A 42,855-nucleotide genomic window follows, 5' to 3' on the forward strand; every position below is an offset into this window, starting at 1 on the left:
GACTCCAAAATGTACAAAAAATTAGCCATTATGATCGTATTGTCATTTATTTCTATGTACATATTGATGTATTCGATGGTCGATATTTTTGCTAATGTCATTCCCAATGTAAACCAATTTTACATGGCAGGACTAATGACTATGCCAATGCTCGTAATTGAAATTATTGTTATGGGTCGTATGTATATTAATAAAAAATGGAACATAATGTTACTTATAACAGGCAGCCTTATCGCGATCATTTTTTTTTCCTGTATAAGAGAGCAAGCAGCTGTTGGAGATAAACAATTTTTAAAATCAATGATACCGCACCATGCAGCAGCAATACTAATGGCTCAGAAGGCTTCTCTTCACGATCCTGAAATAAGCCAGCTTGCCAAGGACATTATAAAAGCACAACAAACTGAAATTGCACAGATGAAGGCCAAGTTAAATGAGATGGAAAAAAAATAATAGAACACTATTCTTTAAAAAAGCAATATGAAAAACATACTTATAATACTCGTATTTATCATGCTTCCTGTCCTGATTCAAGCCCAGGATATGAAAATGGCAATAGATAAAAAGTCTGTCAAAGAAGAGTCGAATCCTGCTACCTATACTTGTCCAATGCATCCCGATATCCATGAATCCAAACCAGGAAAATGCCCAAAATGCGGCATGGCATTAGTGAAAGAAAAGTCTAAAATCACTAAGCCGAAGGCAGCTGCAAAACCTAAAACTGTAACTGCTGTTAAAGAGGAAATGCCTAAAAAGGCTAAATCTTCCTCTGCGGATAAGATCAATATGCATCAGGCGCATAATAAGACAAACATGGAAAAGAAAACAGCGAGCCCCCCAGTAAAAAAAATGATGGTAAATGATGAGCCACCTAAAGTTGTAAGGTACGATTTATATGTTCGCGATACGGTGGTAAATTTCTCAGGGAAATCAAAAAGAGCGATAGCGGTAAATGGCCAGATACCAATGCCTACATTAACCTTTACAGAAGGTGATACCGCAGAAATTTATGTTCATAATGAACTTGACGAAGAAACGTCATTACACTGGCATGGTTTGTTTCTACCCAATAAAGAAGACGGTGTGCCTAACCTTACCCAAATGCCGATAAAAGCACACAGTACCTACAAATATTCTTTTCCCATCAGGCAGCATGGGACCCATTGGTACCATAGCCATTCTGGTTTGCAGGAACAAATAGGAATGTACGGTTCTTTTGTGATGAACAAACGAAGCTCCGATCCAAACTTCAGGGCAGGGATAGATGACCTACCGACAATTCCGATTGTGCTGAGCGAATGGACCGATATCGACCCGGAGAACGTTCATAGAATGCTGCATAATGCCTCCGATTGGTTTGCAATAAAAAAAGGCACGACCCAAAGTTATGGCGAAGCTATAAAACAAGGCTATTTAAAAACCAAGGTCCTCAATGAGTGGAAGCGTATGAACGCTATGGATGTAAGCGATGTCTATTATGAGAAATTTTTAATTAATGGGAAAAACGAAAGCCAGCTTTCGCAGTTCAAAGCCGGTGATAAGGTAAGATTACGCGTCTCTAATGGCGGTGCATCCAGTAATTTTTGGCTTACCTATGCCGGAGGCAAAATTACAGTAGTGGCCAGTGATGGTAATGATGTTGAGCCTGTTGAAGTAGACCGTCTACTTATTGCAGTTTCTGAAACTTATGACCTTGTTTTAAGCATTCCGGCAGAAAATACATCTTATGAGTTTTTGGCAACACCAGAAGACCGGACAAAATCGGCGTCCCTCTACATTGGAAATGGCATCAAACAGCTCACCTCCCCTTTACCCAAACTGAAATACTTTGAAGGGATGCAAATGATGAACGATATGATGAAAATGAACGGAGACCTAAATGATATGGGGATGAAGATGTCGCTGAATCAGATGGATATGAACTCGGTAATGTATCCTGAAATTACAGGCCCACAAACAAAAGGAAGTAAAGACATGCCAATGGAGATGGACAAAGAAGAAACCAAATTGGATACCCCTGATAAAATGCACGACATGCACAATATGGAAAATAAGTACAATGCCAATGCTCTTGCCGATATTGTGACATTAAATTATGCGATGCTAAAATCTCCAACAAGCACGGCATTGTCAAAAGATGCTCCAGTGAGGGAGCTCAAATTCGAGCTTACCGGAAATATGAATCGCTATGTGTGGAGCCTGGATAACAAGGTCGTTTCCGAAGCTGATAAAATCCTGATCAAGAAAGGAGAAATTTTACGTATCGTCCTGCATAATAATTCAATGATGCGCCATCCAATGCATTTGCATGGCCATGATTTCAGGGTCATCAATGGGCAAGGTGATTTTGCGCCTTTGAAAAATATCATCGACATCATGCCAATGGAAACAGATACTATTGAATTCGCCGCAAGCGAAGATGGCGGCGACTGGTTTTTCCACTGTCATATTCTCTACCATATGATGGCTGGTATGGGCAGAATTTTTTCTTATGAAAATTCACCTCCAAATCCAGAAATACCAAACCCTAAACTGGCTCAACGAAAATTGTTTGCTGACGACAGAAAATTCCACTTTATGGCAGAAAATGATTTTGCCACCAATGGAAATGACGGTGAAGCAATGTATCAAAGTACACGCTGGAGCATTGGAACCGAATGGAGGTTAGGATACAATGACATGCATGGTTATGAAACAGAAACACATATTGGTCGATATATTGGAAAAATGCAATGGTTAATGCCTTTTATAGGATTTGACTGGAGATATAGAAGAATGGGAGAAGATATACAAGAAAATAATCTTTTTGGACAAACCAATACTAAGGATAAACGTGCAGTGGTAAGTCTAGGGGTTAACTACATCCTACCTATGTTAATAGTAGCACAAGCTGAAGTTTTTACCGATGGTAAAGTCAGATTACAATTTGAACGTAAAGACATTCCCGTTTCTAAACGGCTTAGAATGAATTTGATGTGGAATACAGACAAGGAATATATGGCAGGACTACGCTATATAATTACCAGATGGGGTTCTTTGTCTTCACACTATGACAGTGATATGGGCTTTGGTGCAGGATTTATTTTAAATTACTAGCTTATAAGTACAATAGTAAATTATTGTAAGACCAAATTCTAGAATTAAGATTAATCGGTTAATATTGAAGGATATCAATTTTTTTAAATTGTCTTTCATTTGAACGGTGTGGAAGTCCATTCAAATTAATGATCGAAATTGAACCAGTATGAAAATCTAATAATACCAATTTTAAATTTAAAATTGGTATTATTAATAACAAATAACTGCAAATGCTGAACATCTTTCTAATTATGGGTTGTTCAGTTTGTATTGTATTTATATAATATCAGCTAACGATAAACCATGTAATTATTGCTTTATACATTGGTTTGATAAAACTAGCATTCGGGTAACAAACAATATTATAAAACCATATGCATCGAATCTTTTTCTTAGCCGATGCCTTCATCTTCATAAAAATAAATCTTTATATTTTTTTTTATTTAAATTATTATCGTAATATTGCAATATAAATATAAAACGATGGGAGCAACAAAAACAGATCACTTTACAGAAAGCCAGAACGAGCTGGCTGTTTTAGCCAAAGCATTAGGCCATCCTGCGCGTATTGCTATTATGGAATATTTATTAAAAGTGGATGCCTGCATCTGCGGAGATATTGTAAACGAACTCCCCCTTTCACAGCCGACCGTTTCACAGCATCTGAAAGAATTGAAAAATGCAGGTTTGATTAAAGGAAGCATCGAAGGAAACTCGATCTGCTACTGCATCAATGAACCTGGACTGGAAAAGATAAAAGGCTTCTTTCAGCACATATCAGATCATTTGGCAAAAAAGAGAAGCGAATGCTGCTAATCTATAAAAATATGGAAATCAGAAAACTTTCGGACAAACACTGGGATGAGGTAAAAATAATTTACCAAAAAGGGATAGACACCGGCAATGCAACTTTCCAGACCAGTGCCCCTTCATGGGAAGACTGGGACCAGTCGCATCTTAAGTCCTGCCGGGTTGTGATGCAGGAAGATGGCAAGGTAATTGGATGGGCTGCCCTTACACCTGTTTCATCACGCTGCGTTTATGCAGGGGTTGCAGAGGTGAGCGTATATGTGGATCCTGCACATTCGGGAAAAGGAATCGGGCTTACCCTTTTAAAGGAACTTGTACGACAGAGCGAAACTGAAGGAATCTGGACGCTTCAGGCAGGGATCTTTCCTGAGAATACGGCAAGCCTCCGAATCCATGAAAAAGCAGGTTTCAGAATACTGGGAACAAGAGAAAAAATCGGAAAACAGAATGGTATCTGGAGAGATACTGCGCTTCTTGAAAGAAGAAGCTCCGTTATTAATTAATAAAAAATATAGTTTAACTAAATATAAAAAATTATGAAACTTTCAGAAATTAAAGAAGTGCTTAAAACAGTGGAAGCTGTAAATTTTGAACTGCCGGACGGCACATTTGTACCGGAATATTTTCACGTAACTGAAGTAGGCTTGGTTACCAAAAACTTCATCGACTGCGGAGGAACAGTAAGAAAAGAAACAGTTGTAAACTTCCAGCTTTGGGATGCCAACGACTACGAGCACAGGCTTAAACCTCAGAAACTGATCCACATCATTGAGCTTTCAGAAAAAGTGTTAGGAATTGAAGACAATGAAATTGAAGTGGAATACCAGAACACTACTATCGGCAAATACGATTTAGATTTTAACGGTAAAAACTTCACTCTGCTTAATAAACAGACAGCCTGTCTTGCTCAGGAGCAGTGCGGTATTCCATCTGATAAGCCTAAAGTAAAATTATCTCAGTTAAATACTGACAATGCTAATTCATGCACTCCGGGCGGAGGATGCTGCTAATCATTAAACAGATAATCAATAAACCTTTACAGCCAAAAAACTATGTTATATCCACAAATTGAGAATACCGTTAAATCATTTGATTTTAAGCAGATCTCCGAGGATCGCAAAACAGTCCTGCAGCCATTAATCGACTTCATTCAGACTAAAGTGGACAGTAAGCTGGAAACCAGACTAAACCTAATCTGCACGCACAATTCCAGAAGAAGCCATCTTTCGCAGGTTTGGGCTCAGACTGCTGCCGCCTATTACGGCATCAAAAACGTTTCATGCTATTCAGGAGGAACAGAGGCTACCGCCCTTTTCCCAATGGCAGCGGAGACTTTGAAGGATTCAGGATTCAACATCAAAACGCTTTCAGAGGGATCAAACCCGGTTTATTCAATAAAATATTCAGCTGACGAACTTCCTGTCATCGGTTTTTCCAAAACCTATGATGATGACTTCAATCCTGAAAGCGGATTCGCCGCAATAATGACCTGCTCGCAGGCTGACGGCGGATGCCCCTTTATAGCAGGTGCTGAGAAAAGAATCCCGATTACCTTTGAAGATCCAAAAATTTCCGACGGAACGCCTCAGCAGAAAGAAACTTATCTGGAGCGAAGCCTGCAGATAGGAACTGAAATGTTTTACGTATTCTCACAAATAAAAAAATAAAATGTCAGCAAATAACTGTGCACCAGCCGTCGGACGCAAAAAATTAAGCTTCCTTGACCGCTTCTTGACCCTTTGGATTTTCCTTGCTATGGCAATAGGCGTGGCAATAGGATACTTTATTCCTTCCAGCGGAGATTTCATCAATTCTTTCTCCAGCGGAACAACAAACATTCCATTGGCAATAGGGCTTATCCTGATGATGTATCCGCCTCTGGCAAAAGTAAAATACGAACAGATGGGTCAGGTTTTCAAAAACACTAAAGTCTTAGGTGCTTCTTTATTCCTGAACTGGATCGTAGGCCCTGTTTTGATGTTTTTATTGGCGCTCCTGTTTTTGAACGGATATCCTGAATACATGATCGGGGTGATCCTGATCGGTCTGGCACGCTGTATCGCAATGGTTGTGGTATGGAACGATCTGGCAGACGGAAACCGTGAGTATGCAGCTGGACTTATTGCCCTTAACAGCATCTTTCAGGTACTGCTTTACAGTGTATATGCTTATATTTTTATAACCGTTCTCCCTCCCTATTTTGGATATGATGGTTTTGAAGTCAATATCAGCATTGGACAGATTGCCGAGAGTGTCGGTATCTATTTAGGAATTCCATTTGCCTTGGGAATCATAAGCCGTTATGCTTTGATAGCCTTAAAAGGTTCTGAATGGTTTGAGAATAAGTACGTGCCGTTTATCTCGCCAATTACACTTATTTCATTGCTTTTTACAATTATTGTAATGTTCAGCCTGAAAGGGGAACTTATTGTTCAGATCCCTATGGACGTTGTTCGTATTGCAATACCGCTTGTGATTTACTTTACTTTAATGTTTGTCATCAGTTTTTTCACGGGTAAATATTTTGGGGCTGACTATTCAAAAGCGACCTCTATAGCATTTACAGCAACAGGGAATAATTTCGAGCTTGCCATTGCTGTGGCAATCGGCGTGTTTGGAATAAACAGCGGACAGGCTTTTGCAGGTGTTATAGGCCCTCTGGTAGAAGTGCCTGCTCTTATAGCACTGGTAAACCTTGCCTTCTGGTTCCGAAAAAAGTATTTCACAAAACAGGTAGCTGCAGAAACTGCTTAAGAAAATATGAGAATTGCAATAATATCGGATATACATGCGAACTTCCCCGCACTGGAGCAGACTTTAAAAAGTATTGAAGAGCAGAATATTGATGCCGTTTACTGCTTAGGGGATTTAGTCGGCTACAATTTATGCCCCAATGCCGTGATAAATGAGATCCGTAAAAAGCATATCCCTACCCTTGCAGGAAATCACGATGTCAAAGCTGTAGAAATACACAATGACGGCTCAAATGACATTGAAAGCTACGCATATCAGATTGTGGGTAAAGAGCAGATCAAATATCTTTCTGCTCTTCCTGCCCATATTAAACTTGAATACCAGACATCCAACAAACTCATTAAGATACTTATGGTTCATGGCAGTCCTTACAGCAACAGGGAATATCTGCTTGAGGATAAAAATGAGAAAGATTTCACTAACATCTTTCTTGATTCCAATACAGACATTCTTATCTGCGGACATTCTCATCTGCCGTATCATCGCATACTGGAAAATCCCAATAAAAAAGGCAGCTATTTTCATGCCATTAATGCAGGGTCGGTTGGAAAGCCAAAAGATAGAAATCCGGACTGCTGCTATGCAGTGGTAACCATTGAAAAAACCAGTAATCTTTCCAAAAAAGACGGCATAAAGGTGGAATTCGTAAGAGTTCCTTATGATATTGAAAAAGCAGCCCGTGCTATTGAAGAGAGTCCTCTTCCGGACGTTTACGCGTTTATGCTTAGAAAAGCATATTAATGTATTGAAATAAAACCCGCTATGGAAAGTTTTAAATTATTTTTAAAGAGTATCGTCCCTCTCAGCGATCAGGAATTTGAAAAGTACAGTCCGTATTTCAAAACAAGGACATTAACCCGAAACAGTTATTTTGCAGAGATCGGCAAAACCTCACATGAAGCCGCTTTTATAAAAAAAGGGCTCCTCAGGACATATTACATAAATGAAAAATCCGAAGAAGTGACTTCCTGCTTCTGCGCAGAAAATAATTTGACGGCTTCCTACAAGAGCTTTATTTCGCAGCTGCCTTCGGAACTTTCCATTCAGGCTGTAGAAGATACCGAACTTATAACAATCAGTTACAATGACCTGCAGATTCTCTATCAGAAGAGTGCTCTCTGGCAGAATATCGGAAGGTCAATTGCCGAGCGGCAGTATATGGTGATGGAGCAGTATGCCAGTGTTTTGTGCAATGAAAGCGCAAAGGAAAAATACATGCGCATGCTTGAGGAACAGCCTGCCGTTATAAACAAAGCTTCAGTAAATGATATTGCAAGCTATCTAGGAATAACACGCAGGACGCTGAGCAGGATCAGAAAAGAAATTACCCAGTAAATTCGAGGACATTTGTCCTTTTTGCTGATTATACTTTCCAATAGTTTTGCTTTTATAACCAATTTAAAATAAAATGGAAACAGCAATTATCATTTCATCCTTCTTTCTTGTCCTATTTGCAGTCTTAGCCTTATATGATGGCGTTTATCTGCATATTTTCAAATACCAGCTCCATAATCGGGAAGAAAGCAAAACCGAGCATATTACCCATACTTTGAGAGCTGTTTTCTTTCCGGCAATCCTTTATTTTCTGTTCTTGAAACAGGATAATCATACTAGTTTTGTAATAGGTTTAACCATAGTTCTTTTGGATATAATGGTGCTAGGGTACGACGCTTTTATAGAGAAAGACAGCAGGCAGTTTATGGGAGGGCTTCCGCGCTGGGAATATATTGTCCATTTATTCGTAAATGGGTTTCATTTTGCGTCAATTGCAGTTTACCTCTCCATCAGACTTACTTTTCAAAATGGGGAAATAATGATTTCTAATATCAATCAATCTCCAGGCTTCTTCAATTTGTTAATTGTAAATCTTTTACCCGGAACTATCGCAATGGCAATTCTTCATGTTTTCTTATGCATGCCAAAAACAGCCCATATCTGGAATAATTTCAGAGCTAAAATCAATTGTTGCTAATCCTGCTTTCTTAATAAACAGAACATAAAATCTATGAGTTTGGAAATAAATACTATTCACAATCAGTTTTATATCATTTTGGGCAGGTATATTAAGGCTCATATTAATGATACCGACGATGCATCTGATGTTTTGCAGGAAGTTTTTATAAAGATAAACGAGAATTTAGGATCACTAACTGACGAAGGCAAACTAAAAAGCTGGATTTTCACGATCACAAGAAATTCCATTATTGACTATTATAGAAAAAATTCCAATAATAAAAAATCAGAGCTGACCGATTGTATGATGCAAAAAATAATGCATGAAACAGATCTTGATACTTCGGAAGGCCTGGACTGTTGTCTGATAAAATTCATTGAACGGTTGCCGGAAGACTATCGGGACATTATCATGGATAGCGAAATACATGGAATTAAACAGAAAGACTTAACAGAAAAATACAGCCTTGCCTACCCTTCCATCCGTTCTAGAGTGCAAAGAGGCAGATCCAAATTAAAGGAAATGCTTCTGGATTGCTGCAGTATTGAATTAGACCGCCGTGGAAATATTATGAACGTTACCTCTAAAAAATCATGCAGCGGAGGAAAATGCTGATAACACCGAATCATTTTTGAAAACTTCATATATAGAAAATTCAGGCTGTTAAAAAAAAAAATCAGCAAAGCCTGCATCATTTTTAGATTAGTGCGTCTTAAGTAGTATTAATCATTAAAATTAAAATTATGAAAAACAAAATGTACATTACTCTTGCAGCATTGGTATTGTCTGCTGGAAGTATCTTCGCTTATGCGAACTTATCAAAAACTGATGCAAAGAAAAACTGCACTGAAAAATGTTCTACGCATTGCTGTAGTGACGATTCGGGAACTTGTGCTCCGAAAGATTGCAAAAAGTAATATTTCGCTTTACTGTTTAAAAGACAACTCAAAAAGTTGTCTTTTTTTATGGGCAGGAATCATTCAAAATTTTAATTCAATTATTTTGTATTTTAGCATTTGCTTAAATAAGCAAAAAGTATAAATTTGCATTATGGAAGATATAATTTGTATACGACAGCAAGCAGATATTAAACAAATAATCCGCTGTAAAGACAGAGTATCAGAACTCAATACCTCATTTGACTATTTATCAAGTGGGCTTGAATTGGCTGGCAATAATGTGAGATTAAGAATTCTCTTTTTACTTTATGAAGAAAAACAGCTCTGTGTCTGTGACATAAGTGATATTCTTGAAATGAGTATTTCTGCAATTTCACAGCACTTACGGAAACTAAAAGACAGAAAACTTATTGAAACTAAACGGGAAGCGCAGACCATTTTCTATTCATTGACAAAGGAATATGAAAAAATGCTGAAACCTTTCTTCGAAATTTTAGCACAAAATGAAATTTTAGAAAAAATATGAAAACAGAGAATAAAATGATCGGAGCCGGATTTTTCACAGCATTAGCTGCTTCATTGTGCTGCATTACTCCCATATTAGCATTAGTTGCCGGAACAAGCGGGATTGCTTCTGCTTTTTCATGGCTTGAACCAATGAGGCCTTATTTCATCGGCCTGACTGTTATAATTATTGGTTTATCTTGGTATCAAAAGCTGAAAACTAAAAAGCTGATAGACTGTAACTGCGATAGAGAAGAAAATACGAAATTCGTTAATTCAAAAATGTTTTTAGGAATAATTACAGTAATTGCAGCCCTCATGCTTTCGTTTCCTTACTACTCAAGCATTTTTTATCCAAATACAGAAAAGAAAGTCTTGGTCGTGAAAAAGACCAGCACTCAAAAAGCTGAGTTTAGAATAAGCGGAATGACTTGTGCCAGCTGTGAAAAACACGTGAATCACGAAGTGAATAAATTGATTGGAATAATAAATTCAAATGTAAATTATACTAATGGTAACGCAATTGTAGAATTTGATAATTCCAAAACTACTATTAATGAAATTGAAAAAGCAATAAATTCAACAGGCTATACAGTAACTAACAAAAAATTAAAATGAAAATCGTTCTACAATCAATAATAACCTGCCCCCTTTGCTCCCACAGTAAAGAAGAAACTATGCCAACTGATGCATGCCAATTTTTTTACGAATGTGAGAACTGCAAACAAACTCTTAAACCAAATCAAGGTGATTGCTGTGTATATTGCAGTTATGGAACTGTGCCATGTCCACCAATTCAGCAAGATAAAAAATGTTGCTAAATTGAATAATTTCTAATGGACAATAGATTATCATATACAAATTTTGATTATAAAATTTTAAGAATAATAATTTAAATTTACTGATGACATTTTTTTTCGCTCTCTTCAACTTAAATCTATAAGTTATTATGACAGAAATCACATCTATTACTGAATTAACGATTTTTAACATTTAACCCTTACGATACATACAAACCGCTTATCAACAAACTTTTAAAATAATTATCTTACAAATTCACTTGAAAATAAGCTAATTTCTTTAAATCGTTCATAAAATGATTTGTAAATTGTGAACTAAACGTCACTTCTTAAAAAAACGTTAATTCCGAGGAATTAGCGTTTTTTTATGCTTTTAAATTGTATTTAACCAGACTTTTACCTATAAATATATATGGTTTGAATATTTTAAAAGGTGACTTGACAGAATACAAACCACTTTAATCCTTGTTATATAAGACTAGCACAATAATTTTATATTTATATTAACAAAAAAACAGAAAACTTAGCCGAAAGAAAAACAATTACATGAAATTACTAAGTAAAATATTTATAATTTTGACGCGTGAAAATATGGGTAACAATATTATCGTTCATTGTACTGTTTCTTTCGACAGTACCTTGCTCTGCGTTTGCTAAACACTCTGAGTGTAGAGTGGAAAAAAACTGCAAGGGTGAGTCTCATGACTGCGGTGATGAATGCAATGGAAAATGTTCGCCATTTTATTCCTGTGGAACCTGTATTGGTTTTACAATAAACTTTAATTCTTCAATTATTACCGAAAAATTAGAATTCACAATTGAAGAAGCTTCACAGACACTATCATACTATAAATTTGTCGATTCTTCTTTCATCTGCAAAATCTGGCAGCCTCCTAAAATTTCTTAATAAAATACCGCTTTTACCTGCTTAACTTCAATTAAGCGGGCTTATCACCTTTATTAACATTAAGAAATCACAAATGTTTAAATATATTTTATTGATTGTGGCAATAGCATCTATTGGCACTGTACAGGCACAGAATAAAATCACATTCCATATAAAAAATACATCAACCAATGAACCTGTAAAAGGTGCTTCAGCTAAAATTGAAGAAACCAATGAAGTTTTGTCATCAGATAATAATGGTAACATCATTATCGAAAACCTTAAAAATGGAGACTACACATTATCGATCTCAATAGAGGGTTATGCTCCCAATAAAACACTTTTTAAAGTGCCTGCAGCTGTCAATTTTAAGAAATTGCATTGCAAAGTGAAATGGAAGAAGAAGCCGAAGAAATGAAAGAAATAGTGGTAACTTCTACAAGAGGTACAAGAACAATCAGCAATATTCCAACCAGAGTTGAGTTTATAGCAGGAGAAGAACTTGAAGAAAAAGCAAATATGAAACCGGGGGATATCCGTATGATGCTTAATGAAAGTACCGGAATCCAGACCCAGCAGACTTCAGCTACTTCTGGAAATTCTTCAATCAGAATTCAGGGACTAGACGGACGATATACACAAATCTTAAAAGATGGTTTTCCTGTATACTCAGGTGCATCAAGCGGACTGGGATTGCTGCAGACTCCTCCGTTAGATTTAAAACAGGTTGAGATAATTAAAGGTTCTGCCTCTACCCTTTACGGAGGTGGTGCAATTGCAGGTTTGGTTAATCTTGTATCTAAAACCCCTACCGAAGAAAGAGAATTGCGATTTCTAATTAATGGGACTTCCGCTCTTGGTTTGAATATTAATGGTTTTTATTCCCAGCAGTTTGATAAAATTGGATTGACTGTTTTTGCATCTCATGACCGAAACGCTCCTTATGACCCTGCTGATATACAGCTTACTGCGATTCCAAAATTCGAACGCTTTAATTTTAATCCAAAACTTTTTGTCAATTTTAATGAAAACACTAAACTAAATTTTGGCATTAATACAGTTTTTGAAAATCGTATCGGCGGGAATATTGACTATATAAAAGACGAAAATAAATACCCTGACAGTTATTTCGAAAAAAATAAAACGCAGAGAATAAGCACTCAGTTCACCCTTACTCATAAATTTAATGATCAGGAATCTATTACCATTAAAAACAGTTTTAATAATTTCAGCCGCATTATAACTATTCCTGACTATATTTTTGATGGCCTGCAGAACAGTACTTTCTCAGAAATCAGCTATTCTAAAAATGGAGAAATTGCAGAATGGGTTGCTGGTGGAAATTTATATACTGACAAGTTTACTGAAAACAGCCAGACAGCTTTTCCATTAAGAAACTATAATCAGATCACTTATGGTGCTTTTGTTCAGAATACCGTCAAAGCTAAAGAATGGCTGGATATCGAGACTGGTCTTCGAGGTGATTATGTTGTTGATTACGGATTCTCATTATTACCTAGAATCTCAGCTTTATTTAAAATTAATTCCAAACTTACTTCACGACTTGGTGGCGGTTTAGGCTACAAAACACCAACTATTTTTACCGAAGAAAGCGAGCGTATTCAATATCAAAATGTACTCCCTATTAATAGTGATTTCAATAAACTTGAAAAAAGTTACGGACTTAACTTTGATGTGAATTATAAAACTAAAATTACCGAAGATATTTCATTATCATTGAATCAATTATTCTTTTATACAAATGTTGATAATCCACTGATTTTAACTTCGCTTCCTAATGACCTTTACCAATTTGTAAATATTAATGGATATTTAGATACAAAAGGAACAGAAACAAATGTGAAATTAGGCTATAAAGATTTTAAACTATTTGTTGGGTACACTTTTGCTGATGCTTCGATAGACAACAATGGCATAAAATCTCAAAATCCTTTAACTGCTAAACACAGATTAAATAATGTTTTGATGTATGAAGTCGAAGATAAATGGAAAGCTGGTTTAGAAGCTTATTATTACAGTCCTCAAAAGTTAAGTGATGGTACAACTGGAAGGGAATATTGGATTTTCGGCTTCATGGTAGAAAAGCTTTGGGAAAATTTTTCAATTTTTGCCAATTTTGAAAATTTTACTGATACCAGACAGACAAAATTTGGAAGTATCTACACAGGACCAATTTCAAATCCTGTTTTCAAAGATATTTATGCACCGTTAGACGGATTTGTTGTAAATGCAGGTATTAAGATTAAAATATAGTCTTATGAAAAAAAGTATATATAATATAAGAAAAATGGTTCTGTCGCATCTGTCAGAATCAAATATAAAAATTGAAGTAATTTAAAAGTTAGCCCGCCAATTTACAGAATGATTTAAACATAGTCATCCCTGGTCTAACCATTTGATTCTTTCTCAGCATATGCACAACTTCAATTCCGCTCAATGTTCGTCTTGCCGATTCAAAACTTTTAAAGCCTAACCCATTTTGTATCCTCCATTTTATAAATCGATGGTCCTGTTCGACAATATTGTTGAGATATTTACACTGCCGGATTTTAATCTTTGTGAATGAACGTTTGTTATAGACTTTGATAGCGGCAGTATTAGAACCGCTTTTATCAATGTTTACTACTCTTGGTCTGTAGTTATTACTAATTGCTTTAATTAGAAATGACTGCGCACTCATTCTTTGTCTTTTTCTGGTCAAAAGAAAATCAACCGTATTGCCTAATTTATCTACTGCCCTATATAAATAACACCAAATACCTTTTACTTTGATGTAGGTCTCATCCAATCTCCAACTCTCCCCCACTCTGCCTTTTCTCTTCTTCATTTCTGCCTCAAGCAAAGGTGCAAACTTGTAAACCCAACGCTGAATCGTCGCATGATCCACAATGACTCCTCTAATCTTCATTAGTTCTTCAACATCACGGTAACTAAGTGTAAATCTTAGCTTGAAATATACTGCCTGAAGAATTATGTATTTTGGATAACAATGACCTTTAGTATTCATCTTTTGATCGGTTTAAAATTCTAAAGATAAAAGTTATTCCCAGATGCGACAGAACCACTATCTATCATAAGTACAAAAAGCGTTACGGTTCCAAACGTATTGCTGCAGAACTCCAATTTATGGGATATAAAATATCATCCACGACAGTCTACAAATACATGCACGAACTGGATCTGCCTGTCAAGACAAAAAAAATTAAAGGAAATCCGGCATATCAAATATCTGTAAGGAATCTGAGCGGGCATTGAATTTTATCAGCAGTGCAACATCCCTATAGCGAATGCGTTTATCACATGTGCCCCTCAAGCCGAAAGCTGCAAAAGAAAGAAAGAAAGAAAGAAAGAAAGAAAGAAAGAAAGAAAAGAACACGTTCAAAAAAAACAATGTTCTTTCCTTGTGCAGCAAAATCGCAGTAATTAAAGCGGCGGCAAAAACAGTATAACGCATAACATAATCAGGCCGTAAATGGCAAACAGCACAAAAAGCTCTCTTTTATGCCGTCGCCTAATCTGAGCCAGTCTTGCTTTGAGTGCAGCCTTTTCTGACGCAATAATATCAAGGTATCTGTCTGGCATGTCTACAAAAATCTAAAAATGCATATACATTTATCGGTCCCATTTTTCTAAAATCCAGGCAGCACCTGAACACCGACCACCACTTTGCTGCTTCTGATTTTCTCATCGCTTCCGAAAGCATTCACTATTGCCGATATTCGGAACTGGTTGAGCATCGTCACTCCTGCTATTATCTTCCCGTTGAGAAATGGCTTTTCGTTATGGAGTCCCAGATTATTATAAAATTCATTTGTTCCTACGGTATAATTTGCATTTCCCTGCAGAAAAAAATTGAACTTCTTATTATCGGAAGAAATACCAAGATAGGCATTCAGCCCAGCTGTGCCATTTCCTGTAGACGTATTGACATTGCTGCTAAATCCTTCCAGATCCATCGCTCCTCTTAAATTGGCATATCCATAAAATGTGATCTGGTCACCGTTATTCTGGTTTGTTGTAAAAACTGGCAGGATTACGTCGAGATAAAAGTTGCCCCCTCCGTTTATCAGGCGGCTGAAAGCTTCCTGTTCGGTTTTCTTCTTTGTCTGTTCATCTGGCGCTTCTTGCGTATCGGCGCTCTTGCTGTTGGAAATCGAAAGCACACTGCCAAAGGATACGCGCAGCGCCCACATATTATCTGTTACCACTTCTGTCTGTACTGCGGAAGCATCACTGTTGGCGTTTAAGGCAAAAGAGTTCAGCAGTATGGTTTTATCAGTCTTATTGCTGTACATATCGTGAAAAAACTTTTTACGGTTAATTTTTTTCCATGAAGGAAAAAACCATGGAAATTTACCGAAAGCAGCCACTGTTTCATCCCTTTCAATCTCAAGGGCCGCTATTTCCTTTCTCTTTTTTGCTATCAGATTGTAAATGGAATCTATCTGTCCAAGCGTAAGCTTGTCGCTTTTCAGGCCTTGGGCGTATACATTATTGATGGTATCCCTTTTCTGATTGATCAATTTATTGAAAAGTTCGCTATAATCTTTTTTCGCATCTACATTTCCGTAAATCTGAAGGGCATTAATCAGATCGGTGTTTACCTGTTTTTCGGCTGTGATGGCGGCTATTTTATTTATGTCTTTCTCATTCTTAGCTTCCGCGTCCAGCGCATCATTTTTTGCCTTCAATGTTTCTACCTTATCATCAATTTTTTTGGTGTAGGAATCGCTGAAATAAGACACGCGCTGTGCTTCATTAATGGAAGGTGTCTGGGCCTGCAGCTTTAAAGCAAAGCAGATGAGAAGTACAGCAGAAATGTAATTTTTTCTCATGTTATTTTGGTTATTTAAGGGTTACTTGCTCGTAGTATTATGCATTAGTCCATAAGGAGCTATAGCACTGGTTTACAGTTCAAATATATACTTTTAAGATAATGATTCAACGAGTATTTATACGTATTTTTGTACTAAAAAAAAGAAAAAAAACATTTATTTTTATTCAAAGCGGCAAAGTCTGCCGGATCCCAAATACAAAAAACAAAACATTCCGATTTACAGAGTGCAAAATCATCACTAAAAAAATCTATCTTGGCAGAAGCAGCATCAAAAAACAGAAAATGAAACCTAAATTGAACCAGAAGGCATAATTTTACGTATATTTAAAATAAAGACTCCGCATCATGGGAACCTCATCTATTATACAAGAAATCCTTCAAATTCTTTCTGTCAGATATGGGATGAGCTGTTCTCTGGAAGAACTGTCACAATTAATTGGCCCGGCCGTTGACACCTCCAAGCAAACCTCGAGCGGCAATCCGGCTGAAAAGGAAAAACAGGCATTAATACTGGAAACTCTCATCCTGCTCCACGATCGAGGTTTAATCTTTTTAGATTCCGCTACAGACAGAAGCGTGATTACAATAAAAGGACTGCTTAAAATCCATAATAGTATTTTATGCAATTAACTTCAGAATGATGCAGCTGCCCAGCTCATTTTCCTTTAATTGGAATGAAACGCTACGCGGTCAACCCTTCTTTTTTTACCACCAGATTGAGCCTCATGGTCATTGACAATAGAAGAACGAAAGGTTTTGAGCTCGATCTTACAGTCGGGATTATCTGCGACCATCCCCACAAATTTACCTGACCTTAAAGACGGAATCTTCGATGGCGGCACTGCGGCTTTGAGCTGTCTGGGTACGGCTGCCAGCCTTATGATTATGATAACGAAACATTGGGCACATTTCTGCTTCCATTTGCATTTCAATATACCGGCAGTTCACTGCTCAGCATTTCAATTGTGGTGGGATTTTGGGGTATTATGTATGGACCATGCTTCCTAATTGGCGTCGGCCATATGGTATCGGCTGCATCTGATGCAAAAGAATTTGCGAACAGTCTTCAGACTTCGTTTGGAAATCTTGGTGTTTCCCTAGGTACTTCTATAGACGGGTGGTTTATTAATCATTACGGAATATCAATTACGCCATGGATTGGTCTGGCTTTCGGTGCACTGGCTGTAATTGTAATTTTTTGGAGAGCCTCGCTGGATAGAGCTATTAAAGCTGAGTACCTTTAAGATTTGTAAAAAATATTATTCAAAATTGAAGTCTTTGAAGACCGCATTTTTTTGAGAAAAGTGTATATAATTTGATTCTTTTGTATAGCATACTCAGGATGGACTTGATTCTATTTTTAAACAAATGCTTAAGCCACATCTAAACCAAATCACCAAAACCACTGAAAGACAAATATCTACATATAATAAGCCAATTTCTTCAAATCATCCAAAAAAATGTTGAATTTATCCCGTCGGTCACTTAAAGAGACAACTATATAATAGTTGTCTCTTTTTTTATGCACTAATGTGTAGATTTTTTAAGCCTTTTGTTGTCCAACTGAGGATAAAAATTGATTCATTTCTTAACTATCATTTTGTTCTTATACAATCCCATTTTATTCTAAAAACTTATTTAAAACCATGGGGTCTAGATTTAATACTTTTCTATTCTTTCAAATTTTATTTATTAGAATTTTAAAACCGATTTCATTATTTTTATTTCTCAAATAACAAAAAAAATGGCTGGCGATTTCATAACATACAGAAAAATTGAAGCAGACCAATCGATTGCAGATTTTGTTGAATGCTTTTGGATGGCTGAAAATTCCAGCGGAATTGAAAAAGAAGTTATTGTTATGCCTGATGCCAGTTTTGACCTGATTCTCTCACAAGATCAGGATGAACCGTTTCAAATTTGCTTACTTGGACTTGGGACATCTTATGATAAAAGAAAAGTGGATGGAAATACCAAAATGTACTTTATCAGTTTCAAACTTATTTCGGCTGAATACTTATTTAATAGATCCATCGCAGATCTTATAAATGAATTTGAATTAATGCCCAATAATTTCTGGAGTTTTGGAAAAAATGACTTAACAGATTTTGATACTTTCTGTCTTAAAGCGACTAATATTATAAAACAATTAATTCCAAAAGACATCGATAACAGAAAGAAAAAACTTTTTGAATTAATTTATGCATCAAATGGTGAGATCTCAGTTGCCGAATTAGCTGAAAAATCTTTCTTGACCAGCAGACAAATCAATCGCTATTTTACCAAATATTTTGGAATCTCATTAAAAGTTTATTGTCGATATCTTAGATTCAAGGAATCATTCGAGCAGATAAAAAATGGAGAGCTTTTCCCTAAACTGGATTTTTCTGATCAGGCACATTTCAGCAGAGAAGTAAAAAAAATATCCGGAGTCAATCCCAGAGAATTGTATAGAAATCAGAATGACCGATTTATTCAAGTTTCTGCCATCCCTGATAAATAATTTTGTGCTGTAAATATTAAAAATACAGCATTATGTTATTGAAAGATAAAAAAGTAGCCATTATAGGCGGCGGGCCGGTAGGATTAACAACTGCAAAAATTCTTCATCAGAAAGGAATTGATGTAACAATATATGAAAGAGATTTGAATGCCCAATCAAGAGTATCTTGGGGAACACTTGATATTCACATAACTACAGGACAGATCGCTTTAGAAAAAGCGGGCATACTTGAAATTTTCTATCAGAATTCAAGACCTATAGGGGAACGTCAATTAGATACGCAGGGAAATGTACTGGAAGAAAACCTGCCAACAGAAGAAAATCAGCATGAAAAACCTGAAATAGACAGAAACGATTTTAGACGAATTTTTCTTGAAAATCTGCATCCAGATACTGTGGTTTGGGACTCACAATTGATAGACATTACTAAGAAAAAAGATCAATATAATTTAAATTTTAAAAACGGAACAAAAGCAACTGCCGATTTTGTAATTGTAGCCAATGGAGGCAGCAGTAATGCCAGAAAATTTGTTACCGACATCGAACCTAGATACACAGGTACATTTATTATACAGGGAGAGGTTTTAGACCCCCTTAAAAGCTGTCCAAGTTTTAAAAAACTCTGCGGTAATGAAAATACTGGGACGGGTGCTGAAGGCAAGTTTTTTTATACTCAAACAAAATCAAAAGGTGCTCTAAATTATTTTATCTCTTTTCGTGCAGATGAAAATTGGGCCGAACAAAACAATATAATTTTTTCCCAGCCAGAGTCTGTAAAAGAATATTTAAACAAAATTACCAAAAACTGGCATCCAACCTTTAAGGAATTATTTGACGCCACAGATAACTTCACAGGTCTTCCTATGCGAAGAATGTACCTGGACCAGCCATGGAAAAGCCAAAGCGATATTACATTAATTGGTGATGCAGCGCACCTGATGCCTCCGTTTGCAGGTATTGGCGTAAATATAGGCTTATTAGACGCTCTTCATTTAAGCACGAATCTTACTGAATGCAATTTTCCAGACACATTATCAGCTGTTAGAGATTATGAGCAAAAAATGTATGTTTACGCTCATGAAGCCCAGCAGCAAACTGCTATGGCTGAAGAAATGATTCATTATGATGACGAAGAAAATGAAGATGAAAGGAAACGAGCCAAAGAAGAATGGGACAATAAACTGAGAGGCAGGTAATCAACATATAACCCCTACAGGACATACAAACCGCTCTTGAATAAAAATTCAAAATAATTATCTTACAAATTCACCTGAAAATAAGCTAATTTCTTTAAATCATTCATGAAATGGTTTGTAAATTGTTCAGTAAGGTCACATAAGGAGACAGCTAGCAAATAGTTGTCTCTTTTTTTATACACAAACTTATAGATTTATCAAGCCTTCACAGCCTAATATCTGTGGTTCGATTTTTTCACAAGAAATTCTTAGCCTGTTTGAAATAAACAGTCTTAAAGTGTTGCTATTAGAGATTTAATCGAATCTCGAGCATGGTTCGAAATCCCGTTAAGGATATAGATATTTTTCTCTACTGCTTTATCGTATTTTTTTGATACTAAATATAGTAATTTTAAAATAATTTTAGCTTGCTTCTCACCTACCCTGAATTTCCTTTTTGAAAATACAGCAAACTAAATAGGCAAATTATCCGTATTTTAATAAAATTTAGAAAATATTCTATAATACCAGTTAACAACAAAAACTTTACCTATTTTACCAAAAAAAGACGGTATATGAATTACCTAAACCGCCTATTTATCTTCTATTAATTAAGATACGAAATTTACTGAGCTCTAATGAAAGTCTTCTTTTCTGCTCCAACTCCTGTAATTGTTACTTTTTTCCAATTTTTAGGCAATACTGATTTGACTTGTTTAATACCTCCGCCTGCATCTATATCCAAACCTCCGAATCCCATCATAACTGCCTGCAGAACACCCCCGGCACCTGTTGCAAAATAAGGGTTTGTTCCGCCCTTGCATTCTGCAATGACCCTAAAGGGAGGATTTAGATTTGGCTGATAGGCATCTTTAAACCAATGATAAGCCTGATCGCTGTCTCCTAAACGGCTGTACAGCAATGAAAATATGGCTTGTGTCATAGCTGGTGTATCGGAATGGGGTATTTTAGTTTCATAGAATTTTAAATCCTTTTCTATTTGATTTCTGTCAGTTATAATCTGCAATGGATATGCCAGCAGATTGACGTCGGCCTGCTTAATATTCTGATCTGAATAGCTGTCGTGTTCCCGCGTCACACCGTTGCTCATTTTTGAAATAGGAATTTTTGTAGCGATCAGATTCCATTCCTTTGGAGCTGTACCGCCCAAAACAGCTGCGCATTTAGATGCATACTGCAGATTTCTGATAGCTGTTCCGTTCGTATAAGCATTATTGTCAATATTCTCAGCCCATTCATCTGCTGCAACAACATTCTTTATTTCATACTCACCTTTATCATTCTTCTCTACTCGGCTCGCCCAAAATTCTGCAGTTGCTTTTAATATCGGCCATCCTTTTTCTTTCAGCCATTCCTTGTCCCCCGTAACCAGGTAATACTGCCAGGCCGCAATAGCAACATCTCCCGTGATATGATGTTCAAATGCTCCCGTTAAAGCATTGACTGGAGTTTCTTCAGATCCTGAATCTGCACTTTCCCAAGGATACATTGCGCCGTCATAACCATATAACGCAGCTTTTTTACGTGCGGCATCCAATCTCTGAAAACGATACTCAATCATGCTTTTAGCTATGTCAGGATGAAGCAATAGCATCGGAGGAAACATCCAGATTTCGGTATCCCAAAACACATGTCCGTTATATCCCAGCCCGCTAAGTCCCATTGGAGATGGAGAAAGGGATGTGTTTTTTCGTGTGAAGGAATAGAGGTGATAAAGCATGCTTCTTACGTCCTGCTGGGCCTGGGGATCACCCTCTATTTGTATATCGCTCTGCCATAAGGTATTCCATTCCTGCATATGCCTGTTTAAAAGCCTTGACTTTCCTTCTAAGGCTGCATAAATAGTCAACCTTTCTGCTTCATTATAAGGATCATTTATATGATCTGATGATATAAGGCTGCTATCAAAGCAAAAGAATAGGTCTGGCCCGCTTTTAGTTTTTTGTCAAATGACATGGCATGCATATCAGCGTCATTCATTCTATGCAGAATCTCAGGCTGCTGCTTTTTTCCTTCATCAAACAGAAATGTATTTGAAACAGCTATTTTAGATCTTCCTCTCGGCGTATAGGCGACAGAAGTCAATAATGGTATATTGATATGGGCATTTGTAATATTCTGAAAATAATTCTGCTGATTATTAAGTGACGAAGGAGTCTCCAAAAGATTCTCCACGTTGATATCCACATCTTTTTGTGTATTTACACTGACTACCATCATCACGCAATGCGGAAGATGTCGCAAAGCATAGTATGAATAAGTTACAGAAGCAAAATCCTTAAATTGAAAAGAACCGGTGAAAGCTCCATTGCGCATATCCAATTCCTGTTTATAATTATTAATATTATAGGTCTGCACAGATTCACCATTAAAAGCCAGTCTTATATTCAGCAGATTGTAATTTGGAATGAAACTGCTAACCCTGCCGCGCTTGTAGATATCGTAAGTTCCTGCCAATACGACTTCTTTCACCTTTAAAGGCTCTGGCGATGAGATGATTCCGATCATGCCATTGGCCACCGTTTCTCCATAATAATTATTGGAATCCGGTTTATCAGCCGAAAGCTTCCATGGATCCTGGCTATACAGATAATTGCTGCCATATAGCATCAAAAAAAGAAAACAAGATTAAATATGTATTTTTTCATCTTAGATAAGTTTAAATATACAAGAGGTTAGTTATAATGCATAAAGATCGCTGCAGTCTGTTTAACAGCAACGATCCTTAAAAAAACTAATTAATTAAATTTTTAGTCCATTTAGGTCTTTATCTCTTTTTTTTAGCTGTCTCAGCTACTGGATAAAAACTAATTGCATATCCTCCACCCGGGGCCGAATACTGCGAAAGCTTTGAATTGCTTGTCACAACAACTTTACGGATGGTGTAGGCCTGAGTATTAGTTTTATAATTTGCGTCTTTAGCATCAGCATAAATTGTAGCAGTATACTTTTTGCCTTTTTCAAGAAATCCAAGATCAATATTAGATACACGTCGAGTTTCTCCATTTACATTTCCTAAAAACCAGTTGTCAGTTCCTTTGGCCTTTCTGGCTACTGTAATATACTGTCCCGGTTCAGCTTCAAGATATCTACTGTCATCCCAATCCACCGCAACATCTTTAATAAATTGGAAAGCATCTGCAAAACGTTCATAGTTTTCAGGAAAATCTGCCGCCATTTGCAATGGACTGTACATGGTTACATAAAGTGCCAATTGATTTGCAATAGTAGCATTTACATGTGAACCATTTGTAACATCCATTTCAAAAATTCCCGGAGTATAATCCATCGGTCCCCCTATTAACCTTGTAAAAGGCAATATTGTAACATGGTTAGCATTATTTCTGTCATTACCGAAAGCCTGATACTCAGTTCCTCGTGCAGATTCATTGCCGATAAGATTAGGATAAGTACGTGCAATACCGGTTGGACGCACCGCCTCGTGCGCATTTACCATAATCTGGTAATCTGCTGCTTTTTCGACAGCATATTGATAATGATTATTTGTCCATTGGCTGTAATGCGTTTCGCCAAGTGGAAGTATATTACCTACATATCCGCTTTTTACAGCATCATATCCGTATTGCTTCATCAATTTGTATGCAGCATCCATATGGCGTTCATAATTACGTACAGCTCCCGAAGTTTCATGATGCATAATAAGTTTTACATGCTTTGCATGTGCATAATCATTTAATCCTTTCAGGTCAAAATCAGGATATGGCGTAACAAAATCAAAAACATAATCTTTCTCGTGGCCAATCCAGTCTTCCCAGCCTTCATTCCATCCTTCCACCAACACGGCATCAAATCCATTTTTAGCTGCAAAGTCTATATACTTTTTTACATTGGTATTAGTGGCACCATGTTTTCCATTTGGTTTGGCTTTAGAGAAATCAGTAACGCCAAGCTGAACTGAAGGAAATTCATCAGTGTAAGACCAAGTGCTTTTTCCTGAAATCATTTCCCACCATACACCCACGTATTTTGTTGGTTTAATCCATGAAGTTTCTTGAATTTTACTTGGTTCATTTAAATTATAAGTCAATTTCGAAGCCAAAATGTTACGAGCATCATCACTTACAATAACAGTTCTCCATGGCGTTTTGCAAGGTGCCTGCATCTTGCCTTTATCCCCATGCGAATCAGGGGTCAGCCATGATTCAAATACAAAATTTTTATCATCCAGATTAAGATGCATACAAGAATAATTAATTAGAGCTGCTTCATGAAGGTTAATATACAATCCATCCTGGCTTTTCATCATCAGTGAAGTCTGCACACCGGTTGGAGAGAACGAAGTCTGCGAAGCATTCCCTTTTGTATATGCTTTTTCCATCAAGCCTCTTATTTCAGAAAGTTTTGAAGTGGTATAATTGTATTCCTGCGTATCATAGTCTCCGGGAATCCAATAAGCGGTATGATCTCCCGCCATAGCAAACTGGGTTCGTTCTTCTTTAATGGTGAAATAAATCAGGTTATTTTGCTGGGGAAATTCATAACGGAACCCCAGTCCATCATCAAAAAGACGAAATCTAATGATCATTTTTCGATCCGTTTGTTTTTGGTTTAAAGTTACCGCCAATTCATTATAATGATTACGAATTGACGCTACTTCTCCCCAGACAGGTTTCCAATTTTCATCGAAAGAACTGGCTTTAGTGTCTTCTATTCTAAAATCATTTACTAATGACTTATTATCATTTTTAAGGGTAAAACCTAACTTGCTTGTTTTTATGACATCTTTGCCTTTATAGATTAGTTTATAAACCGGAGTTCCGTCTGCCTCCAGGGAAAAGTGCATTAAAAAGTTGCCATCTGGCGATTTTAAATCCTGTGCATTGGCAGAAAAAATGCCAAACCACAAAATAGCGGTGAGAAAAAAGTGTTTCATTGTGAGTATAATAATTTTTAATTTTTAATTGTGATTACTGCATTTTTTCCAGAATCAGGAATCTTTACTGTGATAACATTTTCAGCTTCATTCCAGCTCCAGTTTATTTTTGCAAAATCGGCTTCAATATTTTTCTCCATCGCATCTGCTTTAACATTTTTAATTTTTCTCCACCTGCAAAAATATCCTTAGGTTTGCTTGATGTATGAATTTTTAAAATGAAATTCCTTGGACCGGCAGGACTATATCCTTTAGATTCACGCTCGCCTATAGTAATCTTGATATCTTCATTTGTTGCCTTTGAACTTATCTTGGTTTTACAAAAGACATCTCTTTCGTAGTCACGGCTTTCCCCGTCGTCTTCATAGAATACAAATGAAGTCTCTTTATTTATATTAGCTGGAAATATTTCAAATGTAACCGGGTATACTTTCTTTTCATCAATGTACTGCATTACAGGCATCTGTGGTATTATGCTGCCTTTCTTTACAAAAACTGGAATTGTATTTAGCGGGGCATCAACTGTAATCCACTGCTCCCCTTTATACTTGGTTTTGCCGTTATTAAAATCAATCCACTCTCCTTCAGGAAGGTACACCTCTTTAGTAACAGCACCTTGTTCTACGACCGGTGCTACCAGCAGTTCTTTTCCAACAAGAAACTGCCCATTTAATTTAAATGTTTCTTTATCATTCGGATATTCCAACAGCAAGGCTCTCATTATCGGAAGTCCCGTATCATGGGCTTCGCGGGCATAAGTATACAGATAAGGGAAAAGCCTGTATTTCATCTCTATACTTTTTCGGCTTATATTTTCTGCCTCCGTTCCGAATTTCCATGGTTCCACCGCGTTACCACCTTCATGATGCGCACGGCTAAGTGGCGTAAAAACACCAAACTGCAGCCATCTTACATATAATTCTGCCATAGCATCATAATCCTTTATATCCCCGCAGTACCCTGAAATATCACAGGTCCAAAACGGAATTAATCCCATACCAGCAGAAAGACCCACAGGAATCTGATTGACCATTTGTTTCCATCCGTCCAGCACATTGCTGCCATTTCCTGAATCGCCGCTCCATCCGAAAGTATAACGCTGCAGTCCCGCATAAGCCGATCTGGTCATTTGAAATATTCTCTTATTTGGATTATGCTTATAAAACTGCTCGGTTACTACCTTATCCCAAGTAAATCCATATACATTATGAATCTCGTTATGCATTCCAAGATGGTGTTTCATATTGAGTCTGTCAACAGCGTCTTCATTGCTCCATGCCGGTTCTCCCATATCTGTCCAAAATCCACGTACCCCATCATTTAAAGGCTTCTGCTGATAGCTGCCCCACCAATCTGCAACTTCAGGTTTTGTAAAATCTACAACCCCGCAATTGCCTCCCCAAGGCCATGGCATATCATAAGATTTGCCTGTTCGGATATCTTTTACAAGATGACCAAGCGCATCAGCCTCTTTCCATTGTTTCTGGTTTGCCTGTGAAATAACGGGATCCTGTGATACAATCATTTTAAAGCCCATATCGCTTAAATCTTTTACCATTCCTTTTGGATTGGTATAATTGTTTTTTCTCCAGTCAAAATCCTGAAGCCCCTCTGTCCAGCCTATATCCTGATAGATAATATCACATGGGATTTTTCTTTTTCGGAACTCTGCAGCAATTTCCCTTGCCTGATCCTCACGTGTATAATCTCCTCGACATTGCGAAAAGCCCAAAGCCCATTTAGGCGGCATAATCGGTTTCCCAGTTAAGGCTATATAGTTTTGTATTATCTGCTTGTAATCATTACCAAACATAAAGTAGTAGACCATCTGCCCAGCCGGGGCTTCAAATGAATAATAATCATTACTCTCACTTCCGAACTTAAATTCTGTCTTATAGGTATTGTCAAAGAAAATGCCGTAACGGTAACTGCTCATAAAAAAGGGAATGCTTTTGTAAAGCGGATCTTCATTAACGCCATAACATGGCTGATCGCTGTTCCACATTTTATAAGCACTTCCACGACGATTCAGGTTCCCTGATTTTTCACCCAATCCAAAAAATTGTTCGTCATTTCGTAAAACTTTATTGGTTCTTATTTTGCCACTATCATAAACAAATCCTTTTTCAGCATAATCACTGAAAAGAAGTTTTTGATACTTATCAAATATCTGTAACTGAAACGGAGCCTTATTTACCCGTATTCTCAGCTGCTCGGTAAAAATTTCATAGGTCGATGGTTCCTCCTTTACATTAACGGTACCTTTCCAGCCTAGATCTTCTTCTATAACTGCAAAAGATTCATTATTCCTGACAAAATTTCCATCGGCAGACACCCATATTTTAACGACTTCACCGCTGCATAACTGAAGCATGACTTTTGAATTATTTGCACAGCTGAAGACAACTTTATTTCCATTTACTGAATAAGAGGTACAATTCCCTAAATACTGCTCTTTCTTTTGCGAGTATGCTTGAGAGACCAGAATACAGAAAATTACGCAGCAGTAAAAAATAGATTTTTTCATAATATAACATATCGATTAGTTTAAGCATTGAAAATACATCCAGCGCTTGCAGAAATGTGTTCCGCTCGAAAAGCTTAACACGAGTTTATAAAAATTGCCCCATAACAATGGGGCAATTCTCAGTAGTTTTGGGGCTATTCAACTACAATCATTCCCCAATATTGAAGTGACGGCACTTTAAAATTCACCTTGTCCCCATTTTGAGAAAATGAAAGTTCAACAGCTGCACCTCCATTATAGTCTGGTGAAGCGTACCAGATTCTGGTAACTTTGCTGCTATGGTTTAAATTAAGCATCGCCTGCTTAATTACATCTGGAACTTTTTGTGTTCCGTCAGTATCTCTCCAATTCAAAGAATTAGCATTAGTAAAATTCAAAAGATGTATTACTTCTTTGCTACCAACTTGTTTTCCCACTGCAGCAACTTTGCCCATAGTTGGAGGCCAGCTGCCTAGATTCAGCTTTCCGTCACCAGTGGCAATGGTCGGATTTGTAAAAGTTCCGCCATCACGAAGAAGGTTTTGGTAAGCCGTCATAAAATCGTAATATTCCAAAAGTGAAGATTTCAGCTCCGCACTCATGCTTAGGTTTTTATTTGGAAAGTACTCCTTACCCAGCATATGCTCACCTAATTCCAAATGAGATCCTCCAAAAGCAAATATGACAGCATCCGTCAAAAGTACACCTGGAGTATTAAACATGCCTTGGTTATTCGCTTTATTGTAGTTCATATAGGCCGCTAATACAGTATTTTTACTGTTATTGCTGTAAGCTGCATTATCTGCAAGAACTTGTGTCAAATCTTTAAACCCTTCATTAGGAGACCATACTTCAGTGTATAAAAAATCAAGTTCTTTACCAGCCATTTCTTTTTGTCCATATTGATTTACTGCGTTCATAACCAGTTTTTTATTGGTATTAGCAGACTTCATAGCTGAAATAAAAGGAGGGAATGCATTTTTCAAATCAGCATTTGTACCATCATATCTGAAAACATTACCTCTGTCGCCAAGCTGGTCAATATGAAAACCATCAAAATCATAAACTTTATAAACATCATCATTTTTCTGCCCTAGATAGCTCTGCCATGCTGTGTTAGCAGGATCAGTAATGTAAATGTTACTGATAAACGGCCATCCTAACTCATGCTTGTCTTTATCATTATGGTTGGCATCTTTATAGACAAACTGCTGCGGTTTGATAAGATTTGGGTCGTAATCATTCAAAACCCCATAAGCAAGGTTATAAAACATTGCTTTCATATTTTTGCTATGGGCCTGGGCTATATAGCCTGAAACTGTGCTTCCATATACCTCTCTGTTAATTATATCCTTCCATACCGGCATCGGATTTGAGACTGTACCCGCCAATGGCTGATGCTGTCTGTACTGCCAATCATAGAATTGGATTCCATTAATATGATAATCCTTTAGATTATCTATAACTGCGGTCCTGTCCGATTCCGAAATATTACCAAACTCCGATAGAAATCCATAACGGGGAAATTTAGCCCAATCTGATGACACGTCAATACCTACAGTACCCAAAATAGTTTGGGTACCGTCAGTATTTGTCTGGTAAATGGCAACCATGTACCCTTGAAAATCATCAGAAGGCGGAAGCCAGCTCCATGAAGTTCCGCTAAAAGTTTCCTCCTTAATAACTTTTCCAAGATGGGTATAGCGAATAAGAGAACTATTAAAAACTTTATCCGCTGTAAAGTTTACCGTTTCACCTGGTTTATAACTGGCTTTATCTGTTTTAAGGGTAATCTTTGCAATAACTGCATCTTCCGCATATTCAATCTTTCCATTGTCATCGTCACTTTGGCATGATGCAAAACTTAAAAAGAGGCAAAGAAAAAACAGCTTTATTATTTTATTTGTAATACTCATCTTTAGTTGATTGTAAGGACATTTGTTGAAAGATCTAATGTAATAGTATGGTTGCCTGCCTGCGCTGCGCTTACCACCCATTTATTATCGTCACCATCACATTTATCACGTATAGTAAAATTTGTATTAGTAATCGCCTGGTTTGCTGATACCGCTGTAATTTCAGTACCCTCACACCAATTGGTATTGTATTTTGTAAATTTAAATTCCCCTGCAGTCAAAGGTCCGCTGTACGTATAGACACTGCCGTTTTTAGTCATCGGAAGCAGTGATCCCATATTCCATCCATTTGGTGTGGCACTGCCGATCAGATAAACTTCAACAGGGGTAATCTTGATAACGTTTGTGCTTATATCAAGTGTAATTTTGTATCTTCCTGCAGTTTGCGTAGTAACCTGCCATGAATTATCAACATCACAGCCTGAATTTTGTGCTACTCCAGTTTCTGTTAATACTTGATTATTTACCAGAGGTCTGAACCATTCTCCGCACCAATTGCCTTTTGCACCAGCAAGTATCTTAAAATTTCCTGGAATTAAAGTAGCTTCATATGTGAAAATAAAAGGATTATCTGTTACGGTAAAAGCTTCAGGAGTATCGATATTCCATCCACTTGGACTTGCATCGCCAACAATCCATAATTGTGTAAAAGCAGGACTACTTTGTTCTTCAATTACAATCGTTAATTTTAAGATGTTAACTGTAATTTTGTACAATCCCGCTTTGGTAATTTCCCATTGAAGATCAGAACCGCTTCCACCCGAATTATAAACTAACTTGCCAGCATCTGCACCGTCTTTTGTGTAAAAATCCTGACAAAAGCAAGAATCGGTATTTACTGCAAACTTAAATTTTCCTTTGCTTAATTGTCCAGAATATACAAAAACCACAGGATTAGCTGTCTGCGCGGTCAAAGCCGAAGCTTTTGTAATATCCCATCCATTTGGCGAGGCATCACCAACCATAAATAATTCAGTTGATAATGGTTTGTAAGGTGTTAAATTAAAATCGACTACTGAAGTTTGCGGCGCTACACCCTTATCGCCAAAAGTTGCTGTAATCCTAGCCTGCAAAGCAATCGCTTTGCCTGCCTCTCCGTTGAAAGTAGTAAGCAGTATCGAATTTAATGTTGCCACATTGATATCAAAGTCGTATCTGTTTTTTCCAAAATCATATTCGACCGCATTAGCGAAATTATTCTCTTTCTTATCAATTTCCAGTTTATATGAAATCGAAGCGCCTGTTCCCTTGTTATCGCCTGTACTCCACTTAAAACTGAATTTTTGCTGAAACATGCTTTGGTCCAAAACCATGTCGGTACTGCTCAACGTTAGCTTTAACACATCAGCACTAAAATTTTTAGCCTGAAGATCATCATTGCTGCAGCTTGACAAAGCTGCAGATAAAAACAACAAGAAAACAATCGCGCATCTTGTCCAAACTATATAATTTTTATTTTTTTTCATAGCACTTCAATTTTAGTAGCCTGGATTTTGGCTTAAATTAGGATTTCTGTCACGCTCAATTTGCGGTATTGGAAGAAGCAAATGATGCTGATCCGCATTTGTTTTACCAATAGAATGAAGAAAATCCAATCCGTACTGTCCATTTTCCACTCTTATAAGGTCAAACCATCTTTGCCCTTCAAATGCTAATTCTATTCTCCTCTCATGCAGAACCGCATCTCTAAATGCAGCTTTACCAAGTCCAGTATTAATGTTAGCCAAACCTGCACGTCTGCGCACCAGATTAAGCGGTGTTTCTGCCTGTGAAGTATTCCCTAATTCATTAAGAGCCTCTGCTTTCATTAATAAAACATCAGAATAGCGAAGCACAGGGAAATTCAGCGGGCTGTTATCATAAGAAGGTGAAATGCTTAGCGGTACTAAAAACTTTCTTAAATTATATCCTGTCAAGGAATAGGAAGCACTGTAAGGGATTCCCGCAAAATCAGGGCATCCCTGATACAATACCGTTTTATCCTTACGAAGATCGCCATTCTCATAACTGTTAAAAAACTCCTGAGTTGGCTGGCTCCATCCGTAAGCTCCTGCTACCATATTAGAACTTCTTGGCCCTGTAAAAGTACTTGCCCATGAAGCCTGATTTTCATTACTCCAAAAATCATATCCTGCATTGGCAGCATATTGAACTTCAAAAAGAGATTCCTTAGAATTTTCAGTTTCAGTCCTGAAATTGTCGCTGTAATCTGCATTCAATCCATATCCCATTGTTTCCAGTTTTGTCGTTAGATCGACAACCTGCTGCCAATTGCTTAATGTAAGATTTACTTTAGCCAATAAACCAATTGCAGATCCTTTACTTGCACGCCCTTTATCTCCCTCTGACATTTCCTGCTTGGTAGGAAGCATGGCAACAGCTTTTTCCAAATCACTTAATATCAAAGCATATACTTTATCTTTTGATGTACGTGATGGATAAAGATCGCTGTTTGAATTTTGAGGCTCAGTAATTAATGGAACATCGCCAAAAAAACGAACTAAAATAAAATAATACTGTGCTCTTAAAAAGTACGCCTCGCCTAAACATCTATTTTTAACTGATTCGTCAATATTTAGCTTTGGTCCGACTGATAAAACAATATTTGATCTCAATATTCCTGGCCATGGTCCACGCCATAAGTCCAAGACCCCTTCGTTACTTGGAGTTGTAACAAAATTAGATAAGTTCGTGGTTTCAATTCCATCTTCACCTCCGCCGGCACCAACAATGCTGTTGCCTGCAAATATATCACTGGTCCACATTCTGAAATTATATAGTTTTGGCCATTGCAATGGCTGATAAGCACCGTTAACCATTGTGATTAATTCCTCAGCATTGGTAGGATAATTTCCGGTATTGATAGTATCTGGCTGCGTTTTGTCTAAAAAATCATCACTGCACTGCACCATTACAAATGATAGCATTACCATTAAGCCTATTTTTATGTGTTTCATTTTCATAATTTTAAAATCCAAGATTAAGTCCAATAGAGTAATTTGTTGTAACCGGGTATACGCTATTATCAATACCGTTTACCGAAACTTCAGGGTCAAATCCTTTGTAGTTTGTAAAAGTCAAAACATTCTGCGCTGAGAAGTATAATCGAATTGATGAAAATACATTGTTAAATACGCTCTCTGGAAAATTATAGCTCAAACTCACATTTTTTAATCGCAGATATGAACCATCTTCTACAAACCTGTCAGAAACTCTGGCATTGCTGTTAGGGTCACCATACACTGCTCTTGGCCTACTATTACTCGTTCCAATGCCTGTCCATCTTCCTAAAGTTGCCGCTGTCTGATTATTTGCAACAGACATAGATTCTGTATACATACGATTGGCATTGTAGATGTCATTTCCGTATACTCCTTGAAAATAAACTGTTAAGTCAAAATTCTTGTAAGAAAATGTATTATTAAGCGAATAGGTGAATTTTGGATTAGGATTGCCTAAAAACGTTCTGTCTTTATCGTTAATGATTCCATCATTATTAAGATCCTTGAATCTTACATCTCCAGGCGCAGTACTTGTTGCCGTATTAGAACCAGGCATCTGCACTGCATGATTATTTACATCAGTCTGTGTTTGAAAAATACCGTCAGTTACATACCCATAAAAAACGTTTACAGGGTATCCTGCCTGAATTAGGGAAATGGTACTGTTCAATCCTGTGCTTCCAGTTATAATTGGCGTATCACCGTTTATACTGTCAACTTTGTTTTTGTTGTAAGAAAAAACAGCATCTGAAGACCACTTGAATTCATGAACCAGATTTTTTGTTGATAATGACAATTCAATACCTTTGTTTTGAATTTTCCCAGCGTTTATTGATGGTACATAAATATCTGAATATCCTGAAGTTACAGGTACAGACATCGGGACTAACATATCATTGGTGTTTTTCACATAGGCATCAAAAGTTAAATTGATTCTGCTATCGAAGAATGACGCATCCAGACCAACATTAAACTGTTCCTGACCTTCCCATTTTACATTTGTATTCGGAAGTACAGTAGGCACAACTGCGCTTACATAATTGTTATTAAAATTATACATAACCGTATTGTACGATGAAGAAAATGCATAATTTCCAATATCCTGATTTCCGGTAATACCATAACCAACTCTTAATTTCAAATCGTTGATAGCTGTTACTTTCTCCATAAATTTCTCTGATGAGATCCTCCAGGATAAAGCACCTGATGGAAACCATCCCCATTTATTTCCTTCACCAAAACGAGAAGATCCATCCCTTCTAATTGTACCGGTTACATAATACTTGCCATCATAGTCATAATTCACCCTTGCCAAATATGACATAATTGCCCATTCAGAAGCATTACCTCCTACTGTCGGCTGTAATGTACCATTGTCTATCTGCTGTGTTTCATCACTCGCAAATTTCTGAATAGAGCCGTTTAAGAAATCATACTTATTAGACTGCGAACTGCTTCCCACAACTGCATTTACATTATGTGCGCCAAAATGAGCATCATACGTCAGCGTGTTATCCCATAAAACTGTAATACTTCTATTTGTTCCTTGTGATAGATATGAATTGGTCTGAACATTAGAGCCCCATGAATATTTTGGCGACCAGGTTCTGTCAAACCAGAAGTTGGCTTCAACCCCACCTAAAGACTTAAACACTAAGTTTTTCAGCAAATTGATTTCTGCGAAAAGGTTCCCTTGAAGATTATATCCTTTTGTTGATCTTTCGACAGTTGTGGCTTTTCCTATTGGATTTGTAATATCTCCATAATAAAGAGGGTTTCCTGTAGGTCCGGTAAAATTTCCATTTTCATCATATATTGGCTGGGTAGGATTTGCTAATAACGTGTTACGGATATCATATGCACCGCTTTCTTTTATATCGTGTGCAATTTTAACACTGTTTCCAAATTTTACTTTGCTGGTCACTTTAGTATCAGAATTAAACTGCACAATGAATCTTTCATAATCAGTATTTAAAACGATACCTTTTTGGTTAAAATAATTAGCAGAAACATAGATATTGGATTTTTTTGTTTTATTCCCATAAGATAAAGTATAGCTGGACATCATCTCTGGATTGAATAATGTTCCAACCCAGTCGGTTCCTGTTCCCAAAGAAGCGGGATTTGTCCATAATGGATTAGGATTAAGTCCTCCATTAGTCATCATATCATTATTTAACGATGCGTATTGTGAAGCATTCAGCATCTTTACCACATTTGAAGCATTTTGCACTCCCGTAAAAGTATCGAAAGTCAAAGTTGAACCTTCTTTTGTCCCGCCTCTTTTAGTAGTTACAATCACAACTCCATTTGCTCCCCTGGAACCATAAATTGCTGTAGAAGAAGCATCTTTAAGCACGCTGATCGATTCTACATCATTCATATTAACTTGGTTAAGTCCTCCATTCAAAGGCATTCCGTCAACTACGATTAGAGGGTTATTATTAGCAATGGTTCCTGTTCCCCTCACTCTAAAAGTGACGTTAGATCCCGGTTCTCCGCTCGAAATGACCTGCACACCGGCAGCCCTTCCCTGCATGGCCTCGCCAATATTGGCAACAGGCTGATTTTTCGTTTTGGCTACATCGATTGAAGCAACAGCCCCAGTTAAATCTCTAGCTTTGGCTTTTCCGTATCCGATTACTACAATATCTGTCAGCGATACTGCTTCCGGTACCAACTGAATCTCCAAATTTGTACCTGCTGCAGAAATTTCTTTGTTGGAGTATCCAATATATGATATTACTAAAACAGCATCGGAAGTATTTACCTTAATAGAAAATTTTCCGTCGAAATCTGTAGTAGTACTTGATGCGGTTCCTTTTATTGTTACCGTCGCACCAGGTAAAGGCTCATGCTTTTCATTATATACGGTTCCTGTAATTGTCTTTTGCGCACTTTTAATTGCAGGACCTTCCTGCTGTTTTGCAACGGCAAAAGCGCTATTGCTGCCACAAAGTGCTGCCAGCATAAAAAGTACAAGGATAAAATCTTTGATGGATGTCCTACGAACATCAATTTCATGACATGATCTCATTTATTTTTTTGTTTGGTTAGTAAATCGTTAGTGTTAGTTTTTTGAAGTAAGATTGGTTTTTCTATAATCCCGATTTGTTACATATTTTTAATTAATAATTCACGTGTTTTAAAAGGCCTTTAAAAAACTACGAAATCCAATAATACATTCGGATCAAAGCAAAGGAACAAAAAAACACATGCGAAAAATGCATGTATGCAAAACGTATAGAAAAAACAAGCAATAAAGTGGATTAAAAAAACCATATATACCTAATAAATAGACTTTTAAACAAAAACAAACAGTAATAATTATATAGATTTTAATATTTAAAACAATAAGAATTCAAGCATAAAAAAACATATTTTGCAATATTTTACTATAAAAAATATATTATTCTCATTGAGACAAACAAAATAAATGGGGCGCAGAAAAAAAAATCCCGCTGTTGAACAGCGGGATTTTTTGTTAAATATTTGATTAATTAGGTAATTTTTACAGAAGTAATTTTCATCAATTTTTTATCAAAGCCTTCATTTTCGATTATGGACTTATTACGAACTTTAGTTTTATAGGCATAAATTGAATTGACTGAATAACCTAAAATTTGCGCAATTTTCTCATTGTGTTTGATCCCTAAACGGATCAAGGCAAAAATTCTCAGCTCTTTATTAAGAATCTGCCCTTCTTTTAGCTTTATCTGCTCCCCGGGTTTCATGAGCGAATTGAATTCAGTAATAAAATCTGGAAACAGATTGATAAAAGCTGTATCAAAATTATTGAGCAGTTTATCCTTTTCCTTCTTCAAATCATATCTTGATATTCTGTATTTTGCTTTAGCATAATCTCCTGAATCAATATCCCTTTCTATGTAAGATGTAAATTCATTAAACTTTTCAAAAATATCATCATATTCCGTAAAGAAAAAACCAATATATTCTTCATTAATCTTATTAGCTTCTGAAAGACGATTGTTAATCAATTCAATTTGGCTGTTACGCGCCTTTATTTCTTGGTTTACAACAACAAGCTGTTTATTTACATTCTGCAGATCTGTATGCGCAACTGCAATTATCTTTTTTGCTTTTTGAATTTTCCTGAATTGCATAAAAGTAAGGATTAAAAAGCAGATTACAATTACTGAAAAAACAATTGCACCTATATATTGATAGTAGAGCCTCTTTTTTTCTCTTTCAATATTCTGGACTATTTCTTCTTCAATGTGTGGCAGGATCGCTCCTACTTGTAGTTTTCTCTGCTGTGCCCCGTAAAAAACAGCATCATCATATGCTTTTTTCACTAGCGAAGATGCACTCTGCAGATTCTTTTTTCTAAACAAGAGCTCTGATAGCTTTATTATAGCCAGTGATTCTTTTGTTGATATACGAATATCTGAAATAACGGCTTTGCTGTAATAATCAATTGCACGATCTACCCTGCCCGACTCATTGCAGATCTCCCCCAGCATATAATTTAATAAGGCTTCATCCCTATCGCTAACGTCAGAATTAAGAAGGGAGAGAAAGCCTTTTTCAGCAGAAGCTAAATCACCATCCTTATATTCATTAAAAAATTTTAAAAATGAATTGAAAAAAGTGCCTTCATCTGTTAAATTTAAAGCCTTAATCCTGCACTTCTTAGCAAGCTGGTTATACTTTTTACTAAAGATTGGAATACTGCTGTATTCTGCCATATCGCTATAGCATCTACCTAACAGACCATAATATAAAGATCCGTTTTCATTGTTTATCTCTTCGGGTTTAATCAAAAGCAGATAATCCAACCCTTCTTTATACATACCCGCAGAAACACTGATATTGGCCAAATTAATATTAGCCTTCATCAAATAAGATTTATCGTTAATTTTTTCTGATAGCCCTTTAATTTTTAAAGCATAATCAAAAGCAGAATCTCTTTTAAAAAGTACATACTGGTCAAAAAGCTGCTGGTTCAAATCTAATAACTTGTGGCGATCATCTTTAATCAGTTCAAGCTTATCTTTTAAGTCCTGAATGGTCTTTCTCTTGCTTTTATCATAGATGCTCGAGGAGTCTATTACCTGATCTAGCCTTTTTAACAACTGCTCGCTTTGTCCATAAAAACTGCTTGGATATAATAATAGAATCGAGACTAAAACCAAACTCAAGCAAAACCTCAGTTTAAAGCGTAGAAAAGATTTTTCTGTAAAAAATTGCTGAATCATACTTTACATTAGTGATTTTAAATTATAAACATTTTTTATTCAGGCAACAAAAAGTTTACTGGCACATCTAACATTCATACATATATTACTAATCTAATTCTTTAATCATAATATTACGAAACCATACATTGTTTCCATGATCCTGCAAAGCAATTTTTCCTTTATTGAATGTGCCAAAATCCGGCCAATCTGCAAATTTGCTTCCCGATACGTTTTTTTTGAAATTATCATCCCAAAGAACAGTCTCTACCACTGTAACTCCATTAAGAATAAGTGTTAATTTTCCTTTCCTGCTGAGAATTTCGGCAGTATTCCATTCTCCAGCCTGTTTGACAGGCTCTGATCTGCTTTGAACCAAATCATACAAATCTCCTGCTCGATGCTTAAGAATTTTTGCGTCCGGATGGCCCTCATTATCTAAAATCTGCATTTCGAGTCCGGTACTATAAGTATTTTGGTATTCTACAGGATTCTCATTTACATAAAAAATTATGCCGCTGTTCCCGTTCTGGGCTATTTTCCAATCCAATTTTAGATGAAAATCCCTGAATTCAGCATCCGTTACTAAGTCCCCGCCCTGACCATTGTTTGCTTCTTTTGAATCAAAATGCAATATGCCATCTGCCGCCTTCCATGCTTTTCCAGCCGATTTTTTTCCATAGGAATGCCAGCCCTTTGTCGATTTGCCGTCAAAAAGGGGCTTGAAACTTTTCTGTGCCTGTATCGTTTGCAGTCCAAACAAAATAACTAATGAAACTATAATTTTTTTCATTTCAATATTTTTATTAATCAGTTAAAACTATTCTTATATTGTAACAGGCGGGAGAGAAACCAAATCTTTCAAAAAAGTAAACTTAAAATTTTATTCTGCGCAAACAAGATATAGCCAATTATAAAATTTTCAGCCATTATTTATGTTTTTCCAATTACTGAAACAAAAGCCTGCTAATTCGAGATCAATGTGCTTTACAACCATATTCGTCTTTGCGTTTCTTTCACATGCAACTCCATCTAATTGTACTATTAAATAGATTGCTCGGCATTACTCTTTTAACTATAATCTATTTTGTTTATTTGCAACTTGTTATTTATAAAATACAGAAAAAAAGTAAAATAAAGCGAAAACCGCCCCAAGACAGCAGGCGGTTTAAGGCTGTTATTAAAATCATACTAATTCTGCAAAATCAGATTTTGAGTGACACCATCCAAACAGTCAACCTTTATCAAGTATATTCCAGACGTTGCACCCGTAATATTGAATTCGAAATTTTGGACTTCTTCCGAGAAAACTATATTTCGCTTTTGTAAAACCGCACCATTCAGATTAAAAATATAAACAGTCGCTTTTGCTGATTTTGGACGTTTAATTTGAATTGAAAACAAGCCTGAAGTTGGATTGGGATAAACAACCATTTCATTTTGAACAATTGAAACTTCATTGCCAACTAAAGATACTGGTTTATTACTTAGGGAGTTTTTTTGTAATATTATACTATTTTGATCCACCTTTTGTACTGTTAAGAGTTCCGTTGCAAGGTTAACTGTAATGTTATAAACACCTGCTTCCGCAATATTCCACTTTGTATCAGTCCCGTCAACACGGTATCGCGCAGCAGTAAGAAAGTCAGCATTAACAGCGTCAGAATACAGCCAGTTCCCATCCTCCCAATTATTGGAAATAAAATCTGTTCCCAATTTTGCATGAATTTTGATCTCACCTGCGTTTAATGCACCTGTAAAAGTCCATATATTCGAGTCTGGTGCCGTTCTGGCCAAGTCAGTAGTAATATCACCTTCAGGTCTGATCCAAGTCCCTGATGGGGAACCGGGACCAACTAAAGTAAGATGATCATAATCCAACCTCTTCACTGATAAGCGTCCCTTTGTCAGATCGACTGTAATTTTATACAGTCCGGCTTGCGCAACATTCCATTTATAATCGTTGCTGCTGTCAATTATGTACTCTGCAGCAGTTCTGAAATCAGCATTATTGCTTTTCGCCTGAAGCCAAGAACCGTCAAGCCAGTTGTCGGCTATAAAATCCGATCCGATTTTTGCATGAATTTTAACCTGGCCTACCTTCAACATCCCTGTAAAAGTCCAGATGTTCGAATTAGGACACGTTTGTATAAAGTCGGTGTTTATATCTCCTTCTGGTTTGTTCCAGCTTCCAATTGGAGATCCGGGTCCTGATAAAGTCATATAATCAAAATATCTTCTCTGTACGGCTATCTTGTTTGCATTAAGATCAACAGTTACTATATAGTACCCAGATTCTTCAATATTCCATTTAAAATCATTGCTGTCATCAATAAGGTATTCTGTCTGAGTTAGAAAATCGGCATTTGCCGATTTTGCCTGAAGCCAGGATCCGTCAAGCCAGTTGCCTGCAATAAAATCAGATCCTAATTTTACATGGATCTTAATCTCTCCAGCATTTAAATTCCCCTTAAAAAGCCAGATGTTTGAATTTGGGGCAGTTTCTGCAAAATCTGTGCTTGAATCTCCTTCGGGCGTGGCCCAATTTCCAATAGAGGATCCCGGGCCTACAAGGGTCATGTAATCATAGTCTATTTTTTTTACATCTAAGCTCTTCTCACGCAAATTTACTTTTATATTATAAAGCCCCGCAGCCGCAACATTCCATTTATTGTCGGCGCCTCCTACCACATATTCATTGGCGGTCAGAAAATTTGCATTACTGTTTTTTGCTTGTAGCCATGAACCGCTAGTCCAGCTGCCTGAAGCAAAACCGCCTGCTTTCGCATGGATTTTAATCTCCCCCAAGTTTAAATATCCTGTAAATGTCCAAACGTCAGAGCCAAAGGCACTTTCTTTAAAATCGGTTGCACCAGTACCTTCGGGTTTCGTCCAACTGCCTGTTGGTGATGCTGGACCGACTAAAGTGAGGTGATCGAAAATAGGTTCTAAAGTCCATAACTGCGAACTATCGCCGGTGCTGCTTGATTGTACTACAATTCCCCTTGCTGCATCCATTTCAAGAGCTTTGGTACTATTGGAGTTTATGATTTTATAATAACCGTTTCCATCAGGAACCATATCCCATTTCTGGCTGTTTAATCCTAAATACTGCCATGTGTGAATTTTTGCACCGTTATTAACAGACTGTTCAACAACATCAAAAGATTTTTTATCGGACAATGATGTAATGCTGTACTCCTTATTTTTTTCAAAGGTAAAAAGCCATTTTTGATCAGATTTATCCCAATCAAGAGTATTTGTCGTTAGTGAATCTCTTAAGGTATTGTAAGCTATTGTTTTACCATTCGCTTTTGATTTAATAAAATAATTGTTTCCTGATAAAATATCTGGCTGAGGATTTATTGGTACAACTTTCAAAATCACGCAGCCGTGTGCAGGCACGTTTACACTATAGGAAGACATGCTTCCTAAATTCGTATGAGTCCAAAGATCCCTTACCGATGCATTGCCTGAAAACCCCAGAGAAGAATTGAAATCCAAACTGCGGTTCTTAGCTACGTTCTCTCTATTAAAAAAACCAATAATCCAATCTCCGTTAGACATTTGTCCAGCCCAAACCTGACTCGATTCATTTGTTGGGTCGTTCGTAAATAATGGTTTCCCAACAAAGCCATCTTTATTTAAAGCTAACATTTCTTCATTTTGATAATAAGAAATATCTTGTCCTATCGAATTATACTGATCCGCTATAGATAAAGGGCCTCCAGCCATTAAATGTAACGAGATTACCGTTTTTTTTTCATTGTCATTGGCCATTGAATTTAATCTAATGAAATCTCCATCCAGAATTAATTTCTTTCGTCCCGAGATAAATGACCAATAGGTGTATCCATCAAAAGTATTATAATATTGAGACCACCAGCTATGACGGATGCCCCGATCTAAATTATTAAATCTGTTCCACCCTCCATCTCCAAGATCTTCGTTAATTCGAATCATGTGTCCGTATTTATTCTCAGAAACAGCATTATCCTGTAATTCTGGCATCACCAGACTCAGAAAAATTTTATTTTCATCGCATGCTTCGCGAATCCATCTTAATGCTTTTTCATAATCTTGGGTTGATCTTGCCGGACCGTACGTGGAGTCTCCTTTATCGGCTCCCGTTTGGAACCAGGCTAAAAAATCAATCCTTAAATAACTGACACCCATATCGGCATAATATTGTACATAACCTTTAATGTACTGTTCAGCCCCAGGATTATTAACCTGAACCCAGTTAAATATTTTTTCCTGACCTTCAATTGGGTTCAGAAGCGTTGATAAGGGAATATTTGTACCTTTAATTTTAACTCCCGCATCAGCTGCCTTTTTATTTATCCACAAAGGGTTATTATACATGCCTAATGTCATTCCACGGGCTTTTAAATAATCTGCCCAATATTTATAGTCATGTATCCAATTCGAGGAATGTGTTGTTCTGTAACCATCTTGGTTATAGTTTGAGTCATCTCCCCATCCATCTATACAAATCATATTGTATCCATATGACTTAAGATTTTCATTCATCCAATCAATATTTTTTTTCCATTCATCTTCAGGGATATAATCGTTTTTAGTAAGATTATATTCATACGGATTCCAATACAAGGGAGCCTTATATGGATTGATTTGCGAAAATCCTTTTTCTACAGACAGTAGCAAGGATAAAATTAGCAATAAAATTAAAACAAGTGTTTTCTTCATTTTGGTTGGTTTAGAGGTTAGTAAGCAGTTTTAAACAAGAACATTTCAGAATATATTCCCTAAAATTTATGAGAAAATATTCCTGCTGTTTTTTGTGGTTAGTAAAGTGAGACAATTTAGTGCACATCTACCTCTCCTATTATCAAGTAACATACTGTTATTCAACAATAAAGAAAGTAACAGAAATACAGTTCTCTTAATTGTATATACAAAAGAATCAAAAAATAAATGAGGGAGTACAGAGTTTTAAAAACGTATAGAAAATACATCAACAAATAAATCTTAAAACATTATATACCAATCAGTTAAAAGAAAAATATGCTCATATATATATAGAAATATTTCTATTGAAGTTATCCGTAGTAATAGGTTCCAAATGACATTTAT

At 36.7% G+C, this 42,855-nt stretch carries 35 protein-coding genes and 2 pseudogenes (1 of these 37 cut by a window edge); 22 read left to right on the forward strand and 15 right to left on the reverse strand.

The window, feature by feature from the left end; all coding sequences use genetic code 11:
* The 17 genes and pseudogenes from BOW55_RS00490 to BOW55_RS00565 all read left to right on the forward strand — a co-directional run.
* Positions 1–453, forward strand: partial view of a DUF305 domain-containing protein gene (locus BOW55_RS00490; protein WP_235023018.1) — the 3' portion only. Its footprint begins 36 nt before the window's first position; the window shows 453 of its 489 coding nt (coding positions 37–489); its start codon lies off the left edge, out of view; the stop codon is at positions 451–453.
* 27 nt (positions 454–480) lie between these two features.
* Positions 481–3,096, forward strand: coding sequence for a multicopper oxidase domain-containing protein (locus tag BOW55_RS00495; protein ID WP_008463737.1), 2,616 nt, complete (start codon positions 481–483; stop codon positions 3,094–3,096).
* Between the two features lie 465 nt (positions 3,097–3,561).
* Positions 3,562–3,894 (forward strand): helix-turn-helix transcriptional regulator, encoded by a 333-nt coding sequence (locus tag BOW55_RS00500; RefSeq protein WP_008463735.1) that lies wholly within the window; start codon positions 3,562–3,564, stop codon positions 3,892–3,894.
* A complete protein-coding gene (locus BOW55_RS00505) occupies positions 3,885–4,391 on the forward strand; it encodes a GNAT family N-acetyltransferase (RefSeq protein WP_008463732.1) in 507 nt (168 codons plus the stop codon). The genes BOW55_RS00500 and BOW55_RS00505 overlap by 10 nt, the downstream gene beginning before the upstream one ends.
* Before the next feature lie 33 nt (positions 4,392–4,424).
* Entirely contained in the window at positions 4,425–4,898 is a 474-nt protein-coding gene (locus tag BOW55_RS00510; protein WP_008463724.1) for a DUF6428 family protein, read from the forward strand.
* 42 nt (positions 4,899–4,940) lie between these two features.
* Positions 4,941–5,555, forward strand: coding sequence for a low molecular weight phosphatase family protein (locus tag BOW55_RS00515; RefSeq protein ID WP_008463718.1), 615 nt, complete (start codon positions 4,941–4,943; stop codon positions 5,553–5,555).
* 1 nt (position 5,556) lies between these two features.
* Entirely contained in the window at positions 5,557–6,642 is a 1,086-nt protein-coding gene (arsB, locus tag BOW55_RS00520; protein WP_008463717.1) for an ACR3 family arsenite efflux transporter, read from the forward strand.
* Positions 6,643–6,648: 6 nt separating this feature from the next.
* Complete coding sequence (locus BOW55_RS00525; protein WP_008463716.1) at positions 6,649–7,383, forward strand: metallophosphoesterase; 735 nt, start codon at positions 6,649–6,651, stop codon at positions 7,381–7,383.
* A gap of 21 nt (positions 7,384–7,404) precedes the next feature.
* Entirely contained in the window at positions 7,405–7,977 is a 573-nt protein-coding gene (locus BOW55_RS00530; RefSeq protein WP_008463715.1) for a Crp/Fnr family transcriptional regulator, read from the forward strand.
* A 73-nt stretch (positions 7,978–8,050) separates the two neighbouring features.
* Positions 8,051–8,614: a hypothetical protein gene (locus BOW55_RS00535; protein WP_008463714.1), complete on the forward strand. Its 564-nt coding sequence runs from the start codon at positions 8,051–8,053 to the stop codon at positions 8,612–8,614.
* Between the two features lie 33 nt (positions 8,615–8,647).
* On the forward strand, positions 8,648–9,211 hold the full coding sequence (gene sigZ, locus BOW55_RS00540; RefSeq protein WP_008463713.1) for an RNA polymerase sigma factor SigZ: 564 nt from the start codon (positions 8,648–8,650) through the stop codon (positions 9,209–9,211).
* Between the two features lie 128 nt (positions 9,212–9,339).
* Entirely contained in the window at positions 9,340–9,513 is a 174-nt protein-coding gene (locus tag BOW55_RS20750) for a hypothetical protein (protein ID WP_157498527.1), read from the forward strand.
* A gap of 133 nt (positions 9,514–9,646) precedes the next feature.
* Positions 9,647–10,021 carry a metalloregulator ArsR/SmtB family transcription factor gene (locus BOW55_RS00545; RefSeq protein WP_008463711.1) on the forward strand — a complete coding sequence of 125 codons (375 nt, stop codon included), beginning with the start codon at positions 9,647–9,649 and terminating at the stop codon, positions 10,019–10,021.
* Complete coding sequence (gene merTP / locus BOW55_RS00550; protein WP_008463709.1) at positions 10,018–10,617, forward strand: mercuric transport protein MerTP; 600 nt, start codon at positions 10,018–10,020, stop codon at positions 10,615–10,617. The genes BOW55_RS00545 and merTP overlap by 4 nt, the downstream gene beginning before the upstream one ends.
* The gene (locus BOW55_RS21155; RefSeq protein ID WP_012025078.1) at positions 10,614–10,820 is read left to right on the forward strand and encodes a GDCCVxC domain-containing (seleno)protein; all 207 of its coding nucleotides are present in this window, start codon (positions 10,614–10,616) and stop codon (positions 10,818–10,820) included. Before merTP ends, BOW55_RS21155 begins: the two co-directional genes overlap by 4 nt.
* A 562-nt stretch (positions 10,821–11,382) precedes the next feature.
* Positions 11,383–11,706: a DUF6660 family protein gene (locus BOW55_RS00560; protein WP_012025079.1), complete on the forward strand. Its 324-nt coding sequence runs from the start codon at positions 11,383–11,385 to the stop codon at positions 11,704–11,706.
* 73 nt (positions 11,707–11,779) lie between these two features.
* Positions 11,780–13,959, forward strand: a pseudogene (locus BOW55_RS00565) (TonB-dependent receptor plug domain-containing protein).
* Positions 13,960–14,047: 88 nt separating this feature from the next.
* Here BOW55_RS00565 and BOW55_RS00570 read toward each other — a convergent pair.
* Positions 14,048–14,713: an IS6 family transposase gene (locus tag BOW55_RS00570; RefSeq protein WP_129022526.1), complete on the reverse strand. Its 666-nt coding sequence runs from the start codon at positions 14,711–14,713 to the stop codon at positions 14,048–14,050.
* A gap of 59 nt (positions 14,714–14,772) precedes the next feature.
* On the opposite strand from BOW55_RS00570, the gene BOW55_RS21630 reads away from it, so the two are divergent.
* Positions 14,773–14,961 (forward strand): IS3 family transposase, encoded by a 189-nt coding sequence (locus tag BOW55_RS21630; protein ID WP_223706186.1) that lies wholly within the window; start codon positions 14,773–14,775, stop codon positions 14,959–14,961.
* A gap of 374 nt (positions 14,962–15,335) precedes the next feature.
* On the opposite strand, the gene BOW55_RS00580 is transcribed toward BOW55_RS21630, so the two are convergent.
* Positions 15,336–16,541 (reverse strand): hypothetical protein, encoded by a 1,206-nt coding sequence (locus BOW55_RS00580; protein ID WP_129022527.1) that lies wholly within the window; start codon positions 16,539–16,541, stop codon positions 15,336–15,338.
* Positions 16,542–16,888: 347 nt separating this feature from the next.
* On the opposite strand from BOW55_RS00580, the gene BOW55_RS00585 reads away from it, so the two are divergent.
* The 4 genes from BOW55_RS00585 to BOW55_RS00605 all read left to right on the forward strand — a co-directional run bounded on the left by BOW55_RS00585 (position 16,889) and on the right by BOW55_RS00605 (position 20,242).
* Positions 16,889–17,173 carry a hypothetical protein gene (locus BOW55_RS00585; protein WP_129022528.1) on the forward strand — a complete coding sequence of 95 codons (285 nt, stop codon included), beginning with the start codon at positions 16,889–16,891 and terminating at the stop codon, positions 17,171–17,173.
* A gap of 356 nt (positions 17,174–17,529) precedes the next feature.
* Positions 17,530–17,787: an MFS transporter gene (locus BOW55_RS00595; RefSeq protein WP_206733576.1), complete on the forward strand. Its 258-nt coding sequence runs from the start codon at positions 17,530–17,532 to the stop codon at positions 17,785–17,787.
* Between the two features lie 500 nt (positions 17,788–18,287).
* Entirely contained in the window at positions 18,288–19,046 is a 759-nt protein-coding gene (locus BOW55_RS00600; protein WP_129022529.1) for an AraC family transcriptional regulator, read from the forward strand.
* A 32-nt stretch (positions 19,047–19,078) separates the two neighbouring features.
* Positions 19,079–20,242: an NAD(P)/FAD-dependent oxidoreductase gene (locus BOW55_RS00605; RefSeq protein WP_129022530.1), complete on the forward strand. Its 1,164-nt coding sequence runs from the start codon at positions 19,079–19,081 to the stop codon at positions 20,240–20,242.
* Positions 20,243–20,846: 604 nt separating this feature from the next.
* On the opposite strand, the gene BOW55_RS21170 is transcribed toward BOW55_RS00605, so the two are convergent.
* From BOW55_RS21170 to BOW55_RS00655, 13 genes and pseudogenes are all read right to left on the reverse strand, one after another.
* On the reverse strand, positions 20,847–21,962 hold the full coding sequence (locus tag BOW55_RS21170; RefSeq protein ID WP_241686432.1) for a hypothetical protein: 1,116 nt from the start codon (positions 21,960–21,962) through the stop codon (positions 20,847–20,849).
* A gap of 155 nt (positions 21,963–22,117) precedes the next feature.
* The gene (locus tag BOW55_RS21175; RefSeq protein WP_241686433.1) at positions 22,118–22,750 is read right to left on the reverse strand and encodes a hypothetical protein; all 633 of its coding nucleotides are present in this window, start codon (positions 22,748–22,750) and stop codon (positions 22,118–22,120) included.
* Between the two features lie 259 nt (positions 22,751–23,009).
* Positions 23,010–25,136 (reverse strand): glycoside hydrolase family 97 protein, encoded by a 2,127-nt coding sequence (locus BOW55_RS00615; protein WP_129022531.1) that lies wholly within the window; start codon positions 25,134–25,136, stop codon positions 23,010–23,012.
* 17 nt (positions 25,137–25,153) lie between these two features.
* The gene (locus BOW55_RS21515) at positions 25,154–25,276 is read right to left on the reverse strand and encodes a hypothetical protein (protein ID WP_256371685.1); all 123 of its coding nucleotides are present in this window, start codon (positions 25,274–25,276) and stop codon (positions 25,154–25,156) included.
* Entirely contained in the window at positions 25,240–26,886 is a 1,647-nt protein-coding gene (locus BOW55_RS00620; protein WP_206733577.1) for a TIM-barrel domain-containing protein, read from the reverse strand. Before BOW55_RS00620 ends, BOW55_RS21515 begins: the two co-directional genes overlap by 37 nt.
* A gap of 192 nt (positions 26,887–27,078) precedes the next feature.
* Positions 27,079–27,663 (reverse strand): annotated as a pseudogene (locus BOW55_RS21635) (glycosyl hydrolase family 31); the annotation flags it as partial.
* Positions 27,664–27,797: 134 nt separating this feature from the next.
* The gene (locus BOW55_RS00625) at positions 27,798–29,558 is read right to left on the reverse strand and encodes a glycoside hydrolase family 66 protein (protein WP_073411944.1); all 1,761 of its coding nucleotides are present in this window, start codon (positions 29,556–29,558) and stop codon (positions 27,798–27,800) included.
* A 2-nt stretch (positions 29,559–29,560) separates the two neighbouring features.
* Entirely contained in the window at positions 29,561–31,024 is a 1,464-nt protein-coding gene (locus BOW55_RS00630) for a SusF/SusE family outer membrane protein (protein ID WP_073411945.1), read from the reverse strand.
* A 12-nt stretch (positions 31,025–31,036) separates the two neighbouring features.
* Entirely contained in the window at positions 31,037–32,515 is a 1,479-nt protein-coding gene (locus BOW55_RS00635; protein ID WP_164974985.1) for a RagB/SusD family nutrient uptake outer membrane protein, read from the reverse strand.
* Between the two features lie 10 nt (positions 32,516–32,525).
* Positions 32,526–35,597 carry a TonB-dependent receptor gene (locus BOW55_RS00640; RefSeq protein ID WP_129022533.1) on the reverse strand — a complete coding sequence of 1,024 codons (3,072 nt, stop codon included), beginning with the start codon at positions 35,595–35,597 and terminating at the stop codon, positions 32,526–32,528.
* Between the two features lie 463 nt (positions 35,598–36,060).
* On the reverse strand, positions 36,061–37,779 hold the full coding sequence (locus BOW55_RS00645) for a DUF6377 domain-containing protein (protein ID WP_129022534.1): 1,719 nt from the start codon (positions 37,777–37,779) through the stop codon (positions 36,061–36,063).
* Positions 37,780–37,867: 88 nt separating this feature from the next.
* Positions 37,868–38,551 carry a DUF1080 domain-containing protein gene (locus BOW55_RS00650; protein WP_129022535.1) on the reverse strand — a complete coding sequence of 228 codons (684 nt, stop codon included), beginning with the start codon at positions 38,549–38,551 and terminating at the stop codon, positions 37,868–37,870.
* A 398-nt stretch (positions 38,552–38,949) separates the two neighbouring features.
* Positions 38,950–42,468: an RICIN domain-containing protein gene (locus tag BOW55_RS00655; protein ID WP_129022536.1), complete on the reverse strand. Its 3,519-nt coding sequence runs from the start codon at positions 42,466–42,468 to the stop codon at positions 38,950–38,952.
* Between the last annotated feature and the right edge of the window lie 387 nt (positions 42,469–42,855).

The organism is Flavobacterium sp. YO12 (assembly GCF_004119495.1).
GTDB lineage: Bacteria > Bacteroidota > Bacteroidia > Flavobacteriales > Flavobacteriaceae > Flavobacterium.

What these genes read in the sequence shown, in the direction of transcription:
- BOW55_RS20750 (WP_157498527.1), top strand. Translation starts at nt 9,340, where the DNA reads ATGAAAAACAAAATGTACATTACTCTTGCAGCATTGGTATTGTCTGCT.
- BOW55_RS21170 (WP_241686432.1), bottom strand. Translation starts at nt 21,962, where the DNA reads ATGCTTTATCACCTCTATTCCTTCACACGAAAAAACACATCCCTTTCT.
- BOW55_RS00615 (WP_129022531.1), bottom strand. Translation starts at nt 25,136, where the DNA reads ATGAAACACTTTTTTCTCACCGCTATTTTGTGGTTTGGCATTTTTTCT.
- BOW55_RS00545 (WP_008463711.1), top strand. Translation starts at nt 9,647, where the DNA reads ATGGAAGATATAATTTGTATACGACAGCAAGCAGATATTAAACAAATA.
- BOW55_RS00625 (WP_073411944.1), bottom strand. Translation starts at nt 29,558, where the DNA reads ATGAGTATTACAAATAAAATAATAAAGCTGTTTTTTCTTTGCCTCTTT.
- BOW55_RS00650 (WP_129022535.1), bottom strand. Translation starts at nt 38,551, where the DNA reads ATGAAAAAAATTATAGTTTCATTAGTTATTTTGTTTGGACTGCAAACG.
- BOW55_RS00500 (WP_008463735.1), top strand. Translation starts at nt 3,562, where the DNA reads ATGGGAGCAACAAAAACAGATCACTTTACAGAAAGCCAGAACGAGCTG.
- BOW55_RS00505 (WP_008463732.1), top strand. Translation starts at nt 3,885, where the DNA reads ATGCTGCTAATCTATAAAAATATGGAAATCAGAAAACTTTCGGACAAA.
- BOW55_RS00600 (WP_129022529.1), top strand. Translation starts at nt 18,288, where the DNA reads ATGGCTGGCGATTTCATAACATACAGAAAAATTGAAGCAGACCAATCG.
- BOW55_RS00595 (WP_206733576.1), top strand. Translation starts at nt 17,530, where the DNA reads ATGTATGGACCATGCTTCCTAATTGGCGTCGGCCATATGGTATCGGCT.
- BOW55_RS00620 (WP_206733577.1), bottom strand. Translation starts at nt 26,886, where the DNA reads ATGCCGCCTAAATGGGCTTTGGGCTTTTCGCAATGTCGAGGAGATTAT.
- BOW55_RS00630 (WP_073411945.1), bottom strand. Translation starts at nt 31,024, where the DNA reads ATGAAAAAAAATAAAAATTATATAGTTTGGACAAGATGCGCGATTGTT.
- BOW55_RS00530 (WP_008463715.1), top strand. Translation starts at nt 7,405, where the DNA reads ATGGAAAGTTTTAAATTATTTTTAAAGAGTATCGTCCCTCTCAGCGAT.
- BOW55_RS00515 (WP_008463718.1), top strand. Translation starts at nt 4,941, where the DNA reads ATGTTATATCCACAAATTGAGAATACCGTTAAATCATTTGATTTTAAG.
- merTP (WP_008463709.1), top strand. Translation starts at nt 10,018, where the DNA reads ATGAAAACAGAGAATAAAATGATCGGAGCCGGATTTTTCACAGCATTA.
- arsB (WP_008463717.1), top strand. Translation starts at nt 5,557, where the DNA reads ATGTCAGCAAATAACTGTGCACCAGCCGTCGGACGCAAAAAATTAAGC.
- BOW55_RS00535 (WP_008463714.1), top strand. Translation starts at nt 8,051, where the DNA reads ATGGAAACAGCAATTATCATTTCATCCTTCTTTCTTGTCCTATTTGCA.
- BOW55_RS21515 (WP_256371685.1), bottom strand. Translation starts at nt 25,276, where the DNA reads ATGGAGAAAAATATTGAAGCCGATTTTGCAAAAATAAACTGGAGCTGG.
- BOW55_RS00525 (WP_008463716.1), top strand. Translation starts at nt 6,649, where the DNA reads ATGAGAATTGCAATAATATCGGATATACATGCGAACTTCCCCGCACTG.
- BOW55_RS21155 (WP_012025078.1), top strand. Translation starts at nt 10,614, where the DNA reads ATGAAAATCGTTCTACAATCAATAATAACCTGCCCCCTTTGCTCCCAC.
- BOW55_RS00635 (WP_164974985.1), bottom strand. Translation starts at nt 32,515, where the DNA reads ATGAAACACATAAAAATAGGCTTAATGGTAATGCTATCATTTGTAATG.
- BOW55_RS00495 (WP_008463737.1), top strand. Translation starts at nt 481, where the DNA reads ATGAAAAACATACTTATAATACTCGTATTTATCATGCTTCCTGTCCTG.
- BOW55_RS00510 (WP_008463724.1), top strand. Translation starts at nt 4,425, where the DNA reads ATGAAACTTTCAGAAATTAAAGAAGTGCTTAAAACAGTGGAAGCTGTA.
- sigZ (WP_008463713.1), top strand. Translation starts at nt 8,648, where the DNA reads ATGAGTTTGGAAATAAATACTATTCACAATCAGTTTTATATCATTTTG.
- BOW55_RS00580 (WP_129022527.1), bottom strand. Translation starts at nt 16,541, where the DNA reads ATGAGAAAAAATTACATTTCTGCTGTACTTCTCATCTGCTTTGCTTTA.
- BOW55_RS21175 (WP_241686433.1), bottom strand. Translation starts at nt 22,750, where the DNA reads ATGATCGGAATCATCTCATCGCCAGAGCCTTTAAAGGTGAAAGAAGTC.
- BOW55_RS00585 (WP_129022528.1), top strand. Translation starts at nt 16,889, where the DNA reads ATGGGAACCTCATCTATTATACAAGAAATCCTTCAAATTCTTTCTGTC.
- BOW55_RS00570 (WP_129022526.1), bottom strand. Translation starts at nt 14,713, where the DNA reads ATGAATACTAAAGGTCATTGTTATCCAAAATACATAATTCTTCAGGCA.
- BOW55_RS00655 (WP_129022536.1), bottom strand. Translation starts at nt 42,468, where the DNA reads ATGAAGAAAACACTTGTTTTAATTTTATTGCTAATTTTATCCTTGCTA.
- BOW55_RS00645 (WP_129022534.1), bottom strand. Translation starts at nt 37,779, where the DNA reads ATGATTCAGCAATTTTTTACAGAAAAATCTTTTCTACGCTTTAAACTG.
- BOW55_RS00605 (WP_129022530.1), top strand. Translation starts at nt 19,079, where the DNA reads ATGTTATTGAAAGATAAAAAAGTAGCCATTATAGGCGGCGGGCCGGTA.
- BOW55_RS00640 (WP_129022533.1), bottom strand. Translation starts at nt 35,597, where the DNA reads ATGAGATCATGTCATGAAATTGATGTTCGTAGGACATCCATCAAAGAT.